This window comes from Paraburkholderia atlantica (genome assembly GCF_000092885.1).
GTDB classification, from domain to species: domain Bacteria; phylum Pseudomonadota; class Gammaproteobacteria; order Burkholderiales; family Burkholderiaceae; genus Paraburkholderia; species Paraburkholderia atlantica.
This window is the reverse complement of record NC_014119.1, coordinates 852983-910094: the sequence shown is the minus strand read 5'-3', so window position 1 is coordinate 910094 and position 57112 is coordinate 852983. Positions and strand designations below refer to the sequence as shown.

At 61.8% G+C, this 57112-nt stretch carries 50 protein-coding genes and 5 pseudogenes (2 of these 55 cut by a window edge); 21 read left to right on the top strand and 34 right to left on the bottom strand.

Features of this window, described 5'->3' with window-relative positions:
• The 6 genes from BC1002_RS31745 to BC1002_RS38330 all read right to left on the bottom strand — a co-directional run.
• A protein-coding gene (locus BC1002_RS31745) for a molybdopterin-dependent oxidoreductase (RefSeq protein ID WP_013094066.1) crosses the window boundary here: on the bottom strand, positions 1–330 show its 5' end (the start). Its footprint begins 2649 nt before the window's first position; 330 of the gene's 2979 nt are visible here — the first part of the coding sequence; the start codon lies at positions 328–330; the stop codon falls past the left edge of the window.
• Positions 331–555: 225 nt separating this feature from the next.
• On the bottom strand, positions 556–1293 hold the full coding sequence (locus BC1002_RS31740; RefSeq protein ID WP_013094065.1) for an OmpW/AlkL family protein: 738 nt from the start codon (positions 1291–1293) through the stop codon (positions 556–558).
• Positions 1294–1871: 578 nt separating this feature from the next.
• Positions 1872–3851, bottom strand: a complete 1980-nt coding sequence (locus BC1002_RS31735) for an acyl-CoA synthetase (RefSeq protein ID WP_013094064.1) — start codon at positions 3849–3851, stop codon at positions 1872–1874.
• Positions 3848–4804, bottom strand: coding sequence for a fumarylacetoacetate hydrolase family protein (locus BC1002_RS31730; RefSeq protein WP_013094063.1), 957 nt, complete (start codon positions 4802–4804; stop codon positions 3848–3850). Before BC1002_RS31730 ends, BC1002_RS31735 begins: the two co-directional genes overlap by 4 nt.
• Positions 4805–4838: 34 nt before the next feature.
• A complete protein-coding gene (locus tag BC1002_RS31725; RefSeq protein ID WP_013094062.1) occupies positions 4839–5909 on the bottom strand; it encodes a VOC family protein in 1071 nt (356 codons plus the stop codon).
• A gap of 179 nt (positions 5910–6088) precedes the next feature.
• Entirely contained in the window at positions 6089–6226 is a 138-nt protein-coding gene (locus tag BC1002_RS38330) for a hypothetical protein (RefSeq protein ID WP_162094079.1), read from the bottom strand.
• Between BC1002_RS38330 and BC1002_RS31720 the strand changes: the two genes are divergently transcribed.
• On the top strand, positions 6216–6971 hold the full coding sequence (locus tag BC1002_RS31720) for a TetR/AcrR family transcriptional regulator (RefSeq protein WP_013094061.1): 756 nt from the start codon (positions 6216–6218) through the stop codon (positions 6969–6971). The genes BC1002_RS38330 and BC1002_RS31720 overlap by 11 nt on opposite strands.
• A 326-nt stretch (positions 6972–7297) precedes the next feature.
• Here BC1002_RS31720 and BC1002_RS31715 read toward each other — a convergent pair whose 3' ends face one another.
• The 3 genes from BC1002_RS31715 to BC1002_RS31705 are packed head-to-tail and all read right to left on the bottom strand — an operon-like array spanning position 7298 to position 13013.
• Positions 7298–8761: an efflux transporter outer membrane subunit gene (locus BC1002_RS31715; protein ID WP_013094060.1), complete on the bottom strand. Its 1464-nt coding sequence runs from the start codon at positions 8759–8761 to the stop codon at positions 7298–7300.
• Positions 8762–8763: 2 nt separating this feature from the next.
• Positions 8764–11937 (bottom strand): efflux RND transporter permease subunit, encoded by a 3174-nt coding sequence (locus tag BC1002_RS31710; RefSeq protein WP_013094059.1) that lies wholly within the window; start codon positions 11935–11937, stop codon positions 8764–8766.
• Positions 11934–13013 carry an efflux RND transporter periplasmic adaptor subunit gene (locus tag BC1002_RS31705; RefSeq protein WP_013094058.1) on the bottom strand — a complete coding sequence of 360 codons (1080 nt, stop codon included), beginning with the start codon at positions 13011–13013 and terminating at the stop codon, positions 11934–11936. Before BC1002_RS31705 ends, BC1002_RS31710 begins: the two co-directional genes overlap by 4 nt.
• A gap of 518 nt (positions 13014–13531) precedes the next feature.
• Between BC1002_RS31705 and BC1002_RS31700 the strand changes: the two genes are divergently transcribed.
• Positions 13532–14284 carry a TetR/AcrR family transcriptional regulator gene (locus tag BC1002_RS31700; protein WP_013094057.1) on the top strand — a complete coding sequence of 251 codons (753 nt, stop codon included), beginning with the start codon at positions 13532–13534 and terminating at the stop codon, positions 14282–14284.
• Between the two features lie 62 nt (positions 14285–14346).
• On the opposite strand, the gene BC1002_RS31695 is transcribed toward BC1002_RS31700, so the two are convergent.
• Positions 14347–15402: an AI-2E family transporter gene (locus BC1002_RS31695; protein ID WP_041735982.1), complete on the bottom strand. Its 1056-nt coding sequence runs from the start codon at positions 15400–15402 to the stop codon at positions 14347–14349.
• Between the two features lie 437 nt (positions 15403–15839).
• Here BC1002_RS31695 and BC1002_RS31690 point away from each other — a divergent pair, with 437 nt between their 5' ends.
• Positions 15840–16580, top strand: coding sequence for a hypothetical protein (locus BC1002_RS31690; RefSeq protein WP_013094055.1), 741 nt, complete (start codon positions 15840–15842; stop codon positions 16578–16580).
• Between the two features lie 61 nt (positions 16581–16641).
• Here the strand turns inward: BC1002_RS31690 and pdxR are convergent, their stop codons facing one another.
• Complete coding sequence (gene pdxR, locus BC1002_RS31685; RefSeq protein ID WP_013094054.1) at positions 16642–18051, bottom strand: MocR-like pyridoxine biosynthesis transcription factor PdxR; 1410 nt, start codon at positions 18049–18051, stop codon at positions 16642–16644.
• A 301-nt stretch (positions 18052–18352) separates the two neighbouring features.
• Between pdxR and BC1002_RS31680 the strand changes: the two genes are divergently transcribed.
• The 7 genes from BC1002_RS31680 to BC1002_RS31650 all read left to right on the top strand — a co-directional run bounded on the left by BC1002_RS31680 (position 18353) and on the right by BC1002_RS31650 (position 24084).
• Positions 18353–19309 carry an AraC family transcriptional regulator gene (locus tag BC1002_RS31680; protein WP_013094053.1) on the top strand — a complete coding sequence of 319 codons (957 nt, stop codon included), beginning with the start codon at positions 18353–18355 and terminating at the stop codon, positions 19307–19309.
• Positions 19310–19641: 332 nt separating this feature from the next.
• Entirely contained in the window at positions 19642–20277 is a 636-nt protein-coding gene (locus BC1002_RS31675; RefSeq protein WP_041735730.1) for a nitroreductase family protein, read from the top strand.
• Between the two features lie 139 nt (positions 20278–20416).
• Positions 20417–20962: a carboxymuconolactone decarboxylase family protein gene (locus BC1002_RS31670; protein ID WP_013094050.1), complete on the top strand. Its 546-nt coding sequence runs from the start codon at positions 20417–20419 to the stop codon at positions 20960–20962.
• Between the two features lie 65 nt (positions 20963–21027).
• Positions 21028–21945: an NADP-dependent oxidoreductase gene (locus BC1002_RS31665; protein WP_013094049.1), complete on the top strand. Its 918-nt coding sequence runs from the start codon at positions 21028–21030 to the stop codon at positions 21943–21945.
• Positions 21946–22017: 72 nt separating this feature from the next.
• Complete coding sequence (locus BC1002_RS31660) at positions 22018–22560, top strand: pyridoxamine 5'-phosphate oxidase family protein (RefSeq protein WP_013094048.1); 543 nt, start codon at positions 22018–22020, stop codon at positions 22558–22560.
• The gene (locus tag BC1002_RS31655) at positions 22557–23030 is read left to right on the top strand and encodes a DUF3788 domain-containing protein (RefSeq protein WP_013094047.1); all 474 of its coding nucleotides are present in this window, start codon (positions 22557–22559) and stop codon (positions 23028–23030) included. The genes BC1002_RS31660 and BC1002_RS31655 overlap by 4 nt, the downstream gene beginning before the upstream one ends.
• A gap of 136 nt (positions 23031–23166) precedes the next feature.
• On the top strand, positions 23167–24084 hold the full coding sequence (locus tag BC1002_RS31650) for an NADP-dependent oxidoreductase (protein ID WP_013094046.1): 918 nt from the start codon (positions 23167–23169) through the stop codon (positions 24082–24084).
• Positions 24085–24183: 99 nt separating this feature from the next.
• Here BC1002_RS31650 and BC1002_RS31645 read toward each other — a convergent pair.
• Positions 24184–24642, bottom strand: a pseudogene (locus BC1002_RS31645) (LysE family translocator); the annotation flags it as partial.
• Between the two features lie 342 nt (positions 24643–24984).
• On the opposite strand from BC1002_RS31645, the gene BC1002_RS31640 reads away from it, so the two are divergent.
• From BC1002_RS31640 to BC1002_RS39875, 3 genes and pseudogenes are all read left to right on the top strand, one after another.
• Entirely contained in the window at positions 24985–25392 is a 408-nt protein-coding gene (locus BC1002_RS31640; protein WP_013094045.1) for an OsmC family protein, read from the top strand.
• Positions 25393–25881: 489 nt separating this feature from the next.
• The gene (locus BC1002_RS31635) at positions 25882–26133 is read left to right on the top strand and encodes a hypothetical protein (RefSeq protein ID WP_013094044.1); all 252 of its coding nucleotides are present in this window, start codon (positions 25882–25884) and stop codon (positions 26131–26133) included.
• Positions 26134–26280: 147 nt separating this feature from the next.
• Positions 26281–26574, top strand: a pseudogene (locus BC1002_RS39875) (hypothetical protein); the annotation flags it as partial.
• Positions 26575–26895: 321 nt separating this feature from the next.
• On the opposite strand, the gene BC1002_RS31625 reads toward BC1002_RS39875, so the two are convergent.
• The 12 genes and pseudogenes from BC1002_RS31625 to BC1002_RS31565 form a co-directional block, all read right to left on the bottom strand.
• Positions 26896–27150 (bottom strand): hypothetical protein, encoded by a 255-nt coding sequence (locus BC1002_RS31625; protein ID WP_013094043.1) that lies wholly within the window; start codon positions 27148–27150, stop codon positions 26896–26898.
• Positions 27151–27776: 626 nt separating this feature from the next.
• Positions 27777–28766 (bottom strand): dihydroxyacetone kinase subunit DhaK, encoded by a 990-nt coding sequence (gene dhaK / locus BC1002_RS31615; protein ID WP_013094042.1) that lies wholly within the window; start codon positions 28764–28766, stop codon positions 27777–27779.
• A gap of 14 nt (positions 28767–28780) precedes the next feature.
• A complete protein-coding gene (gene dhaL, locus BC1002_RS31610; protein WP_013094041.1) occupies positions 28781–29416 on the bottom strand; it encodes a dihydroxyacetone kinase subunit DhaL in 636 nt (211 codons plus the stop codon).
• Complete coding sequence (locus BC1002_RS31605; protein WP_013094040.1) at positions 29413–30432, bottom strand: ABC transporter ATP-binding protein; 1020 nt, start codon at positions 30430–30432, stop codon at positions 29413–29415. The genes dhaL and BC1002_RS31605 overlap by 4 nt, the downstream gene beginning before the upstream one ends.
• Positions 30425–31540: an ABC transporter ATP-binding protein gene (locus BC1002_RS31600; RefSeq protein WP_013094039.1), complete on the bottom strand. Its 1116-nt coding sequence runs from the start codon at positions 31538–31540 to the stop codon at positions 30425–30427. The genes BC1002_RS31605 and BC1002_RS31600 overlap by 8 nt, the downstream gene beginning before the upstream one ends.
• A 3-nt stretch (positions 31541–31543) precedes the next feature.
• Positions 31544–31738 (bottom strand): hypothetical protein, encoded by a 195-nt coding sequence (locus BC1002_RS31595; RefSeq protein WP_013094038.1) that lies wholly within the window; start codon positions 31736–31738, stop codon positions 31544–31546.
• Positions 31735–32688, bottom strand: a complete 954-nt coding sequence (locus BC1002_RS31590; RefSeq protein WP_013094037.1) for a carbohydrate ABC transporter permease — start codon at positions 32686–32688, stop codon at positions 31735–31737. The genes BC1002_RS31595 and BC1002_RS31590 overlap by 4 nt, the downstream gene beginning before the upstream one ends.
• A complete protein-coding gene (locus tag BC1002_RS31585; protein WP_013094036.1) occupies positions 32685–33641 on the bottom strand; it encodes a carbohydrate ABC transporter permease in 957 nt (318 codons plus the stop codon). The genes BC1002_RS31590 and BC1002_RS31585 overlap by 4 nt, the downstream gene beginning before the upstream one ends.
• 72 nt (positions 33642–33713) lie before the next feature.
• The gene (locus BC1002_RS31580) at positions 33714–35045 is read right to left on the bottom strand and encodes an ABC transporter substrate-binding protein (RefSeq protein WP_013094035.1); all 1332 of its coding nucleotides are present in this window, start codon (positions 35043–35045) and stop codon (positions 33714–33716) included.
• Positions 35046–35160: 115 nt separating this feature from the next.
• Positions 35161–36180 (bottom strand): LacI family DNA-binding transcriptional regulator, encoded by a 1020-nt coding sequence (locus BC1002_RS31575; protein WP_013094034.1) that lies wholly within the window; start codon positions 36178–36180, stop codon positions 35161–35163.
• Positions 36181–36313: 133 nt separating this feature from the next.
• Positions 36314–36877 (bottom strand): annotated as a pseudogene (locus BC1002_RS31570) (SDR family NAD(P)-dependent oxidoreductase); the annotation flags it as partial.
• A 49-nt stretch (positions 36878–36926) separates the two neighbouring features.
• Positions 36927–37139: pseudogene (locus BC1002_RS31565) on the bottom strand (SDR family oxidoreductase); the annotation flags it as partial.
• Positions 37140–37259: 120 nt separating this feature from the next.
• On the opposite strand from BC1002_RS31565, the pseudogene BC1002_RS31560 reads away from it, so the two are divergent.
• A pseudogene (locus tag BC1002_RS31560) lies at positions 37260–38014 on the top strand (LysR family transcriptional regulator).
• 2587 nt (positions 38015–40601) lie between these two features.
• Here BC1002_RS31560 and BC1002_RS31545 read toward each other — a convergent pair.
• Complete coding sequence (locus BC1002_RS31545) at positions 40602–42101, bottom strand: trypsin-like peptidase domain-containing protein (protein WP_013094032.1); 1500 nt, start codon at positions 42099–42101, stop codon at positions 40602–40604.
• A gap of 212 nt (positions 42102–42313) precedes the next feature.
• Between BC1002_RS31545 and BC1002_RS31540 the strand changes: the two genes are divergently transcribed.
• Together BC1002_RS31540 and BC1002_RS31535 are read left to right on the top strand one after the other, a co-directional pair.
• Positions 42314–43144: a 3-oxoadipate:acetyl-CoA acetyltransferase gene (locus BC1002_RS31540; RefSeq protein WP_013094031.1), complete on the top strand. Its 831-nt coding sequence runs from the start codon at positions 42314–42316 to the stop codon at positions 43142–43144.
• A 524-nt stretch (positions 43145–43668) separates the two neighbouring features.
• The gene (locus BC1002_RS31535) at positions 43669–44577 is read left to right on the top strand and encodes a LysR family transcriptional regulator (RefSeq protein ID WP_013094030.1); all 909 of its coding nucleotides are present in this window, start codon (positions 43669–43671) and stop codon (positions 44575–44577) included.
• Positions 44578–44616: 39 nt separating this feature from the next.
• Here BC1002_RS31535 and BC1002_RS39990 read toward each other — a convergent pair whose 3' ends face one another.
• From BC1002_RS39990 to BC1002_RS31510, 5 genes are all read right to left on the bottom strand, one after another.
• Entirely contained in the window at positions 44617–44931 is a 315-nt protein-coding gene (locus BC1002_RS39990) for a four-helix bundle copper-binding protein (RefSeq protein ID WP_013094029.1), read from the bottom strand.
• 59 nt (positions 44932–44990) lie between these two features.
• Positions 44991–45698: a succinate dehydrogenase/fumarate reductase iron-sulfur subunit gene (locus tag BC1002_RS31525; protein WP_013094028.1), complete on the bottom strand. Its 708-nt coding sequence runs from the start codon at positions 45696–45698 to the stop codon at positions 44991–44993.
• 131 nt (positions 45699–45829) lie between these two features.
• Positions 45830–45973: a hypothetical protein gene (locus BC1002_RS31520; RefSeq protein ID WP_013094027.1), complete on the bottom strand. Its 144-nt coding sequence runs from the start codon at positions 45971–45973 to the stop codon at positions 45830–45832.
• Positions 45974–46075: 102 nt separating this feature from the next.
• Complete coding sequence (locus BC1002_RS31515) at positions 46076–46336, bottom strand: hypothetical protein (protein WP_013094026.1); 261 nt, start codon at positions 46334–46336, stop codon at positions 46076–46078.
• Between the two features lie 555 nt (positions 46337–46891).
• On the bottom strand, positions 46892–49183 hold the full coding sequence (locus BC1002_RS31510; RefSeq protein WP_013094025.1) for an FdhF/YdeP family oxidoreductase: 2292 nt from the start codon (positions 49181–49183) through the stop codon (positions 46892–46894).
• 269 nt (positions 49184–49452) lie between these two features.
• Between BC1002_RS31510 and BC1002_RS31505 the strand changes: the two genes are divergently transcribed.
• Positions 49453–49761: an EthD family reductase gene (locus tag BC1002_RS31505; protein WP_013094024.1), complete on the top strand. Its 309-nt coding sequence runs from the start codon at positions 49453–49455 to the stop codon at positions 49759–49761.
• 62 nt (positions 49762–49823) lie between these two features.
• Here the strand turns inward: BC1002_RS31505 and BC1002_RS38080 are convergent, their stop codons facing one another.
• Together BC1002_RS38080 and BC1002_RS38565 are read right to left on the bottom strand one after the other, a co-directional pair.
• Entirely contained in the window at positions 49824–50141 is a 318-nt protein-coding gene (locus tag BC1002_RS38080; RefSeq protein WP_157874829.1) for a hypothetical protein, read from the bottom strand.
• Positions 50142–50322: 181 nt separating this feature from the next.
• Positions 50323–50490 (bottom strand): hypothetical protein, encoded by a 168-nt coding sequence (locus BC1002_RS38565; RefSeq protein WP_193373063.1) that lies wholly within the window; start codon positions 50488–50490, stop codon positions 50323–50325.
• A gap of 76 nt (positions 50491–50566) precedes the next feature.
• Here BC1002_RS38565 and BC1002_RS31500 point away from each other — a divergent pair, with 76 nt between their 5' ends.
• The 4 genes from BC1002_RS31500 (at position 50567) to BC1002_RS31485 (ending at position 54882) form a co-directional block, all read left to right on the top strand.
• Entirely contained in the window at positions 50567–51064 is a 498-nt protein-coding gene (locus tag BC1002_RS31500) for a hypothetical protein (protein ID WP_013094023.1), read from the top strand.
• A 274-nt stretch (positions 51065–51338) separates the two neighbouring features.
• Positions 51339–52481, top strand: coding sequence for a porin (locus BC1002_RS31495; protein WP_013094022.1), 1143 nt, complete (start codon positions 51339–51341; stop codon positions 52479–52481).
• Between the two features lie 12 nt (positions 52482–52493).
• Positions 52494–54221: a tannase/feruloyl esterase family alpha/beta hydrolase gene (locus BC1002_RS31490; protein WP_013094021.1), complete on the top strand. Its 1728-nt coding sequence runs from the start codon at positions 52494–52496 to the stop codon at positions 54219–54221.
• A gap of 145 nt (positions 54222–54366) precedes the next feature.
• Positions 54367–54882, top strand: coding sequence for a hypothetical protein (locus BC1002_RS31485; RefSeq protein ID WP_013094020.1), 516 nt, complete (start codon positions 54367–54369; stop codon positions 54880–54882).
• 185 nt (positions 54883–55067) lie between these two features.
• Here BC1002_RS31485 and BC1002_RS31480 read toward each other — a convergent pair whose 3' ends face one another.
• Together BC1002_RS31480 and hmpA are read right to left on the bottom strand one after the other, a co-directional pair.
• Positions 55068–55934: an MBL fold metallo-hydrolase gene (locus BC1002_RS31480; RefSeq protein ID WP_013094019.1), complete on the bottom strand. Its 867-nt coding sequence runs from the start codon at positions 55932–55934 to the stop codon at positions 55068–55070.
• Positions 55935–56012: 78 nt separating this feature from the next.
• Positions 56013–57112 carry the 3' portion of an NO-inducible flavohemoprotein gene (hmpA, locus tag BC1002_RS31475; protein WP_013094018.1) on the bottom strand. Its footprint extends 115 nt past the window's final position, so 1100 of the gene's 1215 nt are visible here — the last part of the coding sequence; the start codon falls outside the window, past its right edge; it ends in the stop codon at positions 56013–56015.

Below are 57112 nucleotides of genomic sequence, written 5' to 3'. Positions count from 1 at the left end.
CAGTTCATCGTCGCCCTCCGTCACCACCTTGAAGTTCTTTGCCGCATGAATAATTTCAGCATGGTCCTGCCGTGGGGAAAGAAATTTGAGGGCCGTGGTGACATCCTTGAACAGGATGCTCACGTCGGCTGGCCCACGCGGGCAGGCGCGCGACCGGACGCGACCGTTCCTGATTTCTATGACGCGGCCGACGCTCCGATCCATCAGCCCGATCCAGGCGACAATGTTCCGCTCCTTGAGGCGCTGACGATAGGCGGGGAAACGGCTTGCCGTCAGGCCGAGTACTTTGGGCAGCGCGAACAGAATCGATTTGAGCACTTGTCGCTTCATGGTTTCACCCGAGATGAAACATTGAAGCGGGAGATGGCCAAAGCGCTTTCACAACCATTACTCCCACGCGCGCGACAGGAACTGTACGCCGCAGCGTTACGTCCATCGGGACGTCATCAGCGTGTTTCGAATGGTCGAATTTCCTCATTACGTTGTGCATTTGAACCTCTAAACTGGTTGAACGTATTCCGCCGTGTTCGGCGCCTGAAACGCTGTCCTTGCGGGCTAGAAGGTATAGGCGACATTCAGGAAGACATTTACGGGATTGAGACGGATCGTCGATGTCGAAACGATTTGTGTCCCTTTAGCCGTAGTCCCGTCCAGCGTAAGGTGAGTCTTTACAGGAACGTAACCGACGCTGGCACCCACCGACCAGTGGTTCGTCATCGCGTAATAAGCCCCGATCTCGAATACCGGGTTCCAGGACGAACTGAGGGATGCGTGCGCCGACCCGCCCGGACCGAGACTGTCAGTGACAAACTGGCTGTTAGTCGTACGCACCTGGGTGAACCAGGTATAGTTCACGCCTAGTCCGATGAAAGGACGGAACTTCGACTGGGCGGAAAGCAGGTGGTATCGAAAGACAAGCGCGGGCGGAATCGGCCGCGTCGAGCCCAGGGTTCCATACTTCGCGAGCGCGCCATCCCCGACCAGATCCACGGTGAGCGGGAGTCCGATGAGCGTCGCAATGCCGATGTGGTCGGTGACGTAATACTCGGTCGTGATCCCCATTGTGTCCGTGGACGTCGCGTGCGCCCCAGTACCGGGCAGTTGCTGATTCACTGTCATGCCACCCACGCTTTCCACGGTCAGCGGTGTTGCACTACTCTGTGGCGCGACGTGGAGCCACCCGGTCGCCACGGTGAAGCTCCCGGCTGTCTGCGCATCCGCATTACCAGCAAGCGCGGCCGCGCAGAGGCACACCGCGAAACCAGCGGGGCGAACCGTTCTCCTGTCGTTCATCACGTGTCTTCTCCTGTCTCATTGGCTGAATAGTTTTTGTCGCCCTGCCGGTCAGGGCGCTTCATGGGGCGCCCGTGACCGCGTGGTGTCGGCATGGCAATCGTTCGTTTGCATCGAACGACGTCAGGCCCGCGTCTCATGCAGTCGTACTAAATGAAATGACGCGCTTTCGCGCGTTTCCGATGGCGCTTTCCACCGCTCTTCTTCGTGCCCCCAGCAAAAGCGCCCGGCTACAGGTCTATGCCTGACGTAAGATTGCGGCGCGCTCTCGAGAACCGGATATGTCAGCGAGCCCGCATTGACGGGCGCACAGCCTCCGGCGGGAACACGCGCCACGAGCCATCGGAGTGCCGGAAGAAAAACAGGCCAACCCTTTCCCCAGGCAGAACAGTTCGATGTGTACGTAGACACCCTGAGTCGACGGCGTGCGAGCCGAGCGGGTAATCCGCAGCGGCGTCGCCGGAACGGGGCCGAGCCATTTTTCAAAAAGCGCTCGCAAGGTGGTTTCCGATGCAATACCCATCTTCCTCTCCAACCAAAAACCACTGCTCTAGCTCGAAAACAAATGCCACTGGCGTTCAGGCGTGACCCGCTTTTCCGCACGAGCTCGCCGGGACGGAAAGCGAAAAGCCGAACGGAAAGCGAGCGAGCGTCGCGCGCGCCAGTTCTTCGAGCTCGACGCTGTTGAGCTCGATATGAGCGGTCAGCCCGCGAGCGGTGTCTTCGACGATGCTCACCGCTGCATCGCTGACACCGGCCTCAACGAGTGCGAATCGCAATGCGTCCGCTATTTCTCGCCATTTCAGCGCCGGTTTGTAGATCTTGCCGACCCCTGTCAGCGGCATCGTATCGATGACGCGGATTGCCTTGGGAAGCGCAGCCCGCTCGCTAATGCAGGCGCGCAGGAATACGGCCAGTTCCGCTTCGGTTGTCGTGGCGCCTGGCTTGAGCTGGACATAGGCAACCGGCAACTCGCCCGCATGCGCGTCGGGCCGGCCGACGGCGGCGGCAATCTGAACCGCGGGATGACGATGCAGGGCTTCTTCGATAGCCGCAGGGTCGATGTTGTGACCGCCCCGAATGATCAGCTCTTTTTTCCGGCCTGTGAGCCAGAAGTATCCGTCGGCATCGCGGCGCCCGAGATCGCCAGTATTGAGCCAACGTTCGCCGTCGCCGAGGTCCATCCAGATTCCACTGTTCTGCTCTGGCCTGGAATATCCAACGAACACATTTGGTCCGGAGATCACCAGTTGGCCGACTTCATCTGCCGCGCAATCGCGCGAATACCGGCCGGCCTCATCGGCCACCACGACCCTCATAGCCTGACCGGGAAGGCAAAGGCCAATCGAGCCGGCCCTGCGTTCACCGAGCGGCGGATTGACGCTGCTCACGCAGGCGCCTTCAGTGAGTCCGTAGCCTTCGAGAATTCGGATTCCCGTGCGATGCTCGAAATTGCGAAGTAATTCCACCGGCATCGGCGCGGCACCGCACAGCCCGTACTCGAGCGAACTGATATCGTGTTCGCCAATAGGAACCTCGAGCAGTGACCCATAAAGCGTTGGCACACCGCTGAAGAAATTGATGCGGTAATGTTCAACGATTTCCCAGAAGCGCTTTACAACGCCGTCGCCGCGATATCCTTGCGGTGTGCCGAGAACGACATGAGCGCCGCGCGAGAACGCTAGCAGCCCTGTCACCATCACGGCATTCACATGAAATAGCGGCAGTCCGCAAAATATTGTTTTGCCCGGACCGATGCTTTCGCCGAGAAACCGACCGGCGTTCCACGCATTGGCAACCTCATTGCGGTGCCGGCGCATCGCGATCTTCGGCAGTCCCGTGGTGCCGCCCGTGCAGAAGCAGGACGAGATATCGTCGATCCGCGCCGAGGGCGAGTCGTCGGGCGATATTCCGGACTCGTTCGCCATTGCGGTGCCAAAATCATGGACCCGGATCTGCGCGGGAACCGCGCTGCGCACGCCCCCTTTGCCATGCAGACTTGCGGTTTCGCCACGTTGTAGTATCCGGGCTGCCAATCCTTTTTCTCCCGGTATCCGGTCGGCTAGATTAACGAGAACCAGATCTTTTATGGCGGGGACGTGGTGCAACACCGCTTGCGTTTTTTGCCATAGGTCAGTCCCGGGGAACGGCGCGAGCGTTACGAGCACGCTGGCACCCGATGCCTTCAGCAATTCGCCGATCGCTTCGCTTTCAAGCAGCGGATTGATCGCGCAGACAATTCCCACCGCTTCGCCTCCCCAGATCACGAAGTGTGTCTCTGGCAGATTCGGCAGCATATAGGCGATGACGGTGTTCCTTTCCACGCCCAGCCGCGAGAACATGTTTGCGGTGCACGTGATATCACGCAACAGGTCGCTGTATGTCCAGCACTCCGGGCTGGCATACTCATCGGCTGTTCGAAAGAAGGAAAGCGCGGGCGCCGATGGATTGATGGCAGCGCCCCTGCAGATCATTTCGTAGGTGCTCGTCGGAAGATCCGGCAGTTGTCCCGGTGCTTCGATAGCGAGAACATCCTGTCCTTTTGCGGCGTCTTTCATGCTGCCTCTTCAACGACGACGTTTTGCTGCACGCCCAGGTTGATTGAGCGGTCGAGGCTGACAATCCATGCCTCGACGACGTCTCCCACCTGAAGATACTGAGGCCTGTCTTCCTGCATCTTCAGGAAAAGCCGCCATTTATCCTCTTCCGACAACTGCGCCGCAGCGCGCTGCTTCTCCGGTGAACGAATGCTCAGCGCACATCCGGATGGTGTGCCGGTCGCAAGGAGGTCACCCGTGCGCAGGTCGTGCACACGGGAGAGCTCGGTCAGAGTCTCTGCCGGGCCATAGACAAGGCCAGCAGTAGTGTCGTTCTGGCGGACGGTTCCGTTGACCGTGAGCGTCAGCACGAGCTCTTTCAGCTTCGGAATGTCATGCTTCTCGAGCAGGCAAAGATAAGGGCCGACAGGGCCAAATGTCCGAAAGCTCTTGCCCTTGTAAAACTGCATCTGCGGAATCTGGATATCACGCGCTGAATAATCGTTGACGATCACAACGCCCGCGATGTACTCGTGCAGGTTTGCCTCGGTGACAGTCTCACCGGAGGTGATATCGCGTTTGAGCACGAGACCGAGTTCGATCTCATAGTCGAGGAACCGCACCGCGCGTGGTTTCACGATGGCCGAGTCCGCCGCAACGATGCAGCTCGGTGCCTTCGTGAAAATCATGTTGAACTTCTTGACGTCCGGGTCCATGCCGGACTCGATCATATGCTGGCGGTAATTCGCGCCCTGGCAGATGAACTGCTGGTTGGCGGTTATGGGTGACAGCCACTGCACTTCCGATTCGGGAATCGATGGACCGCTGAGTATCATGAGCCGCTCGACCGGATTGGCCTCGATAAACGCGGCGGTCGATTCGTACTCGCCTGGAATCGGTGTGATGGCGCCCTCTGCGACCACGCCCCACTGGGCACGGCCATGATGAAGGTAATGCAGGACGTGTAGTGCCATTGTTCAATTCTCCGGATCAGTAGGAAAGCCTGGTTCAGGCGAAGATCTTTGCCAGCGTTCGTAGCTTGCTCAGAGTCAGGTCAGGGCTGTAGCGCAGGTTTCTGAAAAGCAACGCAACGCTCGTGGGCGTGAATCTGGGCTTCGTGAAGCTGCGCGGCATGGTCGGCCCCCACTGAGCCATTGCCTGGCGACTCACGGCATGGATTCCCGTCGGCTCATCGGACGTGAACAGGTCGCCGTCGCAATAGTGTTCGTGCTTGTCGCCCCACGGGTCCTGCCAGTAGTCGAAAATCTGGCTCCCCAGGATATGTCGGCCGATCCCCCACGCGTGCGTCCAGCCACTGTCGCGCAAGACGCGCTGACCCATACCGACCGCGTCCGCGTCGATGAGTTCGTAGGCGCTATGGCTGTATGTCGCAGCGAATCCCTGAGCAAGCGCTAGCGTGTGATGATCGGCCGGGTTGTTGCCAAGATCGAGACGCATGAATGCGACCGCCGGCGAGCCGTCGGGAAGCACCTGTACGTCGCTCGGGATGAACCCGAAGTGCCGCGTGTACCAGGCACAGGTTTCCTGAAAGTCGGCGAGTTCGAGTACGACATGCCCTAGCCGGATCACCTCTGGCGCGCGCTCGGGCGGTCTCTGCGTATCGTTGACTCGAACGGTGGCATCGACGGAATTGAATGGCAGTGGCAGCCGGTGCGGCAAGGCAGAGGCGGGTGCCTGGCCCCAGATCGCATCGATAGCGAAACCGGAAGGGTCCGTCAGTCGCACCACGTAGCCGCCGCCCGGCAGCGCGGAGTCTTCGACCTCGGACGCGCCCGGCAGCTTCGCCAGTTCATCAAGCTCCGCGCGACTGCGGACTTGCAAGCCGAAACCCACGAACCGCGCTTTCGACGCCCTACGCACCACATAACAAAAATGCGCAGCGTCCGTGCCGCGTAGAAGCAGCAGCGCCTCGTCCCGCGATACCGTTTGAAGCCCAAAGTCATTGAGAAAACGCTCGGCTTGCTCGAGGTCCGGCCGTTCGAATACCAGATAGGCCAAAGCGGTCGCTTTCGCCGTTGGATTGGGGTGACGGGCGGGCTGTGCGGTAGTCAGTTTCATGTCGGAACCTGATCAGGCGGTTGCGATGACCGATGCGGGTTCGAAAGATCCCCCACTGGCGGCATGATCGAACGGCGATCGGCGCTTCGCCGAGGCGCTATCGATAGCGGGTTCGGATGCCCGCATCGGCGCGCGGGCAAGGCAAGGCGTGGCGCCGTTTGTGGCTGCTGTCTCCATCATCACTCCATCGGTTTCGGTCGAATCGGCTCGTCGAGGCCTTTGATGACATTAAACTCATCGCTGATGATTTTGTCAATATAGAGAATCGAATCTATACTGCGCGGTATGTCCAGATCAGGAATCACGATGACCAACACGACAAATCGCCGGGCAGGCAAGCGTTCCACCGTTGCCACGTCCGTCGCCCCCGTACCGGTTGCCGAAGAACGGGAGCCGCGCGGTGCACGTCGCAAGCGTGAGACGCGAACCCGTCTGCTCGACGCTGCTCTCAGGCTGATGGCCGAAAAGGGGATGGAGGGCGTGGCGATCAACGAAATCACGGAGGCCGCCGACGTGGGCTTCGGCTCGTTCTACAACCACTTTGAATCGAAGGAAGCGATCTATGCGACGCTTGTCGACAACGTGTTTGAAGAGTTTGCGAACATGCTCGATCGCCTTACAGGCGGCGTTTCCGACCCCGCAGAAGTAGTCGCCGTCTCTGTGCGCCATACGGTCCTTCGGGCGCGGCATGATCCCGTGTGGGGACGTTTTTTGATCCGTGAAGGGTTTTCTGCGCGCGCAATGAGCCGCGGACTCGGTCAGCGACTGCTGCGCGACATCGGCAGCGGGATTGCGGCGAAACGGTTCGTCGTGGCCGACCCCTTTATCGGCTTTCTCGCAGTGGGCGGCACGGTGCTGTGTGCCATCGCCGCCGAGCTGAACTTTGTCGTGCCGGGCGCGAGCGCGGCGGGCGTGCTGACAGAACTGGGCTTTAGCGGCGAGCATTTTCCCGAGCGCACGGCAGCAATGTTGCTGCAAACGCTCGGACTGAAGCGCGCGGAGGCGGAAAAGATCGCTTCCCGTCCATTGCCCACCGTCGAGGAAGCCGTCGATCAGGGCTGAGTTGATAGTGTCCCGGCTGTGGTTGTCGAACGTCTCACGGTGATACCTCGCTATTTCGCGAAGCGCTGAACATATGAGCCGGACTGCATTCTGCGTCGACGGAAAAATCAGCGAGGCATCCAGCAGAGAAAGCGAAGGCATGGTTTCCCCGCCGTTCGCACCGACTCATTCCTCAAAGCGCGCAACTGCGCTGTATCCATGCAGTGTCCGGATTGCGGACAGGACAGTGCGGTCCTCCCCGCTCCTCGCAAGGCTTCCTCATATTTGAACCGATTGCTCGGAGCCGGTCCGGCCCGACTGTCCTCGCCACTGTCACGAACACCCGGTCATTGCGCCGACGCTGCGCTCTGCGGGGCGGCGGGCAACTCGCCCATCGACTGGAACAGCGCCGCCGTATCGCTCATGCGCTGACCGGCTGCGCGCACGGCGGCGATCTGCGCGTTCAGGTAACGCGACTCGCTCGCCTGTCGTGCCGTCGAAGGTAGCGAGCCGATGCGCTGGCGCGACGCCGTATCCTCGAATGCCGCGCGAGCGGCGACCGCGGCTTCGTCCGACGAAGCGAGCGTCTGCGCGTCGTTATCCAGCGCGGCCAGCGAATTCGCCACATCCTGGAAAGCGGACAGCACCGTCGCCTTATAGTGCAGCACGGCGGCGTCGTAGGCGTCGACCGACGCGCGACGCTGTGCGAACAGCGCGCCGCCATGGAAGATTGGCTGCGACAGGCCGGCGCCGATCGCCCACAGTGCGCCCGCGCCCGACGTCACCGCCGGCCAGTTGAAACCGCCTCGGCCCATCGAGGCCGTCAGCGACAGGCTCGGGAACATTTGGGCCGTCGCCGCGCCGACATCCGCGGCGGCGGCCTTCACGGCGGCGTCGGCTGCCTCGATGTCCGGGCGCGAGCGCAGCAGATCCGACGGCACGGCCACGGGCAAGTGCTGCGGCAGCGACAGGCTTTCGAGTTCCGGCACGCTCGGCGCGTCATCCGGCGTGCGCCCCATCAGCACGGCCAGCGCGTGGATAGCGCACGCGCGTTGCTGACGCAGCGACGGCAACGTCGCCGCGATCGCAGCCGCGCTCTGTTTCGACTCAAGCGCCTGTGCGCGTGAGGCCGAGCCGAGCGTGTAGCGCTGCTGATCTTCGTTCGCAGCGTCGTCGGACACCACAACCAGCCGCTCGGTAAGCGCGATCTGCCGATCGAGCGCCGCCACATTGATCGCCGTACCGACGATGTTCGCGGCGAGCGCGCGACGTGACGCCTCCAGTTCGAACGCCTGCACGTTCACACGCGCCGCGCTCGCCGAATTCATGTAACGCGTCTGGCCGAACAGGTCGAACGTGTAATGGGTGAAGATCTGCCCGGCAAAAAAGTTGTATTGCACCTGCTCGGGGCCAAGCCCCGGCACGATAGGCGTACGCGCGCGCTCGACCTGCGCGGCGCCGTCGATCGACGGCAGCGTCGATGCGCCGATCTGCGCGCGCAGTTCCTCCCGCGCTGACGCGAGCGTGCGCTGTGTCGCGGCGAGTGTCGGACTGTTGCGCAAGCCTTCGTCGACGAAGGCGTCGAGTGCATCTGAGCGGTAAAGCCGCCACCATTGAGGCACGGGAGCCGCGCCGACATCGAACGTCTGCGCAACGCCACCCGCAGCCACCGTTTTCGATGGCTGCGCCTCAGCGCCATAGTGCCCGGGCGACGGCATGGCTGGCGGTTCGCCGCTCGGCCCGAACGAGCACGCCGACATGGCGAGTGCCGCAACCGCGGCCGCCACGGATGTCTTGCAGGTAAAGCTCATGATCAAACCTCCGTATGCTCGACGACGACTGGTTGCGCGTCGCGCTCGTCACGCCGGACCCTGAAGCACGTCGCGTAGAGCGCCGGCAGGAAGAACACCGTCAGCAGTGTGGCGATGGTGATGCCGCCCATCAGTGCGGTTGCCATGGGACCGAAGAAGCCCGAGCGAAGCAGTGGTATCAGCGCGAGCACTGCGGCGGCGGCCGTCAGCATGATCGGCCGGAACCGCCGCACGGTCGCGCCGATGATCGCGTCGAAGCGCGGCTGCCCTGCTGCTATGTCCTGGTCGATCTGGTCCACCAGAATCACGGAGTTGCGCATGATGATGCCGAACATCGCAATCACGCCCAGCAACGCGACGAAGCCGAACGGCTTGCCGAACAGCAGCAGCGCGGTCACCACGCCGATCAAGCCAAGCGGCGCGGTCAGCACGACGATGAAGGTTCGTGCGAAGTTCTTCAGCTGGATCATCAGCAGCGTCAGCACCGCGATGATCATCAACGGCATTTCCGCGTTGATCGATGTCTGGCCCTTGACGCTCTCTTCCACCGCGCCGCCTACCTCGATCCGGTAACCGACGGGTAATTTGGCACGCGCAGCGGTGAGTGCATGCTCGATGTCGCGAGTCACGTCGATGCCCTGCGCGTCGCCGCGCACGTCGGCCTGCACGGTGATGGTCGGCTGGCGGTCGCGCTCCCAGATGACCCCGTATTCCAGCGTGTCGCGGATGTGTCCCAGCGAGCCGAGCGGCACCGGGCCGTTGGGCGTGGGGATCGCCAGGCTCGTGAGCTTTGCCGGATCGACGCGCTCGCTCTTTGGCGCACGCAGATCGACGTTGATCAGCTTGTCGCGTTCGCGATACTGGGTGACCGTGTAGCCGGAAAGCGTCATCGCGAGGAAGCTGGAGACGTCCTGCGAGGTGACGCCAAGCTGACGCGCCCGGTTCTGATCGATCTCGAATGACATGGAACGCTCGGCCGGCTCGTCCCAGTCGAACTGGACGTTACGCGTGCGCGGGTCCGCACGGACCTGCCCGGCCACCGTATCCGCGATCGAGCGCACCGTCGCAATGTCGTCACCACTGACGCGGAATTTGATCGGGAAGCCCACGGGCGGACCGTTTTCGAGTCGAGCGACACGCGTACGAACGCCAGAGAAGTCCTTCTCGAGTTTCGCGTCGAGCCAGTGCATCAACTCCTCGCGCGTCTCGACGTCCTTCGCGGTGATGACGAACTGCGCGAAGTTGGGCTGTTGCAGCTGTTGATCGAGCGGCAGATAAAAGCGCGGCGCGCCTGTCCCTACGAAGTCGACGTAATGCTCGATCTCCGCCTTGCCGTCCAGCACCTTTTCGAGCCGCTTCGCTTCACGTAGCGTCGCCTCGAACGAAGCGCCTTCCGGCAACCTCAGGTCGACCAGCAGCTCGGGGCGCTCCGAGTTCGGAAAGAACTGCTGCGGCACGCGTGTGAACACCGCCATTGCGATTGCGAACAGCACGGCGGTGACGCATAGCACCACCCAGCGCCGGTCGATGCACCACGAGACCCAGCCCGACAGGCGCCGGTAGAAACCTGTGTTGTAGACATCGTGCTCGTGCCCGTGAGCCGCGCCCTCGTGACCTTTGCGTTCGGGCAGCATATGAAAGCCGAGCAACGGCACGAGCACGACCGCCGCGAACCACGAGACGATCAATGCGATCGCCGACACCTCGAAGATCGAGCGCGTGTACTCGCCCGTGCTCGATTTGGCGAGCGCGATCGGCAGAAAACCGGCGACCGTCACGAGCGTTCCCGTCAACATCGGAAAGGCTGTGCTCGTATAGGCAAAGGCGGCAGCGCGCATGCGGCTCCAACCCTGTTCGAGCTTCACCGCCATCATTTCGACGGCGATGATTGCATCGTCGACGAGCAGCCCGAGCGCCAGCACGAGTGTGCCGAGCGACACCTTGTCCAGGCCAATGCCGAACAGATGCATGCACAGCGCCGTCATCGCCAGCACGATCGGAATCGTGATCACGACGACCATGCCGGTTCTCAGTCCCAGCGAAACGAGGCTGACGACCAGCACGATCGCCACCGCTTCGCCGACCGAGCGCACGAACTCGTTGACCGAGTGCTTGACCGCATGGGGCATGCTCGAGACCGGCGTGAGCTTGAGACCTGCCGGAAGCGTCGCCTGCAGTTCAGCGGTCTTTGCGTCGAGCGCCTTGCCGAGGTCGATGACGTCACCGCCCTTTTGCATCGTCACGCCGATGCCGAGCACCGCCTGACCGCCGGCACGCATTTGCGTGACAGGCGGATCATCGTAGCCACGCTTGATGGCCGCGATGTCGCCGAGGCGGAATGTGCGCTTGTTGATCGTTAGCAGCAGATCCGCGAGCGCCTGTTCGTTCTTGAACGCGCCGCTCGGACGTACGAACACGCGGTCATCCTCCGTCGTGATGGTGCCGACGGGGGCAACGGCATTCTGCGCGTCGATGGCCTGAGCCAATTGCTGCGGCGAAATCGACAGCCGCGTCAGCTGCGCGTTCGAGATCTCGACAAAGATGTGCTGATCAGGGTCGCCAAAGTAGTCGACCTTCGCGACGCCGGGTACGCGCAGCAGCACCGTGCGCAGTTTGTCCGCGTAGTCGTGCAGTTGCGCGGGAGAAAAGCCATCGCCTTCCAGCGCATAGATATTCGTGTAGACGTCGCCGAACTCGTCGTTGAAGAACGGGCCGATTGTTCCCTTCGGAAGCGTCGCCGCGATGTCGCCGATTTTTTTACGGACCTGATACCACGTCTCGGGCACATCCTTGACGGGCGCCGAATCTTTCATTGCGAAGAAGATCATCGACTCGCCGGGCCGCGAGTAGCTCTTGATGTTGTCGACATAAGGCGCCGCCTGCAATTGACGGCCGATCCGGTCCGTGATCTGCTCCTGCACCTCGCGCGCGGTCGCGCCCGGCCAGTAAGTCTTGATGACCATGGTGCGGAACGTGAATGGCGGATCTTCCGACTGCGCGAGGTGCGTATAGCCGATCACGCCAAACAGCGTGGCGAGGCCGATCAGAAAGATCACGAGCTGCTGGTGCCGCAACGCCCAGGCCGAGAGATTGAAACCGGTTCCGCTTGTGCCTGTCTCGTTCGAGGCGCTCGCGGGCGCGCCATCGCGCGCGCTTTGCTGGTCACGCGCGTTCATGACGCAAACTCCTCCGGATGTAGTGGAGGCACCACCTGCACGTGTTGACCCGAACTTACGGCATGCACGCCTTGCAGCACAACGCGGTCGCCATCGTGCAGACCGGCAGCGATCGACACTGAGCGTTCGCCGTATTGCGCGATCGTGACCGGGCGCAGTTCAAGCGCGTCGCTACCGTTACGGACCACCCACACGGCAGGCTTTTCACCTTCGTGAAAAAGCGCGGTCACCGGCAGCGTAAAAGCCTCACCGTTGGCGCCCTCGCGTGCGTCATCGAATGCGACGTTGGCCGTCATGCCGAGACGCACTTCGGCAGTGGGTGCGGTCAATGTCAGCTTGACCCGCCATGTGCGGCTTTCCGGATCTGCGGCGGCGGAAACCTCGCGCACGGACGCATCGAATGACTTGCCAGGCAGCGCGGACAACGAGACGCTCGCCTTGCTGCCGACTCTCAGCGCGTTCACCGTGTTTTCCGACGCGTCGCAGACGATGTCGACGTCGCCCGTCCAGGCGAGGTGGTACACGGCTTGGGTGGCCTGCACGTTCTGGCCAGTATCGGCATCTTCCGACGTGACGACCCCGTCGTGCTCGGCCGTGAGCGTCGCATAGCGAAGATGATCCGTCGCAAGCGCCATCTGTGCGAGAGCGGAATTGCGCTGTGCGAGCGCGGAAGCGTAGGCGTCCTGGGTCTGCTCCAGCTGCGCGGTTGCAATCAGGTTCGCGCGGGCCTGCGCCTCGTCACGATCGAGCTGCTGCTTCGCGAACACGAGACGATGCTCTGCAGCGTCGAGTTGCGCACGCGCGTTGACGAGATTGTTCTGCAGATCGGTCGGGTCGAGGAGCGCAACGATTTGTCCGGCCTTCACGGTGTCGCCGATACGCACGCGCCGTTCGATCACCTTGCCGCCGACCCGGAACGACAGAGGCGTGGAATAGCGCGCCTGCACCTGCGCCGGCAACGATGCGTCGGCCATTCGTCCATCGGGATGAACCACCCGCGCCACGACGGGCTTTGGCTGCGGCACGAGCGCTTCGCGCTGATGGCACGCGCTAAGGAGAAGTGCACTGCACACCATGATGACAGCGGGTATCCGGTGCGTTGGCCGGAAGACGGAAGGAAACGAGGAGTGCGCCCTTTTCAGCGCGACAGGACCGGAATGTTTCACGATGTTCACAAGGCAGGTGATGAATCCAGGAAGAAAAGTGATCCGCGCTGACGGGGGCCGTGGTGTGCGTGAGAAGCACGCCTTGTCACCAGCGCAAAAGTCGGAATGCCATCCGATGTGTTACTGATCCGCTTACAACGCTACTGAACGTTGTTCCGAAACGTTGTGGCGCGTCATCGCGACCGCCAGGCTGCAACTGGCAGCGGGACAGCAGCACCAGTAGCCGCGTCGGCTCATGCCCAGGCGCCCTATATGCACGAAACCTCCGAATCACGATCCCGGTGCATGAAGCGCGTCTAAGACGATTGCGCTGCGTGCCGCTGCTGCGACGCTATCCGCATCAGGTGACATTAGACCCATGTTTGATATTATTGTCAATCATGACGTATAAATCTAAAATATGACGGAACAAAGAATCGGGAGGCAACGTGCCAGATGTCCGTAACAAGCGTGCAAGCGGTCAGTCGGCGATCCATGCGCACATCGCAACTCGGGAGTCGGTGCATGGGCAATCACCCCGTTTAGCCCGGCGCAAGCATGAGACTCGAGTCCGGTTGCTCGACGCCGCCTTCCGACTACTGACGGAAAAAGGAATGGAAAGCGTCACGATCGGCGAGATCACGCATGCCGCCGACGTGGGTTTCGGGTCTTTCTACAACTACTTCGAATCAAAGGAAGGCATCCTCGCAGCGCTCGTGGACTGGCTCTTCGAAGACTTCGCGAACAGGCTTGACGGACTCACCACCGGATTGGCCGACCCGGCGGAAGTGATAGCCGTCTCAGTGCGTCATACGCTGCTGCGTGCCTGCCGCGAGCCGGTCTGGGGACAATTGTTGATACGCGAGGGACTGTCTACACGCGCGTTAAGCACGGGCCTTGGTCAGCGGCTGCTGCGAGATGCGGCGATAGGAATTTCAAAAAAGCGCTTTATGATCGCGGACGAGTTGATGTGCGTCGTTTCCGCAATCGGCACTGTGCTCGCAGGAGTCGCTGCTGAGCTCGATGTGTCAGCATCATCGAAGCGGACGATTCGCGCGCGGAAGGTGTTACGGTCCAAAGTTGACAGGTTTGGCGAACGTACAGCGGCCATCGTCCTGCAAGGGTTTGGCCTCAAACGGCTGGAGGCGGAAAAGATCGCCCGGCGTCCGCTGCCCGCGGCGCCGGAGTCTGAAGTGGAATAGTGCTGTGGCCGGCGGTTGTCTTCCCGTGGCGCGCCGCACAGCGGGACCTGGTCTCTAGCCGATCACGCCTGGTAAAACGTACTTGTCAGATAACGGCGACGCAGTTCTCGCAAGGCCGAGGCAAAGACGGCGCTGGCGGGCAGCGCAAGCAGAACACCGAAGAAACCGAATAGTTTCCCGAAAGCCAATAACGAGAAAATGACCGCCAGCGGATGCAAACCGATACGCTCGCCGACGAACCGGGGCGTAAGAATAGCGCTTTCGAGAATCTGCCCCACTCCATACACGACAATCACCGCGCCGAGGCCATACCAGTCGTGAAATTGCAGTAACGCAGCCAGCAGCGCCAGCGAAAGCGCCGACGCGAATCCGACATAGGGGATAAAAACGGCAACCGCCGTCAAAAGACCGATGGGCAACGCGACGGACAATCCGGCGAGCGCCAGTGCAACGGGGTAAAACGCAGCGAGTATCGCGACGACAAGCAGTTGCCCACGCAGATATTGCGACATCATGCGATCGATCTCTGCGACGAAGTCGCGCGTCCTATCTAGCCAGCGCCGCGGCACGAAGCTTTCCAGGCGCGTGAAAGCCTCGTGCCTGTCGTAGAGCAGATAAAAGAGTACAAGTGGCACCAGCACTGCATTTCCGACGACGGCGATCATTAAATTGCCGCTTGTGCCAAGGTACCGCCACACGGTGAGAGCTGCGCCCTGCTCGCTTGCGATCAGATGTGCCACGACCCAATCACGGACACTCGCCAGATCAAGCGAGTAGCTGACTCCCAGCCATGCGAGCCGCGGTTTGAGAATGGCCTCGAGCTTGGCCGCGAGTGATGGGACTTGTCTTGCGAATTCAGGCACTTCCTGCTGGATGACCAGGAATGCAAGCAAGGCTACCGACGTGATCACCAACGCGAATACAGAGATCATGAGAAGCGCGGCAAGTCCTCTTGGCGTGCGATGACGTGCAAGCCATTCGACGCCTGGCTGCAGGATGTACGCGATCATTGCCCCGAGAAGAAATGGCGTCAGCACCGCGCGCAGGCTCCAGAGAAGAATACCGGCCGATAAGGCGACGGCGCCCCAAATGAGGGATTGGCGATGGTAGTTGGTCACGGGTGCACCTTCGTGCTGTTCAATCGCATGGTTGTTTCGATCGCAAGCAGCGGCCTCAGGGATGGTGTCCGCGCATCGTGGTGCACGGTATTCGGCGGTGTGAACCATGCGCTGAATGCTCGGGAGCAGTGCGAGGGCAAGACGATAGGATGCCTGATCGGACCTTAACTGGATTCACGCCCGGGACGTCGCGTGATTCGCTTCGAACAACCACTCAGCTGATGCCGTTGTATCGGGCACCTGGAGTGCCGGCGGGCCCTTCAAAACGCCAACCACTCTTTCTAGTTGATATTATTATCACTTATGCTTATGAAGTCAACCTCGAAGCGCTTGCTGGCCGGCAAACCGTTCAAGTCCGCGCTCCCCAAATGTCCGACGCGATACGGACATCGGGACATACTTGTCCGTACCACCGCTTCCGATAGCAGGAGGGAATCATGGGACGCAGGCTAGTGAACTTTCTCGTAGCGATGATGTTGGGCGGGGCACTCGACGCACTGACCGGCTGCGGAGGGAAGACTGTCGCGCCCGCGCCTTCTGCGAGCATCCCTCCGCCCGGGATGCCTGCCAGCGCGGCTGCCTCCGGATTCTTCAAGATCTGCAAAGGGCAGACGTACGCACTCTGCGCGACCGCAAGCTGCACCGTGCTGAACCAGGTGGCCTATTGCCAATGCGACGTCAGAAAGGGGGACAGCATCAGCTTGCCTCTTCGGGTCGACAGCGAGGACGTCTGCTCGATAAACGCCAACGGCGTCGACAATGGCTACATGGTGAGCACGTTCAGCGTGCCAGAGTCCGTCGTCGCGCCGCAGGGCAACCAGGCGCTCTATAACTGTCCAGCGGGGTCCGACGGCGGCTACGCGCAATGCGACGGCGGCATGTGCTTCACCAGCAGCAAGGGCAGCTCGTTCCCCGGGTTCGACGAGCCGCTCGACCGCGCGGAGATCATCTGCGCGTGTCCGATAAGCGTGACCCCGGGCTCTCCGGTCGGCTTCCAGATCGCCGGCCCATATCCTTGCGACAATTCGTACTTCCGCTTCTGCAAAAGCCAGGTCGCCAACGCCAGGACGGGCTCGACGGTCAAGGTCGGCGCCCCGACCGGAACGGCCAGGTTCCTTGCTCTGCGCCTCAACGGAAGTGCGCCGCCGTTGCACGAGTGTCTTCCTCCGTCCCAGTAGCGCGAGACCGAATACCCCTTGCGGGCTGGCCCGTTAGCAGACATCTCATGCGGTGATGAGGCTAGCGATACCGGTCGATGATCTCGAACAGTCGACGGCACGCCGCCGGGAGGTGCCGTTCAGGCGCCGTGGCAACCCCGAGCAAAAGGCCGGGTAACGCCCAGGACGGGGTCCCGAACCATGTGGACAAAGGCGATGGCGCCATGCCAACGGTCATCGCCTCGCGAACGATCGGCGTGTCGGGTACGCCATCGGGGAGTCTGAGCAGCACGGCCAGGCCGGCATTGACCCACTGCGCCTCGCGCATCCGTAACTGCTCGCATAGCGCGTCACGCTGGGCGGAATAGAGACGTTTGAGCCGACGGACGCGCCGTATGTAGTGGCCGTCATGCATAAATCGAGCCGTGGCGAGTTGCATTACCGGTGATGGCGCGGGGGCAAGCGTTGCGGCTACTTCGGAGAATGCGTTAGCCAGTGTGGTTGGTGCCACGACAAATCCGAGTCGCAGCCCCGGGCTAACAGTCTTGCTGAAAGAACCTATGTGGATCACCCGTTCGCCCTTGTCCAAAGACGCCAAGGCAGGTGCGGGCCTACCTTCTAGTTGTAGCTCGCCGAGGTAGTCGTCTTCAATGATCCAGGCACCGGTCGATACTGCCCATTCAAGCAACCGCAGCCGTCGCCTCAAGGACATGGTCGAACCCAACGGAGCTTGTTGACCTGGCGTCACGACGGCTAACGCAGCGTCCGCGGCGTTCTCGATTCCATAGCCTACGTTGAGACCTTCCGCATCCACCGGTACGGGGACGATATCCAAACGAGCGAGCTCCAATCCCTTCCGGGTAACCATGAATCCCGGCTCTTCCATCCAAACCTTCTTGCCGTCCAGACCTAACACCCGCAGCGCAAGGCCTAAGCCGGAGATGTATCCTGAAGTGATAAACACCTGCTCCGGATAGCAGTGGAGGTTTCTAGCGATGGAGAGATAGCCCGCGATCTCTCTGCGCAGTTCGAACTCACCTCTAGGATCGGGATAAAGCAGTGAGGATAAACACCCCGTCTTTAATACATTGGAAGAGCGTGCGCGTGCAAAAAGCTTTTCCGGTAGGCCTTCAAACGCCGGAATGCCGAGCTGAAAGATCGCCGGCCCCGCGTTCATCTCCAGATAAGACCGCATAAAAGGTCCGAGCCGCGGCGCTTCCGGTTGAGCCGCCGCGGCACGCGGCTGGGGGGCGACGCGGGTGCCCCCTGCGCGGAATGTTTCGATCATCTGGGCGTCGGACAACCGTTCATATGCCGCCTGAACTGTACCGCGCGCCACGCCAAGCTGCGCGGCCAAGTCCTGCCACGACGGCAGCCGCGTGCCAGGTGTGAGCAGGCCCGACTCTATGGCCCTGCTAATGCTGATACGGATTTGTTCTGACAGCGGCAGCCTCGCTGTTCGGTCGAGTCGAATCCGCAGGTTTGAATTCATCTTGGTACACACGAGATGGGCGATTCTTGGTTCTTCAGTTCGTACCATCGATGGTACAGAATTCCATCCACGTGCACGCGAAGTCCGCTTTTAGATACGCATCCTCTTTCTCGATTCCGCACCGTTGATCACTGGAGAGATCCTGCACGTCGATGGCGGGGGAAAGCGCTGACCGGTTTCCTTCGGACAATCCGAAGCCGCTATCGGAAAAACCGCAATGCGGCAGTTCCCGGTTGGAGGCGTAATACCCATGAATGCATTGACTTCCGATCTTTTTCGTCCCGAGGCCTAACGGAATTCCATGTCCCAATTCGACTGGCTGAGCCACCTGCTGCAAATGATCACCATCACCGGCCGGCTGGAGGTTCGCTGCGTCTACGGTGCGCCATGGCGCGTGGCCTGGGACCAGTCCGCGGCGCATGAGATTCCCTACCACGTCGTCCTCAAGGGCCGGGCAGTCATCGAGGATCCTGATACAGAGACGGCCACGGAGCTGGTGGCCGGCGATATCGTGCTGCTGCCGCACGGGTCGGCGCACGTGCTGCACGACGGCAGCGGACACACGCCCGGGCCTACCTGCGAACGCCGGGATTCCGCCGGTTTGATGTTCAGCGAGAACAACGGCCAGGGCGAGCGTCTGGACATGCTGTGCGGGCGATTTCTCATCGGGCCGCCTCATGATCGGCTGATTCGCAATTACCTGCCCACCAATCTGGTGGTACGGACGATGGAAAGTCCTGGTGAACCGGGTATCAGGCCTGCTTCGAATCACCTGGCCAATTTCGTGGGGCTGATGCGCGAAGAGTCCACGGGCGACAAAGTCGGTGGATACGCAATCCTCAACGCCCTTTCGTCAGCGCTTTTCACATTGGTATTGCGCGAGGCGAGCGAATCCGAACAGGCCCCCGCGGGCCTGTTGGCGCTGGCCGGCCATCCACGATTGGCGCCGGCCATTTCAGCCATGTTCACCGATCCGGCGCGGCCCTGGAACCTGCCTGAGCTAGCCGAATTGTGCAGCATGTCACGCGCCACCTTCATGCGGCACTTTCAGGACACGCTGGGGCGCTCGGCCCTCGAGCTGCTGACGGAGATCCGAATGAGCCTGGCGGCCAACGAATTGAAGAAGCCGATGATGACCACCGAGGCCGTGGCCGAGTCGGTAGGGTATCAATCCGTATCGTCATTCCGGCGTGTGTTCACCGAGAGGATGGGCATGACGCCTGGTCAATGGCGCCGTTTAGCCCGCACCGGCCAGTAATGGCCACGGAATTATCGCGTCGCATTCGGTATGTAACCCGGATGAGGCGTTAGACGGGTCGGCGCGGCCGCCCATTCGCGCCAGCGAGCCTCGACGCGTTCCTCTATACCTGCAGCGCGTAAACCTCGATCTCGACGAGACGAGATGCGCCGTGTCGTCTTGATAGCCGGCGGATGGATGGTCCGCGTCGACTTGATCCTTTCGGACATTTTATTGAGTAAATGCAGTCTCGAAAGCGGCATCGAGCAGGCCTAAAGTGAAGGCTCCTAACCACCAGACGAAGGGTTCATACCATGAGCCGTGTCGCTATTCCCGACAACACAGGAATTCTGATGAAAAGCGAAATCACCGTGACCAATCCCGTCATCGAATGCATCCTGAGCCGCAGCGCGGCCAAGTATTACGACCCCGCCGCCACCTTGAGCGACGAACAGATCCGCGAGCTGGTACGAATCGGGACGAGTGCGCCGACATCATTCCACTTGCAGAACTGGCGCTTCATCGCCGTACGCACACCCGAAGCCAAGGCCCGGCTGAGTCCGATTGCCTGGAACCAGCCTGCGGTCAAAGATGCAGCGGTTACTTTCATCGTCTGCGGCCAGCTAGTCGAAACCAGCGTGATCCCGGAGCGTCTGGCACCGCTGGTGGAAGCGGGCGTGATGCCGGCAACCATGGTGCCGGAGTGGGAAATCCCCGCGCGCAATCTGTATATGGCGTACCCGCAGCGCCGACGCGACGAGGCGGTACGCACCGCCACTTTCGGCGCGGCGGCAATGATCTATGCGGCCCGCTCGATGGGCCTGGGTTCGACGCCGATGATCGGTTTCGATGATGAAGCCGTGCACCGCGAGTTCGGACTGGCTGAGGACGAAGTGCCCGTCATGCTGCTGTCCGTCGGAGCAGAGCGTCAGGGAAACTGGGCGCAAAAGCCGCGTCGTCCCGTGGCCGACGTGTTGGACCTGGTCTAGGCGTCGCCGTGGTAGCGACCACATCAAAAGACCGAGCCGCCTCGAGTTCAACCCAAGACCTGGGCGCGAAGCCCACGAACGGTCCGTACACGGACCTTTGTCGATCTGTAAAACCAGCAACTTGATAAGGAAAACTACGATGCAAAGAACTACTGCTCTAAAGCCGGAACAGGTGCCGGCCGAATCGAAGCCGACGCTCGACGCGTTCACCAAAAACATCGGCTTCACCCCGAATATGATGGCGAGCTTCGCGCAAAGCCCGATCGCGTTCAACGCATGGGCTACCCTGCTCGGTTCGCTGAGCAAGGCGCTCGACGTGAAGACGCGTGACAGCATCGGCCTCGCCGTCTCCGAAGTGAATGCCTGCAACTACTGCCTGACGGTTCACAGCTTTACGGCCGAACACATGGCGAAGCTGCCCGCCGATGAAATCATTCTCGCCCGCAAAGGCCATGCCGCCGATCCGAAGCGCGACGCCGCTGTCCAGTTTGCGCGCAAGGTCATCGAGGCCCGCGGGCAAGTCAGCGACGCCGATCTTAAAGCCGTCCGCGATGCCGGCTACACGGATGCAAACGTGATGGAGATCGTCGCGCTGGTGGCCATGTACTCGCTGACGAACTTTTTCAATAACGTGTTCGACCCCGAGAAGGACTTTCCCGCGGTTACGCCGGCCGGCTCGATCTGAACGCGATTCCCCCGTTTGAAAGGGCATTCGGAAACGACGATAGACCACTCACAAGGAGATAGACGATGAAGGCGATCATTGTGACGGACCGGGCCGCGGGAACGGCCGGAATGCAGCTGATGGACCGGCCCGATCCGGAGGCAGCGATAAACGACGTCGTCGTTCGGGTTCATGCTTCCGGATTCACGGGGGATGAGCTCACATGGCCCTCGACCTGGACCGATCGCCTCGGCCGTGACCGGACGCCGGTTATTCCCGGGCAAGAACTGGCTGGAGTGGTCAGCGCGCTCGGCTATGGCACGACGGGGTTGGCGGTGGGACAAAGAGTGTTCGGCATCACGGACTCGTATCGCAGCGGCACGCTGGCGGATTATGTGGCCGTCGAGGCACGCAACCTCGCGCCGTTGCCGGGCGACGTGGACTACACGGTAGGCGCGAGCGTGGCGATGCCGGGCCTGACCGCGTGGCAGGGACTGTTCGATCACGGTCGCATCCAGGCGGGGCAGAGCGTGCTCGTGCACGGCGCAGCCGGCGCTGTCGGTTCGATGGTCGCCCAACTCGCACGTGAGGCCGGCGCCTACGTCATCGGCACCGGACGCGCCGCCCACCGGCAGACGGCGCTTGCCTTCGGCGCGCAGGAATTCGTCGACCTCGAGAACGACGTCCTTGAAGACGTCGGCCAGATCGATCTGGTTTTCGATGTCTTCGGTGGCGATATCGCGAAACGGTCGGCCGGTCTGATTCGAGCTCGGGGAACGCTGGTGACCATCGCCGGCCCGACCGACGCACATCCCACCGACGGCCTGGCGATCGACTTCGTCGTCGTGCCTGACCGCACCCAACTCACGAGGATCATCGACCGTGTGCGTGACGGACGGCTGCGCACCAACATCGGTAACGTCTCCAATCTCGACGAAGCCGTCGCCACCTTCAATGGGACCAAGCGGACCCACGGGAAGACGATCATCCGCGTTGGTCCATGATCCGTCCGCGGTCAGGATGTTCTGGAAAGCGGTGCGTAACGCCGCTGAGATTCTTTTCAAGCGAGGACACCTATGATCGAAATCAACGCCGACATGGAGGCCATCATCAAGCAGGCGATACTGTCGTTCGTTGCGACAGTCAACGAGGATGGGACGCCTAATCTTTCGCCGAAGGCGTCCTTGACGGTCAGGAATGGTGCCCTCTACTTCGCCGATATCGCCTCGCCCACGACGATACGAAACTTGAGGCGCAATCCCGCCGTCGAGATCAACGTAATCGACATCTTCCAGAGGCGCGGTTATCGATTCAAAGGCTATGCGTCGATACTGCCGCCAGGCGATGACGAGTATTCGATGATCGCGGACTGGGTTCGCGCGACGAACGGCCTCGAGTATCCCGTCGATCACGTCGTCAGGATCGAAACCACTGCGATCACCCCGCTGCTGTCGCCGGCGCATGTGTTCGCCGAGCCTGCTCGAAGTCAGGACGAGATCAGGAAAACCTACTATCGAAAGTACGGTGTGAAACCCATCGGCAAACAGGCGCGGAGTGCTCGACCGAGAAGTTCGCTTATCAGCATTCCACCGGTGAAGAGAAAGAGGAAAGCAACGTGAAGCAGCCCCCCCAGATCGGCGACAGGATCACCGACAAATCAGCACCGCCCGATGAGCGCATTGTCCGAGACTGGATCGGGCCGGACGCGTTCGAGCATTGGGCCGAGCTGCAGAGCTGGATCGAGGCATCCTACCCCGGTGTTTTCGCGCCGGATTGGCTCTATGGTGGCAAGAAACGGGGCTGGTCGCTGCGCTACAGGAAGACCAAGGCGTTCTGCACGTTGTTGCCCGCATACGGGCTGTTTTCGGTCCTGGTGGTGTTGGGGCGAGCAGAGCGAGAGAAGTTTGAGGAGCGGCGTTATTTCTGGAGCCCGCAGTTGGTCAAGCTCTACGATGAAGCACGAGCCTACCCCGACGGGAAATGGTTGACCGTTGCGATCTCATCCGCAGATGTTCGGCATGAGGTGATGGAGCTTGTGAGTATGAAGCGCCCTCCACTATCAGACGGTTCATTGTCGAGGAAGTCCTAAAACCCGCGACACACTTTTCGGCCCCGATCACACGGACGTTACGTGGCCACGAGCCCGACGCATCGAGCCGGGCGAGCGGTCCTGAGTGAGCCAATGGCCCGGGGCAGCCGGGCTGATCTTAAAGGAGATAATCCCCATGAAGGCAATCATTGCGACGGATCAAGCGGCGGGAACGGCCGCGATGAAACTGTCCGAGCGGCCCGAGCCGGCGGCGGCGATAAATGACGTTGTTGTTCGGATTCACGCCTCGGGATTCGTTGGGACCGAGTTGGCGTGGCCGTCGACCTGGACCGATCGCGGCGACCGTGATCGAACACCTTCGATCCCCGGCCACGAACTGGCCGGAGTGGTCACCGCTCTCGGCTATGGCACGACGGGGTTGTCGGTCGGACAGCGAGTGTTCGGCCTCGCAGACTGGTATCGAGACGGCACCCTCGCTGACTATGTGGCGATCGAGGCACGCAACCTTGCGCCGCTGCCGGGCGATGTCGACTTCACAGTGGGCGCGAGCCTGCCGATCTCGGGACTGACCGCGTGGCAAGGACTGTTCCAGCACGGGCGCCTTCAGGCGGGCCAGCGCGTTCTCGCGCACGGTGCAGCCGGCGCAGTCGGGACGATGGTGACTCAACTCGCGCGAGAGACCGGCGCTTACGTGATCGGCACAGGACGCGCTGCCGACCGTGAGAAGGCGCTCGACTTTGGCGCGCAGGAGTTTGTCGACCTCGACAACGACAGGTTGGAAGATGTCGGCGAAGTCGATCTGGTTTTCGATGTCATCGGCGGCGACATCGGAAAACGGTCCGCGGGCCTGGTTCGAGCCGGCGGAACGCTCGTGTCCATTGTCGGGCCATCCGAGGCGCGACCCGACAATGGTCTCGCGGTCGACTTTGTTGTCGAGTCCGATCGTGCCCAACTGAATGAGATTGTCCAGCGGGTACGGGACGGACGACTGCGGACGAACATCGGCAAGATCGCGACCCTCGACGAAGTCGTCGCCGCTTTCAATCCGACTGAGCGGATCAGCGGGAAGACGATCATCCAGGTTCGTCCATGAAGACTCAGGGAAGGTCGAGCGGCGCTGCTCTCCACCTTCCCCCGCCATTCGTGCGCGCGGGACAGGAAACGTGAAGTGGCTTTGATGCAATCGAACAGATTACCGGCGGGCTTCCGTTGCCATGCGGATTGCAAGACCCGCTAGCACTGTGCCCATCAACCAGCGTTGAAGCGTAATCCACGTCGGGCGGCTTGCGAGAAATCCCGCAATCGAACCGGCCATAGTCGCAATGGCTGCATTCACGCGGACGCTGATCACGATCTGCGTTGCGCCCAGTGCAAGTGATTGATGAAATATGCTGCCGCGCGACGGATCAATGAACTGAGGCAGTAGCGAAAGGTAAAGCACGGCGATTTTGGGATTCAGCAGATTGGTGATGAACCCCATCAGGAACAGTTTGCGAGGGCTGTCCATGGGAAGATCGCGGACCTGAAATGGTGAGCGTCCGCCGGGCTTCACTGCCTGCCACGCAAGATAGAGCAGATACATCGCGCCGACAACGCGGAGGGCATCGTAAGCGTAGGTGATAGCGAGAACCAGAGCGGTGATGCCGAATGCGCACCTTCCTCGATTCGCTGGAACTCGCCAGGGAGAAACTCATCCCACATTGATGACTCTTTCTTTATCGGCCCGACTACCTGTCAGATCGAGGACCCGGCTAATACAGCTTCATCTAGCAGGCAAGCATCGCGAGGATCGATTCGCCGTGGGTCAGACGGCGGCAGCCGACGCACGGTGCGAAGCCGCCTGAGAGCGTATGACCCGCGCTCAGCGCGAGCCTCGCTGAGGGTGGCACAATCGTTCCCACCAGCGCCGGGGTCCGCACACAGCCGGCGAAATTCAACGCGTCCCGCCGCAATCGCCCCCCGCTGCGGTGGCGCCCAATTCCGAGGAGTTACCATGCCGCTCGCCACCGCCTCCGCACGGCTCGCCGCCGATGCCCCCAACTACCTCGTGGCCCTCGAAGCCGGCCGCCATGCGCTCGCTGGCGACGAGGGCCCGCACGAAGGCGGTCAGGATCGCGGGCCTGCCCCTTTCGAATTCGTGCTCGCGGGTCTCGCCGCGTGCACGTCCGCGACGCTGCGCATGTACATGCAGCGCAAGGGCTGGCCCGACGGCGCCATCGATGTGACCACGACCCTGCATGTCGACCAGGAGCGCAACCCGTACATCCGTCGCACCGTCAACGTGGATGCGCCGCTCGACGCCACGCAACGGGCCCGACTCGCGGAGATCTGCGAAAAGACCCCCGTCACACTCTTCATCAAGCGCGGCACGCGCATTGACACCACTATGATCGAGCGGTGAAGACATCGGTACACCGAGTGCTCCGGGGGAGGGCTGCGCTTGTGACCATGATTCCTTTCGCGGCGCGAGAAGTATCCTGACGAGATTAGATCCAGCGCTTCGTGCAACTCCGCATTGCCCTCAACGTGAACTTCAGGGTGAGAGCCCTCGCGTTTGATACTCATCACGTCTTCAGCGGACAAACCGGAAAGGAAGAAGTTTTCCGCGCCCTCTCCTCACAGATCTCGATATTTGCGTTGAACTTCATCGCCGCTGTTCGCCACCAGCCAACAGGTAGGACGGCTCCGTTTGTCCGGGCCGAACCAGGCGCGTGTTCAGATCGAACCTGCTAGCCAATATATTCCTTGAAAGCTCAAATTTATCCCTTTCGAATCATGGACTTATCAATCTTGGATCATTGCTCTGGCATCCCTTGGCACGCCGCTCGCATAAGCAGTCGCGAGCGCAACAACTGGTGCTCATCCACTTAACCCGATTAGGAGATTCATCATGCTGAAGATCGACAACCTCGCCATGGACAGCAAAGAACTCGACCGCGCCGCAATGAGCGACATTCGCGGCGGCCAAGGCGTGAGCGCCCCCACCTCGATCGCCCAACAAGTTTTTGGCGATAACATCGGCAGCCCGATCATCAACGCGCCGACCAACGTCAATGCTCCCGTGAGCGTTGATCTGACGAACATCAACAAGACGGTGAGCAAGTACAGCAGCTACGGCTACGGGTACCCGGTGCTGTACTAATCGGCTTCCGGCAGCAAGAGGGAAGGGACGGGGGTTTGTTTCCTTCTCCTCTCTCCGAGCCAGCCTTGGTTGACGCCGAGATGGCTCAGAGAGAGGTCCGCATTCTCCGGCGCGGCCTCTCTCCTGAGAAAGTGTTGGCCCACTTCGGTGGGCCTCTTTTTGTCTGCCTCAAGATTCACCTCGCGAGGCGCGGAAACTGGCCGCGAGATACCGCGATATGGTCAGAAACCGGATCGTCCCATCCTCACGCGACGTGACCAGCAGCGCAGACAGTTGCTCGATATCTCGTTCGATGTCAACGTGACATTTCGCGAGGCAGCCGAAGCGGTTATCCGCGTGCCGGAATCTCGATGGCCCAATCGCAAGCATGGCCAGCAGTGGGGGAATACGCTCGGAACGTACGCGTATCCCGTGACCGGTGAGGTTCGAATGGGCGACATCGACACTGCGATGATCGTGCGGATTCTCCAGCCGATCTGGACGAAAAAGGCGAACCGCGCGCCGGGTTCGCGACCGCATCAAGACTATCCTCGATCGCCCGAATTTACTTACGCCTTACGCGTGCGATCGCGAGGCAAGACAATTCGATACTTGAGGCAGACAAAAAGAGGCCCACCGAAGTGGGCCAACACTTTCTCAGGAGAGAGGCCGCGCCGGAGATGCGGACCTCTCTCTGAGCCATCTCGGCGTCAACCAAGGCTGGCTCGGAGAGAGGAGAAGGAAACAAACCCCCGTCCCTTCCCTCTTGCTGCCGGAGGCAGATTAGAACAGCACCGGGTACCCGTAGCCGTAGCTGCTGCTGTACTTGTTCACCGTCTTATTGATGTTCGTCAGATCAACGCTCACGGGAGCATTGACGTTGGTCGGCGCGTTGATGATCGGGCTGCCGATGTTATCGCCAAAAACTTGTTGGGCGATCGAGGTGGGGGCGCTCACGCCTTGACCGCCGCGAATGTCGCTCATTGCGGCGCGGTCGAGTTCTTTGCTGTCCATGGCGAGGTTGTCGATCTTCAGCATGATGAATCTCCTAATCGGGTTGAGTGGATGAGCACCAGTTGTTGCGCTCGCGACTCCTTATGCGAGCGGCGTGCCAAGGAATGCCAGAGCAGTGATCCAAGATTGATAAGCCCATGATTCGAAAGCGATAAATTTGAGCTCTCAAGAAATATATTGGCTAGCAGGTTCCGATCTGAACACGCGCCTGGTTCGGCCCGGACAAACGGAGCCGTCCCACCCTGTTGGCTGGTGGCGAACAGCGGCGGTCGATGTTTGAGGCAAACGAAAAAAAGCCGCCGACGCGGGGTAATCCATATCGGAGAGACATGGAGGAGCCGTTCTTCCAGGTGATGGGCTGTTCGGCGTGATCGGCACCCAGGGCATCGTGCGCAACCTCAACATTGTTGGCTCGGCGAGCACGGCTCCCAGGCCGGCGGCGACCGTCGACATCGGCTTGCTGGCCGGCATGAACAACGGCACGGTCTTGCGGGTGAACAGGTCCGACACGGTTCTTGAAGGCGGAGCTGGCACAAGCGCTGTGCCCGACACCTCGATAGCCGGGGGGTGGTGGGCGCTAACGCCGGCTCGCGGCTCGCGCGGTTCCGCTGCCGCCGCGTGCGCAAATCTGACGGCCACGTGGCGCCAGGCTACATTCCCCATCTGAGCGATGGCGTATGCACCGGGCTATCCCAATGCCGCTTCATTTCGTCGTCCAGCATGCACAAGGTGATCGACGCGCCGGCCATTTCCAGCGACGTCGTAAGCGATCCGACCTGCACGCGCGCGACCGCGAGACCGCGCTGGTGCAGCCACGAGCGTGTGGAATTGAACAACAGATACAGTTCGCCGAGCGGCGTTCCGCCCAGTCCATTGATCAAGACCAGCAACTCGGAGCCGTTCCCCGGCTTCAAATCGGCGATGATCGCCGTCAGCAGCTCTGCCGCGATCGCATCGGCTGTGGCAAAGCGCGCGCGACGCCGCCCTGGCTCGCCATGAATGCCAACGCCGACCTCGATTTCATCGTCACCGATCTTGAACGTCAGCGTGCCCGCCGCGGGCACCGTGCAACTGGAAAACGCGACCCCCATCGACGCCGTACGCTTGTTGATCCGGTCGCCGAACGCCTTGCATTGTTCGAGATTGGCGCCGCTCTCGGCGAGACTGCCCACCAGTTTCTCGACGATCACGGCACCCGCGACGCCGCGCCGCCCCGTTGTATAACTGGAGTTTTCGACGGCGACATCGTCGTTGATCAACACCATCGCATTCGGCAACTCGGACATCTCGGACGCCATTTCGAAGTTCATCAGATCGCCGGAATAGTTCTTCACGATGAAGAGCGTTCCCGCGCCCGTATCGACGGCCTTGGCGGCTGCCATCATCTGATCGGGCGTCGGCGAAGTGAATACCTGGCCGGGGCACGCGGCATCCAGCATCCCGTAGCCGACGAAGCCGATATGCAAAGGCTCGTGTCCCGAGCCGCCGCCCGAGACGAGCGCAACCTTGCCTGGCTTCAGCGTAGTGCGCCGCACGAACACAGGATCGTTGTCGAGCACGACGAGATCACCATGCGCGGCGGCGAATCCAGTAAGGCTCTCAGTTAGAAAGTCGTCGACATGGTTGATAAATTTTTTCATGGTCTGCGCTCCTTTCACTCTCTGTCCTGCGCGAGCCGCGCGCATATCGCACTGATCATCAACTGGCTCGACCGTGCGCCGGGATCGATGTGCCCGCGTGCACGCTCGCCGAGAAACGACGCGCGCCCCTTGGTCGCGAGCATGTCGCGCGTCGCGCGCATGCCCTCTTCGGCCGTCAGCGGCAGCGCGTCGAGCACGGCTTCGGGCTCCGCACTATCTTCGGCTAGTTCCACGAAGCGTGACGAGACGGGGATGAGCACGTCCATCATCGTCTTGCTGCCGATGCCGGCTTTGCCGCGTTGGGCTACGGCGTCGACACCCGCGGCGAAGATCCGCGCCGCGTCCTCCACACTCATTGTGTCCGCGTTCTGCGCGGCCTTTGCCATGCCATGCAGCAACGAAAAAAACAGCGGCCCCGACGAACCGCCTACGGTCGACAGCAATTTGGAGGCGGCCTGTTCCAGCGCGGGCGCAAACGCCTCGGCCTCGATATTGGCGCGCATCGCAAGCAGCGCATCGACGCCCCGCAACAGGTTGAAGATATGATCGCCATCGCCGATCTGCTGATCGAGCGCGGCGATCTCGTCCGTGTGTTTCTTTAGCGTCGCATGCGCGGCCTCGATGCACGCCATGACCGTTTTCCCGTTCATGCCGGAATCCTCCTGCCGTCGGAGCGGAAATAGAGAAGGCTGCGCGCAGGCAGCGACACGCCGACTGTTTGCCCAGGCGTGAAATTGCGCTCGGTCATGGTCGTCGCGACGATGGCGGTGCCGTCGCGCTCCATGATCAGCAGATGTCGCAGCGGGGAATATTCAAGCACGCGAAGATTGATCACGTCGCGCGTATCAGGCGCGTGCAGCACGATGTCTTCAGGCCGGATCGCGACCGTCGACGTGCCGGCCGGCATCGTGGAAGGATCGAACAACATGGGCGGCAGCAAGTTGATGGGCGGCGAGCCGAGACGTTGCGCAGCGCCAAGTGAAGCGGGATCGCCATACACATCGCGCGGCGCACCAATCTGCACGATGCGTCCCTGCTCGAGTATGCCGATGCGATCCGCAAGCGTGGTCGCTTCGACCTGATCGTGCGTCACGTAGATGATCGTCGCGCCGATCGTGCGATGCAGACGCTTCAGTTCGATTCGCATCTCCTCGCGCAACTTCGCATCGAGCGACGACAGCGGCTCATCCATCAGAAACACCTTGGGCTGACGCACTAGCGCGCGTCCGATGGCGACTCGCTGCATCTCGCCGCCCGACAGATGCGTCGCCAGATTGCCAAGTTTCGACTCGATGTGCAGCATTTGCGCGACCATCTGCACGCGCGCGGTGACTTCCGCCTCGCTCACGCGCCGCCGCGGGGAGCGCAGTGGAAACGCCAGGTTGCCAAACACCGTCAGATGCGGGTACAGCGAATACTGCTGAAAGACGAAGGCGACGTCTCGGTCCGCCGGATGCATGTCCTTCGCGGGGGCACTGTCGATGAATATCTCGCCTTCGTCGGGGCGTTCCAGACCAGCGATGAGCCGCAACGTGGTGGTCTTGCCCGCGCCGCTCGGCCCGAGCAACACGACGAACTCGCCCTCTTTCACGTCGAACGACACATCATCCACCGCGACGATATCGCCAAATCGCTTCGTCACCCCATCCAGGCGAATCTCAGACATAAGCGCCTCCGTTGCTGCGTCCGTTGACGGCCATCCGCCGCACAGCGCCGGGCAGCAGCACGCCGCTGGATGCGTCGTACATCAGCGTGCGCTCCTTGTGAAACGACAACCCGACCTGCGCTCCCGCCGCTCTTCCTTCGTTCTTGCCGACCCGCACGCGCACCACGCCGAGCGCGGTTTCGACGACCAGAATCTGATGCGAGCCGAGATACTCGTCGGCAATCACGCGTCCACGCAACGCACTGTGCTCGTCGATCACGACGTGCTCGGGCCGCACTCCAAGCAGCGCTTTCGCGGCGGATGCAACAGTGCGCGGCACCGACACGGCCACGCCGCGGAGCGAGACCGATTCCACGCCCGCTTCGACGCCGCCGTCCACGGCCAGAAAATTCATCGGGGGGCTGCCGATAAAGCTCCCAACGAACACCGTCGCGGGGAAGTGATAGACCTCATGCGGCGACGCGGATTGCAACACCTCGCCGCCGCTCATCACAACGATGTCGTCGGCCATCGCCATCGCTTCCCGTTGGTCGTGCGTCACGTAGACCGTCGTTGCGTTGAGCGCATTGTGCAGCTTGCGCAACTCAAGGCACATCAGTTCGCGGAAATCCGCGTCGAGCGTGCCCAGCGGCTCGTCCATCAGAAAAGCCTTCGGGTGCCGGACAATCGCGCGGCCCAAGGCGACGCGTTGACGATCGCCGCCCGACAGTCCACCCGTCTTTCGGTCCAGCAGACTTTCGATGCGCAGCATATGCGCGGCCGCATCGACACGCGCCGCAATCTCGCGGCGCGAAATGCCTTCGTTCTTCAGCGGAAAGGCGATGTTGTTCCGCACAGTCATATGGGGATAGAGCGCGAACATCTGGAACACAAAGGCAATGTCGCGTTGACGCGCCCGCAATCCCGTCACATCGTCGCCGTCGATCAAAATCTGGCCTGAGGTCGGCAGTTCGAGCCCGGCAATCATGCGCAACGTCGTCGTCTTGCCGCAGCCGGACGGTCCGAGCAGCACGACGAAGCGGCCGTTGCTCACGGTGAGATTCGTATCGTGCACCGCAGTGAAGGCGCCGAAGCGTTTATGAAGGTTGGAGAGAACGATCGTCGACATGGCTCACTCCGGGAAGTGACTGGTGACGACGAAAGCCAGCGCGCCCACCAGAATCACGGGAAACGACCAGGTGTAGAGATCGACCGTGAATGGCTGGACGAGCATCGCAATGCCAAGGCCGATAAGCACGGTCGATGCGCCCTCACAGTAACGCCGTCGGAACAGGCGGCGGCGCGGCATGGCAGGTTGGGCTTTCATTTGCGCACTGCTCCAAAGGTGATCCCGCGCAACAGATGCTTGCGCAGTACAACGGTAAAGATCAGGATGGGCAGAACGAACAGCGTCGTGGCGGCCGCGACGGCCGGCCAGTCCTGTCCGCCTTCGCCGATGATGAACGGAATGAACGGCGGCATCGTCTGTGCATCGCCGCTCGTCAGCAGCAATGCGAACGCGTACTCGTTCCATGCAAAGATCAGACAGAAAATGGCCGTCGCGGCAATGCCCGTGATCGCCTGGGGCAGCACGACCTTGACGAAAGCCTGCAACCGCGTATATCCGTCGACGAGGGCTGCTTCCTCATATTCGCGCGGGATTTCGTCCATGAATCCTTTGAGCAGCCACACCGCCAGCGACACGTTCACAGCCGTATAGAGCACGATCATGCCGAGGTAGCTATCGGAGAGGCCGAGAGCGCGATACATCAGAAAGATGGGAATCGCGACGGCGATGGGCGGCATCATCCGCGTCGACAGAATGAAGAACAGCAAGTCGTCGGCAAGCGGAATCCTGAAACGCGAGAACGCATAGGCTGCGAGCGTGCCGAGAAAAACCGCAAGGAAGGTCGAGCCGAAGCCGATCACGAGCGAATTGACGAAGCGCGGCAAGACCTTCGACGGCCCCGCAATCACCATATTGCGCTTGCGCACATCGCGGTCATACCAGCTTTGAGCGGGTGGCAAGCTCGCGATGAACTCGGGCGTCTGCCGCGAGCGGATAGTGAACAGATTCACATAGCCCTCCATCGACGGGTGGAAAACCACGACGGGCGGATAGGCAACCGCGTCTTCCTGCGTCTTGAAGCTCGTCAGGATGATCCATACGATCGGCAGGGCCGCAATCAGTGCGTAGGCGATAACGATGAAGGCGGCGAACGTCTTGCTGCGCGGCGATGCCGCCACCACCGACTGTTGAAGCGCAAGGTCTGTCATCGCTGTTTCACCCGGTTGAGTGCCTTCACATAGATATTCGCCGCGCCGAAGACCACCACGAACAGGATGATCGCCAGTGCGGACGAGTACCCCGTCTGCCACTTCTCGAACGCAGCGCGCTTGAGCGTGATCGACACAGTTTCCGTTACGGAGCCCGGGCCGCCTGATGTCAGCAGGTTCACCATGTCGAACATCTTGAAGTTCTCGATACCGCGAAAGAGGATCGCAAGCATCAGGAACGGCAGGGTCATCGGCAAGGTGATCGACCAGAATTGCCGCCACGGCGAAGCACGGTCCACTTCGGCCGCTTCGTAGATGTAGTCCGGAATCGAACGCAATCCCGCGAGACAGATCAGCATCACGTATGGCGTCCACATCCACGTATCGACCATCACGATGGTCCACGGCGCGAGCGGCACGTCGCCGATCATCTGGAACGAGTTTGGCGCAATGCCCGTGAAAAAGCTGACGATGTCGTTGAAAAGTCCCGTTTGCGGTTGCAGCAGGAAGGTCCAGAAGTTGCCGACCACAGCGGGCGAAAGCATCATCGGCAGCAGAATCAGCGTGGTCCAGAAGCTATGGCCGCGGAACTGCCGGTTGATCAGCAGCGCGAGCCCGAAACCGAGCAGCACTTCGAGCCCGACCGACCAGAACACGAAGCGCGCCGTCACCTGCATGGCGTACCAGATGTCTTCGTCGGTGAGTATGTCCGTGTAATTGCTGATGCCGACATTGCGCGCGGGCACGCTCGGCATGTTCGACTTGAAGTTCGTGAACGACAACCGCAATGCCCAGATCAACGGAAAGATGTTGATCGCGAGCAGCAGCACGATAGTGGGAAGAATGAACAGCCACGCGATCGTCCGGTCCGACAGCCCGCGCAGGCGCGCGGCAGCGCGCGTCTGCGCTTGCGTCTGCAACCCTTCCGGAGGAAAAGGCTTGTTTGCCAACATGCCTGACTCCTTGTTGTCGCTGACCGACAAGATTGATCGGCTTGCCGGTCCGCGTGTTCATGTGCAATGACGCTAGTTCTTCCCTTCAGCCTTGAAGACCTTGTTCCAGTCCTTGACGAGCAGATCGAGCGCTTCCTTCGAAGTGCCTTTATCGGCCACCACATAGTCGTGCACGCGCTTTTGCATGTCGAGCAGCAGTTCGGCATACGCGGGCTCGGCCCAGAAGTCTTTGACGATCGCCATCGACTTCAGGAATGTAGGCGCAAATGGCGCGCTCTTCGGAAAGTCCGGCGCATCTACCACTGACTTCGCCGCCGAGTAGCCGCCGAGTTGCCACCACTTCTTCTGCACATCGGGCTGCGCAAACCACTTGATGTATTCGAGCGCGTCAGCCTTGTGGTCTGAGTACGACACGACGGAAATGCCTTGCCCGCCGAGCTGTGTGAACTGTTTCGTTTCTTTTGGATTGACGAAGAAGCCGATCTTGTCGCCGCCGACATTCGGGTCCTTGTACAGTCCGGGGAAGAAGGCAAACCAGTTCATCTGCATCGCGACCTGGCCAGACTTGAACGCATCGAGCCCTTCCTGCATGTAGGCGTTCGTCATGCCCGGCGCCGTGCAACACTTGTAAAGCGCCTTGTAGAATTCGAGCCCCTTGATGGCGCCTGGCGAATTCACGAAGCCGTCCAGGCGATAAGGCTTCTTCGGGTCCTCGTATTCAAAGCCAAAGTTATAGAGCATGTTGGTCGCGCCCATCGTGATCCCTTCCGAACCGCGCTCTGTGAAGATATACACGCCATACACGGTTTTGCCGTCGATCTTTCGGCCCTGAAAGAACTCGGCGGTCTGCTTGAGTTCATCCATCGTAGTGGGCGGTTCGAGTTCGCGCTTGTACTTCTGTTTGAACTCCGCGCGCAGTTCGGGCCTTGCAAACCAGTCCTTGCGATACGTCCAGCCGACGGCGTCCGCCATTGCGGGCAGCGCCCAATAATTCGGCGTGTTCTTGGGCCATTCCGAGTAGCCGACGACGGTCGCCGGCACGAAATCGTTCATCGAAATCTTGTTCTTGTCGAAGAAATCATTGAGCTTCACGTAGTGCCCATTGACCGCGGCACCGCCAATCCACTGACTATCTCCGATGATGAGGTCGCAAAGTTTTCCGTGCGAATTGAGTTCATTGATAAAGCGGTCCGCGTAGCTCGTCCACGGCACGAACTCGAATTTCATCGCAATGCCGGTTTTCGCCGTAAAGTCTTTCGACAATTCGACGAGTGCATTGGCGGGGTCCCATGCGGCCCAACATAACGTCAGCTGCTTGCCCTGCGCGTGTGCCGCCGATCCGAAGCTCAGCCCCAGCGACGCCAGCAGCGCCGCGATTACCCTTGCTGTCGTAAGCCGTATCATGTCTCTTCTCCTTGTCTCCGTCGGGTCTCCAACCTGATGACAGACAGCGCCCATGCGCCGGACGCTGTATTTAGAGCTCTGGCAGACTCAGCGAGCCGTCCGCGTGTCGCGAGCTTCAGGCATGCGCATTCTCACGAAGATAAATACGGGTTTCGGGCGTCGGAATGGCGAGCACGCCGCGCACGTCGTTCAGTAAATTGATGGCGGCGAGCCCCGCGCAATGGACGATGCCGCGCACATCCTGATCGAGGATGACGTCGATCGCCCGCTCCGAAAGTTGCGCCCGAGTGTCGGCCGTGCACTCGTGGCCGATCAGCACGACGCGCGTCTTGTCGCCCGATTCCTGCAACGTCGATGCGATGCCGGAAATGCCACCACCCGTCACATACACGCCGACGAGATCGGGGTGCCCCGCCATCAGCCCTTGCACAGCAAGACCGGCGCTGTCGTCGTCCTCGGCGAAGTCGGGCTCGGTCAGCCAGCGCAGGTTGCGAAAGTCTTCCTCGAGAACCTGGGAGAAGCCCGTACGACGCTCCAGCTGATCGTGCAAACGCGACGACGCCGACAGCACCGCGACCGTGCCGATGCGCGCGCCCACGAAGCGTCCCATCAGCAGACCCGCCGTTCTTCCAGCGATCCGGTTATCGACGCCGACATACGCAGCCCGCGCACTCGACGGTAAATCCGAAAAGACGGTGACGACCGGCACATTCGCATCGGTCATGTCCTGGATCATTCGCTCGACCCACGGGTAGTCGAGCGGCACGAGCACGAGCGCGTCATAGTCGATCAGTTGCTGTGCGAGCGATGTTGCGTCGCGCTGGCTGGACAGGTCGCAACGATAGAACGACGAGACGAGACGATGCTCGCGAAAGAAGCTGGCGGACAGCGCAATATCGCGCTCGACCTGATCGAGAAAGCGGGAGTTGATTTGCGGTAAGACGAAAGCGACCCGGAACGACGTGGTTTTCGCCGGCCGGCCGCGGCTTGCGCGTTCGTCACGCAACGTGGCCAGCGCGAGATGGACGCGCTCGGCCGTTTCAGGGCGAACCCCCTGGTCGTCGCGCAGCACACGATCGACCGTGGCCACGCTGACGCCGGCTCGACGCGCAATCATCATACGTGTAGCCGGCATGAGTCTCCTCCGGTGCCAGGCGAAGAATCGTTTTGTTAACCAAAGATAGTTTTTCGCGCGCGAAATGCAAGCTTTTTGACGCGTTAAATGCGTCAAACCGGACCGTCGCCGGACGCGCTTACCGAAGACGCGAGACCGCACCGGGCGCGACAGCGTTGACCCGGATGCCCCGGTCACCGAGCGCCGCGCCGAAATGTTTGACAAGCATGTCGATGGCGCCCTTGGTGGCCGCATAGGCCGCTAGGGTGCCGAGCGCGGCGTGCGCGGCTAGCGACGAAAGCAGCACGATGCTGCTGCCCTTGCACATCACGGGCAGCAGTTGCTGAACGAGGAAGAACGGCACGCGTACGTTCACCGTGAACAGGTTGTCGAAGTGTTCGACTGTGGCTTCTTCAATCGTCGCCGCGCCGGAGATGCCGGCATTGGCAACCAGGACGTCGAGGCGGCCGTCGACGATCGCGCACGTCCGCCGCGCGAGCAGGTGTGGACCATCAGCGGCGCGCAGGTCAGCGGCTATCTTCTAGGATGTGCCGCCCGCTTGCCTTATCTCCTCGACGACAGCGTCGGCCTCCTGCGCGCCTCGGCCATAGTGCACCAGCACCTGGGCACCCGCCTTCGCCAGCGCAAGCGCGCTGGCGCGGCCGATGCCGCGTGATGCGCCGGTCACCAGCGCGGTCTTGCCCGATAACGTGTTCATGATTCGATACTCCCGGCATCAGAAGGTAGGGGAAGAAAGAAAGCGCGGATCAGCCCGCCGTCTTGCCGCCGTCGACCGTGACGATCTGCCCCGTCACGAAGGCCGCGCCTTCGGACGCCAGAAAGAGCACCGCTGCGGCGATGTCCGCCGGCTTGCCTATACGCGCGAGCGGCCCGCCGCCTGCCAGCGCCGCTTTCCTCTCTGGTGTGCCGGTAAAGCGGTCGAGCATGCCGGTGTCGGTCGGTCCTGGCGCGACCGCATTGCTTGTTGGCGTTCGCTGCAATGAAAGAGATGACAGGACTTAATCTACGTGCTTCCCGGGTCGATTAAAAAGACTTTGGAAGCTTGGGTACATGCCTGACAGGCATGGGGCGAGAAAACCATGGAACTGCGTCATTTGCGGTACTTCATTGCGGTAGCCGAGACCGGCAGCCTGACGGAGGCGGCTGAAAAACGGCTGCATACTTCGCAACCATCGTTAAGCCGGCAAATTCGCGATCTGGAAGATCAGGTCGGTGTGGAACTGCTGGTACGCAGCGCGCGCGGCGTCGAACTGACCGACGCGGGCAAGGCCTTCATCGATCATGCGCGGCTCGCGATAGCTCAGGTAGATACAGCCGTGGAGGCGGCACGGCGTGCGGCGCAGCCGGCGAAACCGCGCTTTGCGCTGGGATTTCTGACTGGTCAGGAAATGACATGGCTGCCCGACGCGATGCACCTGTTGCGCGAGGAGTTGCCGAATATCGAGGTTACCGTCTCCAGCGACTATTCGACGGAACTGGCCGCCGCCCTGGCGCACGGCAAGCTCGACGTGGCGTTTATGCGAGCCGAGCCCGGCTGAGACAGGTGATCGACACCTGGCTGGCCAAATCGGGCGTCGACGTAGACGTCGCGCAAAGCGTCGACAATCCGGCGATGGTGATGTCGCTGATCGCTTCGATGCGCGCCGTCACGCTGATACCGGCCTATGTGCAGAACCTGATGCCATGGTCCGTCGTGAGCCGGCCGCTAGAAGGGGACGTCCCGACAATAGAGCTGGCCGTGGGTTACAGCCCGAGCAATACCGCGCCGATTGTCAGCCTGTTTCTGTCGCGGGTGGACGAATTGATTTCAAGGATCGTAAAGCGTTCAGCGTGACGCTGAACTGAAATACCTGACTGTTCCCATTCGGCTTTCGGACGTTTGCTGCGTCAGTGTAAATGGCCGGTTGAATCCGCAGCCGAGAGCACCTGTTCGATGGACTTTCCCGGGAGCCGACATCGGAGCCTTCAATCGCAGCTTTCCAGCGAGCTGGACGAACGCCTACTGCCGGGCAGTTCCCGTCATTGGCTTTTCGAGACGCTTCGGCAACTGACATTTGCAGTCATCGGAGCTTCCACCATAGAGATGGACATACGCGAGGGATTTCAGCCGTCATATTCCATCGAATCGTGCCGTGCATCAAACGAGATGAGAGCCGCATCGGTGACAATCAAAAAAAGCTGCGTCAATCAATTCGGCATCACCAACTTCGCCGCGACATTCTCACCTTGTTTGTCGCGCGTCTCTCATCCAGACTGTCGCGCCACACAATCGGGATTACCCGTCGGATAGCCGCTTTGACCTTCGTCTCTTGCACGAAAGAGCGGCTGAAAATGTGGCGGCGGATTACCTTGAGCCGCCCGAGCCCGAGCCCGAGCCGCCTCCGCCGTGACCGCCTCCGCCCGCCCCCCCTGACCCGTGACCGCCCGAGCCAGGACCGCCTGCGCCGTGACCGCCTGCGCCCGAACTGCCTGCACCTGGACCGCCTGCGCCTGAACTGCCCGCGCCTGAACTGCCCGCGCCTGAACTGCCCGCGCCTGAATTGCCTGAACCGTGACCGCCCGCGCCCGAACTGCCTGCGCCCGAACTGCCGGCGCCTGAACTGCCCGCGCCTGAACTGCCCGCGCCTGAACTGCCGGCGCCTGAACTGCCCGCGCCTGAACTGCCGGCGCCCGAACTGCCTGAGCCGTGACCGCCCGCGCCAGAACTGCCTGCACCCGAACTGCCCGCGCCTGAACTGCCGGCGCCCGAACTGCCTGAGCCGTGACCGCCTGCCCCCGAACTGCCGGCGCCCGAACTGCCCGCGCCTGAACTGCCTGCGCCCGAACTGCCGGCGCCTGAACTGCCCGCGCCCGAACTGCCGGCGCCTGAACTGCCGGCGCCCGAACTGCCTGCGCCCGAACTGCCTGCGCCCGAACTGCCGGCGCCTGAACTGCCCGCACCCGAACTGCCGGCGCCCGAACTGCCGGCGCCTGAACTGCCCGCGCCCGAACTGCCTGAGGAACTGCCTGAGCCGTGTCCGCCTGCGCCCGAACTGCCGGCACCCGAACTGCCTGCGCCCGAACTGCCGGCACTCGAACTGCCTGTGCCCGAACTGCCGGCACTCGAGTTGCCGGCCCCCAAACCACCGGCACCGGAACCGGCTGCGCCTGCACCCAAACCACCACCACCGGAACCGGCTGCGCCTGTGCCCGAGCTGCCTGCGCCGGAACCGGCTGCACCTGCACCCGAGCCGCCTGCACCTGCACCAGATCCGCGTGCGCCCGAACCGGCCGCGCCTGCACCCGAGCTACCGGCATTCGAACCGCCCGCGCCCGAACCGGCTGTGCCTACCCCCGAACTGCCCGCGCCCAAACCACCTCCTCCGTGACCGCCCGCAGGTTGTCTTTGAACCAGCTGCAGTGAAGCAGAATTCCGAGAAGGTGCACTGCGGTGATCGAGCGAAGCGGAAGATCCGCGTGGGGCGTGCTCGGCACCGCTCATTGCTGGTCCCCGCGCAGGCGCTGACGATGATCCGGCGACATGATCGGACGAAGATGCCTGCGGCGTCGGCGATGCGGGCAGAGTGATCCCGCTCGCATGCCGCTCGATTGGTCTCACGTACGGCGCCGAATGGCGGCGATTCGGTGTGGCGGCATTGCCCGCTTGATCGGGCCTTCGTGTAACCGACTGCGGCGCAGCAGAATCCGGAATAGCTTTGGCGCCGTCATCGGACGGAGCGGAAAACACAGGCGGAGCGAGTTCAGCAGTGCCAACCGCGGTTGGCTGAGTGGGAGGCGACGGCGGCAGCGCGACATGCCCAGACCACGTCGTGTGTTGTGCTGGCGACGTGGTTTCGATGATCCCGAGCGCCTGATCATCGTCGAATCGATCGATGTGCGCGACCACACCCATCACCGCGATAGCCAACGCGCTTGCCGACGCACCCCAAAGCGCAAGACGTCGGCCTCGCGAAGGCTGTGCGGTATCGATGTCTGCATCCCGCCTACCCGCACCCGAACGCCGAAGCCCGGTCTGCCTGAACATTCCAACACGCTTCGGATCGTTTCGCCTGGTCCTTCCATTCACTACGTTCATCTGCCGTCCCCTTCCGGAGTGCTCATCGAAATGAGCCGCGGTTCGGCCTGTTCGCCCACGGTTCCGCCACGGCAATGGAGAGCCGTGTACCAGCTTTTCTATGCTAAGCCTTTGAGCTATAAAAACGCCCGCCATCTTCGTGGCCGATCTGAACTGATCGCCGGAATCGCCGTCCGGCGCACCTCTCCGCGATCCCGCCATAGTTGGCGTCGACCATGCAGATGCAGCATTCACTGTGCCTGGCTCGAACCCCAATGAAGTTGTGAGATCGTGGACATAGCACGGGAAGCTCCGTTTTGAGCCGCCCGTCAGCCAAGTGCTGAGCATGCGCATGACGCAGCGACGGTCACCTGAGCGTGACGGAGACAAACCGGCGCGCATGTTGACGCTGGATCAGCACCGATATTCCGTTCTTCGCCTTTGCTTCCAGAGCGCTCGCTTGCTCCCGGGATTCGATCAGCTCGCCATTGAGCGACAGGACGATATCGCCAGTGCGAATGCCAGCAGCCGCTGCAGGTCCAGTCACCTGGTCCACCATCATCCCTCCCGGAAGATCACTCGCCCGCTTCTCGTCGTTGTTCAGCGGATGCATCGTCAGGCCAAGGCGATCTGGTGCGGCGCTTGCACTTTGGGCCGGCCCGGGATTCGACGCTGCGCCAGGGGTTTGCACGGCGCTTTGGATTTCGCCGGCCGCGCCGATGATGATTTCAGTCGTCATCGGCTTTTGGCTGCGGATCAGCGTGAGCGTCGTCTTCGTTCCGGGCTGCAGCCCGGCGGCATACTGCGCCAATTCGGCCGAGCGAGCGATCGTCCTGTCGCCAATCTGCGTGATCACGTCGCCAGGCTTCAGGCCACTCGCGGCGGCCGGCGTACCAGGCGTGACGACGTTGACGAGCGCCCCGGCCGGCCGCGGCAAGCCAATGGCCACCGCCAACCCAGGTCCGACGTCCTGAACCTCTACACCAGGAATGCCCGCCGGGCCATTGCTCTGGGTTTGCAACTGCGCTCGCACCTTACTCGCCAGGTTGATCGGAATCGCAAAGGTCAGGCTTGGGTACCGCCCCACGTCCGGATAAACCTGCACGTCGATGCCGATCACCTCGCCCGCCCGATCGAACAGAGGACCGCCCGAATTGTCGGGAGTGGCGGCGACCTCGGTCTGGAAAAAGGAAAAATTGCTGCCGTCCGGCAACACTCGGGAAGTGGCGCTAACAATGCCGGTCGTAACAGTGTTCTGGTAACGGTCGGGCGATCCGATCGTCAGCACCTGTTCACCGACGCGCACGCGCGACGAGTCACCAAGCTTGACGGCCGGCAACGCCGCAGCATCGATCTGAATGACCGCAACGTCGCTGTCTGTGTCGACGACGAGCACCTTGCCTTTGAACTCCCGCCGATCGGTCAGGCTGACCGTGACTTGATCCGCCTGATCCACCACATGAGCGGTGGTCAGAATGAGGCCAGCGGGGCTGATGATGAAACCGGAGCCGGTTCCCGTTGTCACGCGAGCAATATTGCGTTGCGGCTCCGGCGATTGCGGCGCAACGCCGCTGAAAAACGCGGCTATCGGATCGTGGGGGCCGATGTCCTCGGGCGCCGGCGCCGATGTCTGCTTCTCTGGAGCCGTTGCGCGGATATGAACGACAGCCGGCCCGTATCGCTCGACGATGGTGGGGAAATCAGAGGGCGTCGCCGCATTGGCCGGTGCAACCAACTTCCCCTCGGCGGGCTGGGGTGACGCGATGTCGGCGGCAATCGCCGCTGGCAAGAGCCACGGACAGCCGCACAGAAGTCCAGCTACCACGGCAGCATGGAGCAAGGTGCGAGTCAAGGTCCGGCGGAACACGGCGCCTCCGAGGCGGTCGTCATACCAGCGTACCGACGTCTGAAGCGACCAAGGCCAACAGCGTTGGCGAACAGAACAGACGCTGATAAACAAGTTTAGCCCTCTGGCGGCGCTCCGGTGTGACAGGGCTTGTCCCCTTCCTCGGCACTATCAGTTGCACCCTTTTGAACTAGACTTGGAAAATACGAAAATCTGGAACGGGAGTGTTAGCCATGAGTGAACCGTGCATCATCTCCGTTGCCATCACGGGCTCAGTTCCCCGCAAGAAGGACAACCCCGCCGTGCCGATCACGATCTCCGAGCAGATCGAAAGCACCCACGAAGCGTACGAAGCCGGGGCATCCCTGGTTCATCTGCACGTGCGCGACGAACAGGAGAACTCGAGTTCCGACCGATCGAGTTTCGCCGCACTTCAGGACGGCATCCGGAAGCACTGCCCTGACATCATCATTCAGTTTTCGACGGGCGGCCGTGGCCGTTCGTTCGAGCAACGCGGCGCGATGCTCGACCTGCGCCCGGATATGGCGTCGCTCGCAACGGGCTCCGTCAATTTCCCGACTACCGTCTATGAAAATCCACCGGACTTCGTGCGCGCGCTTGCGCAAACGATGCTCGACTACGACGTCAAACCGGAAATCGAAATCTTCGATCTGGCGATGTTGTACAGCACGGCAGATCTCGTCCAGCAAGGGCTGCTGAAGTCTCCGGTGCACGTTCAATTCGTGATGGGTGTAAAGAATGCACTGCCCGCGCGTCGCGAGATTCTCGAGTTCGAGGTCCAGCAACTCAAGACGCTATTGCCGGATGCAACATGGACCGCCGCTGGTATCGGACGGCATCAGTTGGAGGTCAATCATTGGACTCTCGAAATGGGCGGGCACTGCCGCACTGGCCTCGAAGACAATGTGCGCTGGGACAAGGACACGCTGGCAAAGAGCAATGCGCAACTCGTTGCACGGGTAGCCGCTTTGTGTGGCGAATATGGCCGGCCGGTGGCAAGTGCGGCCAAAGCGCGTGAGATGCTCGATCTTCCCGCCAGGTAGCCCGACCTGACGGGCCACTCGCTCCCGTCCGGCGTCCGCGTGGCGAACGTTGCGCCGCTCGTGACGCGGGCCGAACTGACCTCGCAGGGCACAGGGGTTGGCGATAACGTCGTCGGATTCTGGAATGGCCCGGCCACGTATGCTCAGTCGGGCTCATATGCGGCGACAAATTCCGCAGGCATCGATCAGACCGGTACGCAGACGTGCTCGCCAGCCTGCCCGTATCCCGCGCTCACATCCCGCATTACCCGAAACTTCGATCTTTCCTCGAACTACGGTCCGATTTCGATCGATGCTCACTGGAACGTGACTCAGTGACTTTCCAGACCTGGTCCACGGCGCTAGACGCGAACGCGCCGCAATGACGAGGCGAGTGCCCGGAGCCAGTTCTTCGACTGGCTCCGGGCAGTAGGTATTCGCTCAATGCCCTCGGCGTCGGCTGCGCTACGTTTCCAGGTTTTGCGGCCCGACCGCATAATCGCGCTACGATACGCGTCGCACTTTGTCGAATCTCATACCCCGTCATGCTCGAACGCTTTCACCTCACCCTGATCCGCGAAGTGGACCGGCTAGGCTCGCTCACGGCGGCAGCCGGTGCGCTGCATCTGACGCAATCAGCGTTGAGCCATACCGTCAGGAAGCTCGAGCAGCAGCTCGGCACGCCGGTATGGGAACGTGACGGCCGCAACCTGCGCCTCACGCAGGCCGGCCAGTATCTGCTGTCGCTCGCTGACCGGCTGCTGCCGCAGTTCGAGCACGCCGAAGCGCGCATGAAGCAATACGCGAACGGCGAGCGCGGCACACTGCGCATCGGCATGGAATGTCATCCGTGTTATCAGTGGCTGCTGAAGGTCGTGTCGCCGTACCTCGCGCGCTGGCCCGATGTCGACGTCGACGTCAAGCAGCGCTTCCAGTTCGGCGGCATCGGCGCGTTGTTCGGCTACGACATCGACGTGCTCGTCACGCCTGATCCGCTGAAGCGGCCCGGCCTCAGCTTCGAACCCGTGTTCGACTACGAGCAGGTGCTGGTCGTGGCCGACGGGCATCGGCTGGCCAACGCGCGCTACGTGGAGCCCGAACAGCTCGTCGATGAAACGCTGATCACCTATCCGGTCGACACCGACCGCCTCGACATCTACAACCTGTTCCTGCGCCCCGCCGACGTCGCCCCGCGCCGTCACAAGACGATCGAAACCACCGACATCATGCTGCAGATGGTCGCAAGCAATCGCGGCGTCGCCGCGCTGCCGCGCTGGCTCGCCGTCGAATACGCGGACCGTATGCCGGTGGTCAGCGTGAAGCTCGGCAAGGCCGGCATCGCCAAGCAGATTTTTCTCGGCACGCGCGATGCCGATGCGTCGCTCGACTATCTGGGTTCGTTCGTCGAATTCGCGCGCAAGTCGAGCTGGAAGGGCTCGAAGCCACGGCGCTGAAGGTTGGGTATCGCGGGGCGCGCGGGGACCCGCGTGCCGTCATAGCGCGCGACACGCTTCCGCGCAACGGCGACACGCATCGCTGCAATCCTGGCAATGCTGCGCCGGATGGCGAGCGCATTCGTCGGCGCAGGTATCGCACAAGCGCGCGCAGAGGTCACAGAAATCACGCATGAACTGCGTGTCGCGCGCGAGGGCCTCCGACGTCAACCGGCACAGCGACGCGCAATCCATGTCGAGCCGGATGCATTTTTCCATTTCATCGATATGCCGCTCCGCGATGCATGCGGAGTAACACCGGGTGCAGGCGCTCGCGCAATGGTCGAGCGCGTCGATACAGTCCTGGGGGGTCATTGCGGTTCCTTGGCAGTCTCGTAGCGCAGTAAAACAGCAATCGCCATGCCGTCTCGAGATCACACCGTGCGACGCGTGAGCATCGTGCGTATTTCGCCGATCGCGCGCGCTGGATTCAGCCCCTTCGGGCACACGTCCACGCAGTTCATGATGGTGCGGCAACGAAACAGCCGGTAGGCGTCTTCGAGATTCGTCAATCGCGCGGCCGTGTCCTTGTCGCGCGAATCCGCGATAAACCGGAAGGCCTGCAACAGGCCCGCGGGACCGACGAACTTGTCCGGGTTCCACCAGAAGCTCGGGCACGACGACGAACAGCACGCGCACAGAATGCATTCGTACAGCCCATCGAGCTGGTCCCGCTCCTGCGGTGACTGCGGGCGTTCGCGCTCGGGTGGCGGATCGTCGTTGACGAGCCACGGCTTGATCGAATGGTATTGATTGAAAAACGGCGTCATGTCGACGATCAGATCGCGGATTACCGGCAAGCCCGGCAACGGCCGCAGCACGATGTGCTTCGGCAGTTCCTGCATGTTGGTCAGACACGCAAGCCCGTTCTTGCCGTTGATGTTCATCGCGTCCGAGCCGCAGATGCCCTCGCGGCAAGAGCGGCGATAAGCCAGCGACTCGTCCATCGCCTTGATCGCGCCGAGCACGTCGAGCAGCATGCGCTCGCCGGGTCCCAGTTCGACCTCGTATTGCTGCAGACGCGGGCGCTCGTCGGCGTCCGGGTCGTACCGGTAGATATCGACAGTTCGAAGATCGTTCATGGTCGCTCCGATCGCGGAGCGCACGCACGCGCCCCGTCGCAGCGCGAGCAGGCGGTACGCGCCCGCTCGCTGCCGAGGATGAGATGTGGGTCGTGAGGCATGGGCCGCGGTAGGGTCCGCGGCTGCCCGCGTCAACCGTCCTCGCCCACTTCCTGCGGCTCGGGCAGATCGGGGAGGTCTTCAGTGGTTGGTGGCTCCGGTTGGCCCGGCATGTTCGGCAGGTCCGTGTCGTCGTTGGCGGGCGTCTGTTGCACGGAAGGCTGCGTTGCGCTCATGGTCTGCTCCTTCAGGTTTCGTTCGATATGCCTGTCAGTGAGCATGCCGCAGACCCGCGACGCACCGCGATCGGCCAGGGACGCCGATGCGGTGCATGGACCTCAAGGGATCGGCATCGGACGATTGGCGGCCGCTCCGTCCCGACCGCCGTTTTCGAGTGCCTGCAAGCGGTGTATGAGTTCGCCCCTGAGCTGATGCAGCAGCGACAGCTCGCGCCGAGTCGTGTCGAGCGCATCGCGTAGCAGGGGCTCGTCACTCCGGGCGAGGCTTCCTTCCATTTTGGCTAGCGCTGAGGTTCGCACCCTGATCTCGGTGCTTACGTTGATCGTCTCCACCAGCACATCTTCAATGCGTTCTGTCATTGTCTCCCCCAACCGTCGGGTTATTTGCCTTCCAATCCGATGCGTAAGCCTCCTTCGAGCGGTACCGTGAAAAAGGCGATCAGCCGGCATTGCGGCGTGATCGCCATAAGCGCTTCTGGAGAAACGCTGTCCCCGAATCCGTAGGGGACGTCGCAGTATACGAACCCTATGCGGCTTCGTAGGATGTTCATAACTGCTGGGTAACGGACACTACCGATCACGCTGCGCGCGCGACGGCGGCGCGTTCGGGGCCACGTGCGTCGCGTGATTTGGGAGGCAGCCTGGGCGCATTTCCGATAGCCGTTTTCGGCCGGAAACTGTCCTCATCGGACTACACGCGAAACCTTTCGCCCTTTGCCAGCTTGCCGATCCGGGTACCGTACGCAACTCATGCTTTATCAACAGGCGGCGTACGTGCTACGCGCCGCTGGCGCGACTATGATGAAAGTGGGCACGCGCTTATCATGCCCTTCACGCGCTGCCCGGGTGTAATTCAGCGGCCGGCACAGGTAACGATGCCGGCCTTTTTGTTTCTGCTTGCACCCGAAGCGCTGATCACCGCGTGGCCGCCAGCACGCGCACCGGAATCGACTTGGCGCCCGGCACCTTGCTCTCTTTCGCGTAGTGCCACAGCGGCAGCAGCGGATTGCATTCCGGGTAATAGCCGCCGATGCAACCCTGCGGCACGTCGAACGGCACGACGCTCAGCCCGTCGACGCGGCGCTCGACGCCGTCGTCCGCGATCGTCTCGAGGCCGATGCGGTCGCCGTGCGCGAGCCCGCGCTTCTCCATGTCGGCGGGATTCATCAGAATCACCATGCGCGAACCCTTGATGCCTCTGAAGCGGTCGTCGAGGCCATAAATGGTCGTGTTGAACTGGCTGTCGCTGCGCAGGGTCATCAAGCGCAGCGAATCGGGCTCACGCTCGGGCATGTCCGGATCTTCGCCGATCGAAGTCGGCACCGTGAATTCGGCCTTGCCGCTGCTGGTCTTCCACTTGCGCTCGCGCGCGGGTAACGGCCGCATCACGCCGCCGGGTATCCACATGCGCGCCTCGAAATCGCCGAACATCTCGGGCCACGTCTTCGCCATTTCCAGCCGCACGCGCGAATAGTCGTCGCGCCATGCGTCCCAGTCGACGCTCGAGCGCTCGCCGAGCGTCGCCTTCGCGATGCCCGCGACGATGAACGGCTCCGAGCGGATCGTCGGCGCGGCCGGTTCGACCATGCCGCGTGAGCCGTGAAAGTGCGCCGTGCTGTCTTCCATCGACACCGCCTGCGCTCCGCCCGCCTGGCGGTCGATCTCGATGCGGCTCAGGCACGGCAGCAGGTACGAGCGCTGACCATGCACCAGGTGGCTGCGATTGAGCTTGGTCGCCACATTGACGGTCAGCCCGAGCGCGGCCCACGCCGGTTCGGTGCGCACCCGGTCGGGCACCGAGCGCACGAGGTTGCCGCCGAGGTTGATCATCGCGTTGACCTTGCCGTCGAGCATCGCCTCGAAGGCCTCGACGATGTTCATGCCTTTCTCGCGCGGCGGCTCGAACGAAAACTGCCTGGCCAGCTGATCGAGCGGCGCGAGTTCCGGCTTTTCTGTGATGCCGACGGTGCGCTGACCCTGCACGTTCGAATGGCCGCGCACCGGCGACGGCCCCGCGCCCGGCTTGCCGACATTGCCGCGCAGCAGCAGCAGATTGCTCAGCATGCGCACGTTCTGCACGCCCATCCGATGCTGCGTGAGACCCATGCCGTAGTGGATGATCACCGCATTCGCCTTCATGTATTCGTCGGCGGCCGCTTCGAGCGCGGCGCGCGGCAAGCCGCTCACCCGCTCGATGTCGTCCCAGCTCGCCGCGCGCGCGTACTGCGCAAATGGCTCGTAGCCGTTCGTATGCTCGCGGATGAAATCGACGTCGACGACGCGCGCGCCGCCCGTGCTGACCGCACGATCGTCCGCTTCGATGACGAGCTTGCAGATGCCGAGAATCGCGGCGGTATCGCCACCCGTCTTCACCTGGTGGTATTGGGTGCTGATCTGCGTATCGGTGGGTGTGAGCATGTCGACCGGTGACTGCGGGTTTGCGAAATGCAGCAGCCCCGGCTCGCGCAAAGGATTGAACGTGATGATCGGCACACCACGCTTGCGCGCCTCCTGCAACTGATGCAGCATGCGCGGGCTATTCGTACCGACGTTCTGGCCGAAGAAGAACATCAGGTCGGTCTTCTCGAAGTCGTCGAGCGAGATCGTGCCGACGCCGACGCCAATCGCTTCCTTGAGCCCGACGCTGGTGCTCTCGTGGCACATGTTCGAGCTGTCGGGCAGATTGTTGGTGCCGTACATGCGCGCGAAAAGCTGCAGCATGTACGAAGTTTCCAGCGATGCGCGGCCCGACGTGTAGAACACCACGCTGGCCGGGTCGAGCGTGCGCAGCTCGGCGCCGATCGCATCGAATGCCTGCTGCCATGGCACTGGCACGTAGCGGTCGGTGGCCGGGTCGTAGCGCAGCGGCTCGGTCAGCCGCCCCGCTTCCTCGAGATCGTGGTCATGCCACTTCGCAAGCTCGCTGACGGTGTGGACCTCGAAGAAGTCCGGCGTTACGCGTTTGGCCGTCAGATCCCACGCAGTGGCTTTCGCGCCGCTTTCGCAGAACTCGAACGTATGCGGATCGGCCGGCTTCGCCCACGAGCAGCTGACACACATGAAACCGTCGGGCTTGTTTTGATGCATCAGAACCTGGCTATCCTTCAGCGGTGCTTTTTCACGAAGCAGGATCGTCGCGACCGCCTTGACGGAACCCCATCCACCCGATGCGTATGGATATGCAGCGCTTTTGGCTTCATTGCTCATGAGTCCACCCGTCTGGTCAAGAAATGTCAAGTCTTGATCGATTAGCACGTCGTGTTCCCGGCTGCGGCGTCGGGCAAATCGCTGAGCCACCAGCGGAGCAACTGACACGACCCGAGCTGATCGACGCCTCAGAACTGGCTTGAACTCTCGCGGGGGTGTCATAGACTCAACGAGCTGTCCATCGGCTCGGCCGCGGACGGTGTTACGCATCTGTGTCCAGCTCGAGAAGCAAACCATCCTTTCAAGGTCCACTTACAGGAGACAGAACCATGGCCCAGCTTGTCGCGCTTTACAAAAAACCAATCGATACCAAAGCGTTCGATGACTATTACGCGTCGACCCATGCGCCACTGGCGAAGACCCTGCCGGGCTTGAAAAGTTACGAGATCAGTGCGGGGCCGGTGGTGTTGGCGCAAGGCGACTCGCCTTACCATCTCGTCGCCATGCTTCGCTTCGACTCGGTCGACGCCATCAAATCGGCATTTGACTCGCCCGAAGGACAGGCGACTGCGGCAGACCTCGGCAACTTCGCGCAGGCAGGTGTGGATCTTCTGATGTTTGACACTAGAGAGGCGTAGTGCGCCGGACCATAGCGTAGTCGAATGGCCGGCGCTCGGACCGGAGCACGCGTCGAGGCGAATTACCGTGAACAACGTTCCAAAGCAGCTACTGCTCTGTGGGTCGCTTCGACGATTTCCACGCACTCTGCGTGACGACGGGTGTGCTCGATCGTTGAACATTCCCCGGCGCGGTTCACTTGCGCAAGATCGGCGCGAGCCTTTTCCAGCGCTGCCGACGGTGATCCATTGTCTGCAATCAGCTTCGCCAGATCGAAGACGGTGCCGGAAGACAGTTCCACGTACGCGGGGCAGGCAGCACTGGCGGCGCCGCTGCACATCGAGAACCCAGCAATAGCAAATACAACGTGTCGTGCGACGCTTTCAGTCAGATTACTCATAGCAGATCCTATTTGCTTCTTACCGGGGCCCAAGCCGATTCGTTGGCTGTTTGTTCACCAGCGCCGGCAACGCAAGCTCTGTGGCTCCCGCATCCAGCATTCCCGAACACAGACGCGACCCCATCCGCAAACGTCCTATCAACGGATTAAAAGTTTACTCAGGCGCGAGCAATGTTCTGATTCATGCGGAAGCAGTTGTCGGGATGATGGAAGCCAGCCGCGAATAATTGTCACCATAGGCTTCCTTCACCCGTTCGTCGCCTTCATCACCGAGGTTGTTTGCATAGACACCGCCTAATGAGTACGGCCTCAGCGCTTCCCATATGCTGCGCGCCCATTGGACGTTCACCGCATCTTCTGCCGGTTCGTCCCAGATGGCAACGGGAAAGCAGTCGAAGCAGGCGTCGCGATGCTGGTAGGCGGTCGTGGACCCGGCGACGCGGGCAAAGATTCTGGCGTGCGGCGACGTGGACCGCGCCGCTGAGCGCTTCGAACATGCTTTCGCGCTGGGGTGTCAGCTTGGTGACCCCTGCTGGGAAGGCATCGCCGGCCGCGGCATCGGACGTGTGGCGATTGCGCGAGGTGAACCGCGACGCGCCGTCGAAATCCTGATCGATGCGATTGCGCGTAGCTCTCGCCTTCCCGATGCTTACCTCTGGGGCAAGGGCTATGCACTCGATGTGCTGTGCGGTCTGGCGGTCGCGCACGCCATGCCGCAAGCATCGGCCTGGATCGACGAGATGCCGAACCTCGCGGTGCGCAGCGGCATGCGCGAACTATCCATGCGCTCGCTTCTTCACCGGGCCGCGCTCGGCGACGAAGCGAGTGGCGCTGCGGCGCGGCTCATCGCCTGCGAAATCGACAATCCGGCATTGCCGACACTAGCCGACACCGTTCGACCGGCCCGTTCACTTTTTCGATAGCGGCCAATTCCGCGCCTCCGAACCCTGGGGAATCTACCGAACACTTCGCGCTTGCGTTGTCAGGGTACCTGATATCAAATACGGAACTATCACGACGGACGGACGGGCGCGTCTTTCAGGACGCGCTTAATTTTATCCACAATATCAGCCCACCTGATATTAAGCAGCCATGCATATGCTGTTGCGCCGGCCCCGAGCGAAAGACCGAGTCGTACCCAAGATCCACAACCGCAGTTCAACAAAAAAAGCAAACAACAGGTCCGGAGATATCACCATGCAATTGAAGTCGACTCACGTCCTCATGTTCGGTGCGCTCTGCGCGATGAGCGCAGGGGCCTTGGCGCAATCGAGCGTCACGTTGTACGGCATCGTTGACACAGGGATCGAGTATGTGTCGCATGCGAACGCGAACGGCGATAGCATCGTTCGCATGCCATCCGTTACCGGAGAGTTCCCCTCACGCTGGGGGTTGCGTGGCAACGAAGATCTTGGCGGCGGCTACAGCGCTGTCTTCACTCTCGAAAGCGGCTTCAACCTTCGCGACGGCAGTTCTGGACAGGGCGGCCGGCTGTTTGGACGCCAGGCGTTCATCGGCGTGAAGAGCCCGTATGGGACGCTCGCGTTCGGCCGTCAGTACACGATGACCTATCTGGCGATTCAGGGCGCCGACATCATCGGTCCGGACATTTACGGCATGGGCTCGCTGGATGCCTATGTGCCCAACGCGCGCACCGACAACTCGATCACCTATCTCGGCTCGTACAAAGGCTTCACGTTGGGCGTGGGCTATTCATTCGCACGGGACGCTGCGGGTACCGGCAACTCGCCGGGACAAGGAACCTGTGCCGGCTCCGTTCCGGGCCACGCCACGGAATGCCGCGATTGGTCCGCAATGCTCAAGTACGACTCGCAATATTTCGGCGCTGCCGCGTCGTACGAGGAGCAACGCGGCGGCGCAACCGCAGCCGCCAACTTCTTCGACGGTATTGCGCCGACACCTCTGATCAACGCCGCGGACAAGGACGCCCGCACGCAACTGAGCGCCTATGCACAGTACGCAGGCGCGAAGATCGGCGCAGGCTGGATTGGACGCCGCGTTGTGACCCAGTCGCCGGCCGTACCCAATATCCGTTCGGACCTGTTCTTCCTCGGCGCTTCATACATGGTCACGCCTGCATTCCTCCTCGATGGCGAAGTGTTTCGCGTCATCAATAGCGACCACGATACCCGCGCCACGATGGGAACGTTACGCACCACCTATCTGCTGAGCAAGCGTTCGTCGGTCTACGCGCAGGCTGCGTATCTGGCGAACAGTGCGAAGGCGCGCTATTCGGTCAGTGGCGGCGGTAGCGGGACCACGCCGGGCGCGGGCATGGGTCAAACAGGCGTGATGGTCGGCATCAAACACATGTTCTGATAAGGGTCGCAAATGAAACGAACCTCAATTGCTCTGTGCGTATCGGCCGTGTCCGCGATGCTGGCGGCCTGCGGCGGCGGTTCCGACTCGCTCTCCACCAATGCGACGCAATTGCCTCGGCTTTCCGCGGCACAACCCGCGACGCTGTCGGGAGACTGCGCCGCGCTCGCCGCCAGGTTGACGTTTGCCAACACGACCTTCACCTCCGTCTCCGACGTGCCGGCAGGAACGCTCACGGTGGCGGGAAAGTCAGTCCCCGAACATTGCGTGATCGAAGGGAAAATGAATCAACGCACGAGCGCCGTCGACGGCCAGACTTATGCGATCGGTTTTGAAATGCGGCTGCCAATCGCGTGGAATGGTCGCTTTTTCTATCAGGCCAACGGTGGTCTCGACGGCAATGTGACACCAGCTACGGGGGTGCTCAGTGGCGGTGGCCCGCTGAACAACGCTCTAAACATGGGCTTCGCCGTGATCAGTTCGGATGCCGGTCATTCCGGGTCGCAAAACCCGCTCTTCGGTCTCGATCCCCAGGCGCGTCTCGACTATGGCTATAACGCCGTTGCTACGCTGACGCCAATGGCCAAGCAGGTGATCAGGCTGGCCTATGGCAAGGGCCCCGACCGCAGCTACTTCGAAGGCTGCTCGAACGGCGGCCGTCATGCGATGGTCGCCGCATCCAGATCTTTCGCGGATTACGACGGCATCATTGCCGGAGACCCCGGCTTTCATTTGCCGAAGGCGGCGATCGGGGAATTATGGAGCGCGCAACAGCTCGCTACCGTTGCGACCGCTACGACCTCGTCCGGCATTGCCGATATCACCACCGGCTTGACGGCTACCGAAAGGCAGCTGATCGCATCGAAGATCATCGCGAAGTGTGATTCGCTCGACGGTGTGGCGGACGGAATGGTCCAGGACATCAAAGCGTGCCAGGCGAACTTCAATCTGGCCACTGACGTACCGACGTGTTCGAGCAATGGTCGCGACGGCAGCTGTCTTACGGCGGCTCAAAAGCTGGCCGTTGGAAACATATTCTCTGGGGCGAAAAACAGCGCCGGCACGGCGCTCTATGCGAGCTTTCCGTATGACGTCGGTATCAACGGATCAGGCTGGGCCGCGTGGAAGCAAGGCAATTCCATCAGCCTTGATCCGGCCGCGGCAGCCTTCGTGTTTACGTCGCCGCCGCAAAGCGCTTCGATCCTCGGTTCGATGGGTGCCTACGGTCTGAACTTCAGCATGGACAGTGATGCGCCGAAGATCTTCGCAACGAGCGGTGTCTATGCCGAGTCTTCGTGGTCATTCATGACGCCGCCGAACGAAACTGATTTGAGCGGTCTGCGGAGCCGGGGCGCGAAGTTGATCGTCTATCACGGAACGAGCGATCCGGTGTTCTCGTCGAACGATACGACCGACTGGTATCAGCGCTTGTCGACGGCTAGTGGCGGAGACGCGAGCAATTTCGCGCGGCTCTTTACGGTAGCAGGGATGAATCACTGCAGCGGCGGTCCGACGGCCGATCAGTTCGACATGCTGACGCCCATGGTGGCATGGGTCGAGCAAGGGCAAGCGCCGAACCGGGTCATCGCGACGGCTCGCGACACCAGCAACGCGATTCCGAATAGCGAAGTGCCGACCAGCTGGGGTGCCGGGCGCACGCGTCCGCTCTGCGCGTATCCGAAGGTGGCCCGCTACACCAGCGGAGACGTGAACTCGGCAAGCAGTTTCACTTGCAGCTAAGGCACTGACTGTGGGGGAAATCGGCGCAGTCGGCTCCGGCCGATGCGCCGTCCCGTCGGTGCGGAACGCGCGATGCTGCTCCTTGCGCATACCTCTGTCCGCGATCATCGGGCGTGCGTTTGCGCGCCCGCACTGGAGCGCTGCCATGAAAATGCGCGAGTACAAAATCGGTTCGCCGTGGTATCAGGCCGCCTGTGCGACGCTACGCCGGGCCGTTCCATCGGGGCTATTGGCTGGATGCCTGTCGGCGGCGACGGCCTCGGCGGCATCCACGGACGCATCGGGCAGCCCGCTCGCGCCGATCAATGCGGTCACTCACTCCATGTGGCCACAACGCGCGCTGCGCGAACGCGGCTTCAGCATCCGCCATACGGTGACCGGCTTCGCTATCCATCAGGCGGCCGCCATCTTCTGGGCATTGCTGTTCGAGCAGCTCGTTGACCGGATGGCCGGCCCTGTCCCGTCACGACGGCCCGGCGCCACCGCGGTAGCCGCCGCCGCGACCGTGGCCAGCGCGTATGTGGTCGACTACAAGGTGGTGCCCAACAGGCTCACGCCGGGATTCGAGGCGCACCTGTCGCGTCGCTCGCTCGCCAACGTCTACGTGGTGCTCGGCGCCGGCCTGCTCACGGCCGCGCTGCTGCGGCGGCCCGATCGATGAAGACTGCGCTCGCAAAAAAAGCGACCAGCCTTTGCCCGGCATGGTCGCCGCAAGCGCATTTGAGAACGCTGTCCCCACGAGTCCAAGCGGAGGACAAGATCAGTATAGGAAACACGTCCGCGCCGCAGGCTGTCCGTAAGCCCTGCGCCGCGGACAGTTCGCTACGCGAAACACGTGTCGCCCGATCATCCCGCCATCTGCTCCGCCGGCCCCGCCACTGAACGGCCGGCAAGCCGCTCGAATTCGTCGACGTCGTGGCTGCAAAAAATCCTCAACCCGGGACTCGCGCGCTTCGCCAGATCGCGCAGTCGGCGCTGGTTGTACAGTCGTGCCGCGCGGTCCTTTTCGAGCAACCACTGATAAAAGCGCAAACCGGGCGCGCAATGCGGACGCACCGGGTCGAGTTCGCCCGTGTCGAAATAGGCGTCGCCCGCGAGCAGCAACCAGCCGCCGTCGCCGTGCACCGCGACGCCCGCGTGACCATAGGTATGGCCTCGTAGCGGCACTAGTGCGATCTCGCTCGCGAGTTCCTCGATCGGATGGACCTTCGCGAAGCCTTCCCAGCGCTCGGTGTATTGCGGCGAATGCACGCGCCACATGTTCTGGTACGACCACTGCTGCGGCCTGTAGCGCTGCCGGTCGAGCCAGGTCTTCTGTTGTGCCGCGTATTGACGCTCGCTCGCGAGCATATGCACGGTCGCGTGCGGAAAGTCGTCGAGCCCGCCCGCATGGTCGAAATCGAGGTGTGTCATCACGATGTGGCGCACGTCGGCTGGGTCGAGGCCGAGCCGCTCGATCTGCCTGATCGCCGTCATTTCATTCCGGAACTCTGGCTTCAGCAGCCTCAGAAAGAATTTGCCGAGGCGCGAATAAGGATCGGCGACATCGCGCAGACCGAAACCGGTATCGACGAGCACGAGCCCCGCCGGACTTTCGACGAGCAGACAATGGCAGGCCAAACGCCCGCGGCGGACCAACGATGCGGGTTGCCCGTTGAACAGCATGCCGCACAACGGGCAGGTCGAAATGCAGTTCAGATGGTGCACTTTCATGCCGCACTCCCCGTCTCGGTGACTGCATTTCAGCTTGTCGATTCCGCGGCAGCCGTCGCACAGCACGCGCCGTATGCGTCATTCAGCGAACAGATCTGGTCCGAACACCTCGTAGTGAATTTTCGACTCGTGAATGTCCATGTTTTTCAATGCGTCGTGCTGCAGCCGCATGAAAGGAACCGGACCGCAGATGTAGTAGTCGGCGTCGGGCAACAGGATCTCGTCGCGCAGCTTGCTGAGGTCGATGAAACCGGCGTTGTCGTAGTCGCGGCCCTGCACGTCGGTATCGAGCGGCGCGTCGTAGAACACGATCGCGCGGAAATTCGGCTGGGTGGCGGCGGTCTGCTGCAGACGGTCGCGCATTGCGTGCACCGCGCCGTTGCGTGCACCATGTATGAACACGACGCGCCGCTGCGGGTCCTGAATCGCGCGCTTCAACATGCTGACCATCGGCGTCAGACCGACGCCGCCGCTGATCAGCACGATCGGCGTCTTCGCATGCACATCGATGTAGAAAGTGCCGTACGGCGCGGCCAGTTTCACCTCGTCGCCGACCTTCACGTGATCGTGCAGCAGCGACGACACATAGCCCGCCGGCCGCCCGGCCTCGCCGCTCTCGCGCTTGACCGAGATCCGATAGCTATGGCCATTCGGCACGTCGGACAAGCTGTATTGCCGGATCTGCTGCAGGCCGAGCGCAGGCACGTCGACCGCAATGCCGATGTACTGGCCCGGCTCGAAGTTGGCGACCGGCTGTCCGTCCTTCGGTTCGAGAATGAAGGACGTGATGACGCTGCTCTCGGGCCGCTTCTCCTCGACGACGAACGTGCGCCATCCGGTCCAGCCGCCGAGCTGCGCCGCGCGCGTTTCGCGCAATTCGGACTCCATGCCCATCAGTACGTCCGCGAGATTGCCGTATGCCTGCGCCCACGCGGAGATGATGTCGTCGGTCGCGGCGTCGCCGAGCACGTCCTTGATCGCACCGAGCAGATGTTCGCCGACGATCGGATAGTGCTCCGCTTTCACGTCGAGGCTCGCGTGCTTGTTGGCGATATTGCGCAGCACCGCGGCGAGACTGCCGGGGTCCTCGATGTTCTCGGCGTACGCGTACACGGCGCGCGCGAGCGCTTCCTGCTGCTGCCCCTGCTCCTGATGCGCCATGTTGAAAACGTTTTTCA

Excerpts from the sequence above, each read along its gene's own strand:
- BC1002_RS31740 (WP_013094065.1), bottom strand. The coding sequence starts at position 1,293 with ATGAACGACAGGAGAACGGTTCGCCCCGCTGGTTTCGCGGTGTGCCTC.
- BC1002_RS31735 (WP_013094064.1), bottom strand. The coding sequence starts at position 3,851 with ATGAAAGACGCCGCAAAAGGACAGGATGTTCTCGCTATCGAAGCACCG.
- BC1002_RS31730 (WP_013094063.1), bottom strand. The coding sequence starts at position 4,804 with ATGGCACTACACGTCCTGCATTACCTTCATCATGGCCGTGCCCAGTGG.
- BC1002_RS31725 (WP_013094062.1), bottom strand. The coding sequence starts at position 5,909 with ATGAAACTGACTACCGCACAGCCCGCCCGTCACCCCAATCCAACGGCG.
- BC1002_RS31720 (WP_013094061.1), top strand. The coding sequence starts at position 6,216 with ATGACCAACACGACAAATCGCCGGGCAGGCAAGCGTTCCACCGTTGCC.
- BC1002_RS31715 (WP_013094060.1), bottom strand. The coding sequence starts at position 8,761 with ATGAGCTTTACCTGCAAGACATCCGTGGCGGCCGCGGTTGCGGCACTC.
- BC1002_RS31710 (WP_013094059.1), bottom strand. The coding sequence starts at position 11,937 with ATGAACGCGCGTGACCAGCAAAGCGCGCGCGATGGCGCGCCCGCGAGC.
- BC1002_RS31705 (WP_013094058.1), bottom strand. The coding sequence starts at position 13,013 with ATGGTGTGCAGTGCACTTCTCCTTAGCGCGTGCCATCAGCGCGAAGCG.
- BC1002_RS31690 (WP_013094055.1), top strand. The coding sequence starts at position 15,840 with ATGGGACGCAGGCTAGTGAACTTTCTCGTAGCGATGATGTTGGGCGGG.
- pdxR (WP_013094054.1), bottom strand. The coding sequence starts at position 18,051 with ATGAATTCAAACCTGCGGATTCGACTCGACCGAACAGCGAGGCTGCCG.
- BC1002_RS31680 (WP_013094053.1), top strand. The coding sequence starts at position 18,353 with ATGTCCCAATTCGACTGGCTGAGCCACCTGCTGCAAATGATCACCATC.
- BC1002_RS31675 (WP_041735730.1), top strand. The coding sequence starts at position 19,642 with ATGAAAAGCGAAATCACCGTGACCAATCCCGTCATCGAATGCATCCTG.
- BC1002_RS31670 (WP_013094050.1), top strand. The coding sequence starts at position 20,417 with ATGCAAAGAACTACTGCTCTAAAGCCGGAACAGGTGCCGGCCGAATCG.
- BC1002_RS31665 (WP_013094049.1), top strand. The coding sequence starts at position 21,028 with ATGAAGGCGATCATTGTGACGGACCGGGCCGCGGGAACGGCCGGAATG.
- BC1002_RS31660 (WP_013094048.1), top strand. The coding sequence starts at position 22,018 with ATGATCGAAATCAACGCCGACATGGAGGCCATCATCAAGCAGGCGATA.
- BC1002_RS31650 (WP_013094046.1), top strand. The coding sequence starts at position 23,167 with ATGAAGGCAATCATTGCGACGGATCAAGCGGCGGGAACGGCCGCGATG.
- BC1002_RS31640 (WP_013094045.1), top strand. The coding sequence starts at position 24,985 with ATGCCGCTCGCCACCGCCTCCGCACGGCTCGCCGCCGATGCCCCCAAC.
- BC1002_RS31635 (WP_013094044.1), top strand. The coding sequence starts at position 25,882 with ATGCTGAAGATCGACAACCTCGCCATGGACAGCAAAGAACTCGACCGC.
- BC1002_RS31625 (WP_013094043.1), bottom strand. The coding sequence starts at position 27,150 with ATGCTGAAGATCGACAACCTCGCCATGGACAGCAAAGAACTCGACCGC.
- dhaK (WP_013094042.1), bottom strand. The coding sequence starts at position 28,766 with ATGAAAAAATTTATCAACCATGTCGACGACTTTCTAACTGAGAGCCTT.
- dhaL (WP_013094041.1), bottom strand. The coding sequence starts at position 29,416 with ATGAACGGGAAAACGGTCATGGCGTGCATCGAGGCCGCGCATGCGACG.
- BC1002_RS31605 (WP_013094040.1), bottom strand. The coding sequence starts at position 30,432 with ATGTCTGAGATTCGCCTGGATGGGGTGACGAAGCGATTTGGCGATATC.
- BC1002_RS31600 (WP_013094039.1), bottom strand. The coding sequence starts at position 31,540 with ATGTCGACGATCGTTCTCTCCAACCTTCATAAACGCTTCGGCGCCTTC.
- BC1002_RS31595 (WP_013094038.1), bottom strand. The coding sequence starts at position 31,738 with ATGAAAGCCCAACCTGCCATGCCGCGCCGCCGCCTGTTCCGACGGCGT.
- BC1002_RS31590 (WP_013094037.1), bottom strand. The coding sequence starts at position 32,688 with ATGACAGACCTTGCGCTTCAACAGTCGGTGGTGGCGGCATCGCCGCGC.
- BC1002_RS31585 (WP_013094036.1), bottom strand. The coding sequence starts at position 33,641 with ATGTTGGCAAACAAGCCTTTTCCTCCGGAAGGGTTGCAGACGCAAGCG.
- BC1002_RS31580 (WP_013094035.1), bottom strand. The coding sequence starts at position 35,045 with ATGATACGGCTTACGACAGCAAGGGTAATCGCGGCGCTGCTGGCGTCG.
- BC1002_RS31575 (WP_013094034.1), bottom strand. The coding sequence starts at position 36,180 with ATGCCGGCTACACGTATGATGATTGCGCGTCGAGCCGGCGTCAGCGTG.
- BC1002_RS31540 (WP_013094031.1), top strand. The coding sequence starts at position 42,314 with ATGAGTGAACCGTGCATCATCTCCGTTGCCATCACGGGCTCAGTTCCC.
- BC1002_RS31535 (WP_013094030.1), top strand. The coding sequence starts at position 43,669 with ATGCTCGAACGCTTTCACCTCACCCTGATCCGCGAAGTGGACCGGCTA.
- BC1002_RS39990 (WP_013094029.1), bottom strand. The coding sequence starts at position 44,931 with ATGACCCCCCAGGACTGTATCGACGCGCTCGACCATTGCGCGAGCGCC.
- BC1002_RS31525 (WP_013094028.1), bottom strand. The coding sequence starts at position 45,698 with ATGAACGATCTTCGAACTGTCGATATCTACCGGTACGACCCGGACGCC.
- BC1002_RS31520 (WP_013094027.1), bottom strand. The coding sequence starts at position 45,973 with ATGAGCGCAACGCAGCCTTCCGTGCAACAGACGCCCGCCAACGACGAC.
- BC1002_RS31515 (WP_013094026.1), bottom strand. The coding sequence starts at position 46,336 with ATGACAGAACGCATTGAAGATGTGCTGGTGGAGACGATCAACGTAAGC.
- BC1002_RS31510 (WP_013094025.1), bottom strand. The coding sequence starts at position 49,183 with ATGAGCAATGAAGCCAAAAGCGCTGCATATCCATACGCATCGGGTGGA.
- BC1002_RS31505 (WP_013094024.1), top strand. The coding sequence starts at position 49,453 with ATGGCCCAGCTTGTCGCGCTTTACAAAAAACCAATCGATACCAAAGCG.
- BC1002_RS38080 (WP_157874829.1), bottom strand. The coding sequence starts at position 50,141 with ATGAGTAATCTGACTGAAAGCGTCGCACGACACGTTGTATTTGCTATT.
- BC1002_RS31495 (WP_013094022.1), top strand. The coding sequence starts at position 51,339 with ATGCAATTGAAGTCGACTCACGTCCTCATGTTCGGTGCGCTCTGCGCG.
- BC1002_RS31490 (WP_013094021.1), top strand. The coding sequence starts at position 52,494 with ATGAAACGAACCTCAATTGCTCTGTGCGTATCGGCCGTGTCCGCGATG.
- BC1002_RS31485 (WP_013094020.1), top strand. The coding sequence starts at position 54,367 with ATGAAAATGCGCGAGTACAAAATCGGTTCGCCGTGGTATCAGGCCGCC.
- BC1002_RS31480 (WP_013094019.1), bottom strand. The coding sequence starts at position 55,934 with ATGAAAGTGCACCATCTGAACTGCATTTCGACCTGCCCGTTGTGCGGC.